General features: G+C 72.1%; 49 protein-coding genes and 4 tRNA genes (1 of these 53 only partly in view). 30 read left to right on the top strand and 23 right to left on the bottom strand.

The features are described 5' to 3' along the window. Together ACYVHQ_RS06090 and ACYVHQ_RS06085 are read left to right on the top strand one after the other, a co-directional pair. Positions 1-419, top strand: partial view of a GntR family transcriptional regulator gene (locus ACYVHQ_RS06090; protein WP_460511295.1) — the 3' portion only. The gene continues 223 nt to the left of window position 1, outside the view; only the last 419 of its 642 coding nucleotides appear in the window; the start codon falls outside the window, past its left edge; the stop codon is at positions 417-419. After that, positions 416-1,144: a GntR family transcriptional regulator gene (locus ACYVHQ_RS06085; RefSeq protein WP_460511294.1), complete on the top strand. Its 729-nt coding sequence runs from the start codon at positions 416-418 to the stop codon at positions 1,142-1,144. The genes ACYVHQ_RS06090 and ACYVHQ_RS06085 overlap by 4 nt, the downstream gene beginning before the upstream one ends. Here ACYVHQ_RS06085 and ACYVHQ_RS06080 read toward each other — a convergent pair. Then, positions 1,141-1,782, bottom strand: a complete 642-nt coding sequence (locus ACYVHQ_RS06080; RefSeq protein WP_460511292.1) for a GntR family transcriptional regulator — start codon at positions 1,780-1,782, stop codon at positions 1,141-1,143. The two genes, ACYVHQ_RS06085 and ACYVHQ_RS06080, sit on opposite strands and share 4 nt — an antisense overlap. A gap of 89 nt (positions 1,783-1,871) precedes the next feature. Between ACYVHQ_RS06080 and ACYVHQ_RS06075 the strand changes: the two genes are divergently transcribed. After that, positions 1,872-2,849 (top strand): DNA-3-methyladenine glycosylase family protein, encoded by a 978-nt coding sequence (locus ACYVHQ_RS06075; protein ID WP_460511291.1) that lies wholly within the window; start codon positions 1,872-1,874, stop codon positions 2,847-2,849. A gap of 21 nt (positions 2,850-2,870) precedes the next feature. Here ACYVHQ_RS06075 and ACYVHQ_RS06070 read toward each other — a convergent pair whose 3' ends face one another. Beyond that, positions 2,871-3,404: a MarR family winged helix-turn-helix transcriptional regulator gene (locus ACYVHQ_RS06070; RefSeq protein WP_460511290.1), complete on the bottom strand. Its 534-nt coding sequence runs from the start codon at positions 3,402-3,404 to the stop codon at positions 2,871-2,873. Between the two features lie 42 nt (positions 3,405-3,446). On the opposite strand from ACYVHQ_RS06070, the gene ACYVHQ_RS06065 reads away from it, so the two are divergent. Continuing rightward, on the top strand, positions 3,447-7,085 hold the full coding sequence (locus tag ACYVHQ_RS06065; protein ID WP_460511289.1) for a proline dehydrogenase family protein: 3,639 nt from the start codon (positions 3,447-3,449) through the stop codon (positions 7,083-7,085). Between the two features lie 72 nt (positions 7,086-7,157). Here ACYVHQ_RS06065 and ACYVHQ_RS06060 read toward each other — a convergent pair whose 3' ends face one another. Continuing rightward, a complete protein-coding gene (locus tag ACYVHQ_RS06060) occupies positions 7,158-7,595 on the bottom strand; it encodes an Lrp/AsnC family transcriptional regulator (RefSeq protein WP_460511288.1) in 438 nt (145 codons plus the stop codon). 102 nt (positions 7,596-7,697) lie between these two features. On the opposite strand from ACYVHQ_RS06060, the gene ddaH reads away from it, so the two are divergent. After that, positions 7,698-8,558 carry a dimethylargininase gene (gene ddaH, locus ACYVHQ_RS06055; protein WP_460511287.1) on the top strand — a complete coding sequence of 287 codons (861 nt, stop codon included), beginning with the start codon at positions 7,698-7,700 and terminating at the stop codon, positions 8,556-8,558. Positions 8,559-8,616: 58 nt separating this feature from the next. Here the strand turns inward: ddaH and ACYVHQ_RS06050 are convergent, their stop codons facing one another. From ACYVHQ_RS06050 to ACYVHQ_RS06035, 4 genes are all read right to left on the bottom strand, one after another. Beyond that, on the bottom strand, positions 8,617-10,137 hold the full coding sequence (locus ACYVHQ_RS06050; RefSeq protein WP_460511286.1) for a glycosyltransferase family 39 protein: 1,521 nt from the start codon (positions 10,135-10,137) through the stop codon (positions 8,617-8,619). Between the two features lie 198 nt (positions 10,138-10,335). Beyond that, positions 10,336-10,408, bottom strand: a tRNA-Phe gene (locus ACYVHQ_RS06045). A gap of 41 nt (positions 10,409-10,449) precedes the next feature. Then, positions 10,450-10,526, bottom strand: a tRNA-Asp gene (locus tag ACYVHQ_RS06040). 43 nt (positions 10,527-10,569) lie between these two features. After that, positions 10,570-10,645, bottom strand: a tRNA-Glu gene (locus ACYVHQ_RS06035). A gap of 216 nt (positions 10,646-10,861) precedes the next feature. On the opposite strand from ACYVHQ_RS06035, the gene ACYVHQ_RS06030 reads away from it, so the two are divergent. Next, entirely contained in the window at positions 10,862-12,133 is a 1,272-nt protein-coding gene (locus tag ACYVHQ_RS06030) for a peptidoglycan DD-metalloendopeptidase family protein (protein ID WP_460511285.1), read from the top strand. A 199-nt stretch (positions 12,134-12,332) separates the two neighbouring features. Here ACYVHQ_RS06030 and ppa read toward each other — a convergent pair whose 3' ends face one another. Further along, complete coding sequence (gene ppa / locus ACYVHQ_RS06025) at positions 12,333-12,827, bottom strand: inorganic diphosphatase (protein WP_460511284.1); 495 nt, start codon at positions 12,825-12,827, stop codon at positions 12,333-12,335. A 70-nt stretch (positions 12,828-12,897) separates the two neighbouring features. Between ppa and tilS the strand changes: the two genes are divergently transcribed. The 14 genes from tilS (at position 12,898) to ACYVHQ_RS05955 (ending at position 27,419) form a co-directional block, all read left to right on the top strand. Then, positions 12,898-13,890: a tRNA lysidine(34) synthetase TilS gene (gene tilS / locus ACYVHQ_RS06020; protein WP_460511283.1), complete on the top strand. Its 993-nt coding sequence runs from the start codon at positions 12,898-12,900 to the stop codon at positions 13,888-13,890. Positions 13,891-13,952: 62 nt separating this feature from the next. Further along, positions 13,953-14,504, top strand: coding sequence for a hypoxanthine phosphoribosyltransferase (gene hpt, locus ACYVHQ_RS06015; RefSeq protein WP_460511282.1), 552 nt, complete (start codon positions 13,953-13,955; stop codon positions 14,502-14,504). A gap of 123 nt (positions 14,505-14,627) precedes the next feature. After that, positions 14,628-16,622 (top strand): ATP-dependent zinc metalloprotease FtsH, encoded by a 1,995-nt coding sequence (gene ftsH, locus ACYVHQ_RS06010; protein ID WP_460511281.1) that lies wholly within the window; start codon positions 14,628-14,630, stop codon positions 16,620-16,622. Positions 16,623-17,442: 820 nt separating this feature from the next. Next, the gene (gene folP, locus ACYVHQ_RS06005) at positions 17,443-18,264 is read left to right on the top strand and encodes a dihydropteroate synthase (RefSeq protein ID WP_460511864.1); all 822 of its coding nucleotides are present in this window, start codon (positions 17,443-17,445) and stop codon (positions 18,262-18,264) included. Next, positions 18,261-18,665 (top strand): dihydroneopterin aldolase, encoded by a 405-nt coding sequence (folB, locus tag ACYVHQ_RS06000; RefSeq protein ID WP_460511280.1) that lies wholly within the window; start codon positions 18,261-18,263, stop codon positions 18,663-18,665. The genes folP and folB overlap by 4 nt, the downstream gene beginning before the upstream one ends. After that, positions 18,655-19,317 carry a 2-amino-4-hydroxy-6-hydroxymethyldihydropteridine diphosphokinase gene (gene folK / locus ACYVHQ_RS05995; RefSeq protein WP_460511279.1) on the top strand — a complete coding sequence of 221 codons (663 nt, stop codon included), beginning with the start codon at positions 18,655-18,657 and terminating at the stop codon, positions 19,315-19,317. Before folB ends, folK begins: the two co-directional genes overlap by 11 nt. Beyond that, on the top strand, positions 19,314-19,787 hold the full coding sequence (locus tag ACYVHQ_RS05990; protein WP_460511278.1) for a DUF3180 domain-containing protein: 474 nt from the start codon (positions 19,314-19,316) through the stop codon (positions 19,785-19,787). The genes folK and ACYVHQ_RS05990 overlap by 4 nt, the downstream gene beginning before the upstream one ends. A gap of 64 nt (positions 19,788-19,851) precedes the next feature. Beyond that, positions 19,852-20,331, top strand: a complete 480-nt coding sequence (locus ACYVHQ_RS05985; protein ID WP_460511277.1) for a PH domain-containing protein — start codon at positions 19,852-19,854, stop codon at positions 20,329-20,331. After that, the gene (locus ACYVHQ_RS05980) at positions 20,328-22,181 is read left to right on the top strand and encodes a PH domain-containing protein (RefSeq protein ID WP_460511276.1); all 1,854 of its coding nucleotides are present in this window, start codon (positions 20,328-20,330) and stop codon (positions 22,179-22,181) included. Before ACYVHQ_RS05985 ends, ACYVHQ_RS05980 begins: the two co-directional genes overlap by 4 nt. Beyond that, positions 22,178-22,936 carry a Rossmann-like and DUF2520 domain-containing protein gene (locus ACYVHQ_RS05975; protein ID WP_460511275.1) on the top strand — a complete coding sequence of 253 codons (759 nt, stop codon included), beginning with the start codon at positions 22,178-22,180 and terminating at the stop codon, positions 22,934-22,936. The genes ACYVHQ_RS05980 and ACYVHQ_RS05975 overlap by 4 nt, the downstream gene beginning before the upstream one ends. A 69-nt stretch (positions 22,937-23,005) precedes the next feature. Then, on the top strand, positions 23,006-24,529 hold the full coding sequence (gene lysS / locus ACYVHQ_RS05970; protein WP_460511274.1) for a lysine--tRNA ligase: 1,524 nt from the start codon (positions 23,006-23,008) through the stop codon (positions 24,527-24,529). A 45-nt stretch (positions 24,530-24,574) separates the two neighbouring features. Beyond that, a complete protein-coding gene (locus tag ACYVHQ_RS05965; RefSeq protein WP_460511273.1) occupies positions 24,575-24,766 on the top strand; it encodes a hypothetical protein in 192 nt (63 codons plus the stop codon). 394 nt (positions 24,767-25,160) lie between these two features. Next, positions 25,161-26,168, top strand: coding sequence for a sigma-70 family RNA polymerase sigma factor (locus tag ACYVHQ_RS05960; protein ID WP_460511272.1), 1,008 nt, complete (start codon positions 25,161-25,163; stop codon positions 26,166-26,168). A 489-nt stretch (positions 26,169-26,657) separates the two neighbouring features. Continuing rightward, positions 26,658-27,419: a hypothetical protein gene (locus tag ACYVHQ_RS05955; RefSeq protein WP_460511271.1), complete on the top strand. Its 762-nt coding sequence runs from the start codon at positions 26,658-26,660 to the stop codon at positions 27,417-27,419. Positions 27,420-27,777: 358 nt separating this feature from the next. Here the strand turns inward: ACYVHQ_RS05955 and ACYVHQ_RS05950 are convergent, their stop codons facing one another. Then, a complete protein-coding gene (locus ACYVHQ_RS05950) occupies positions 27,778-28,719 on the bottom strand; it encodes an NAD(+)/NADH kinase (RefSeq protein ID WP_460511270.1) in 942 nt (313 codons plus the stop codon). A 328-nt stretch (positions 28,720-29,047) separates the two neighbouring features. Here ACYVHQ_RS05950 and ACYVHQ_RS05945 point away from each other — a divergent pair, with 328 nt between their 5' ends. The 4 genes from ACYVHQ_RS05945 to ACYVHQ_RS05930 all read left to right on the top strand — a co-directional run bounded on the left by ACYVHQ_RS05945 (position 29,048) and on the right by ACYVHQ_RS05930 (position 33,619). After that, on the top strand, positions 29,048-31,537 hold the full coding sequence (locus ACYVHQ_RS05945) for an ATP-dependent Clp protease ATP-binding subunit (protein ID WP_460511269.1): 2,490 nt from the start codon (positions 29,048-29,050) through the stop codon (positions 31,535-31,537). Positions 31,538-31,797: 260 nt separating this feature from the next. Then, on the top strand, positions 31,798-32,340 hold the full coding sequence (locus tag ACYVHQ_RS05940) for an amino-acid N-acetyltransferase (RefSeq protein WP_460511268.1): 543 nt from the start codon (positions 31,798-31,800) through the stop codon (positions 32,338-32,340). A 215-nt stretch (positions 32,341-32,555) separates the two neighbouring features. After that, positions 32,556-33,227, top strand: coding sequence for a hypothetical protein (locus ACYVHQ_RS05935; RefSeq protein WP_460511267.1), 672 nt, complete (start codon positions 32,556-32,558; stop codon positions 33,225-33,227). A gap of 11 nt (positions 33,228-33,238) precedes the next feature. Continuing rightward, on the top strand, positions 33,239-33,619 hold the full coding sequence (locus ACYVHQ_RS05930; protein ID WP_460511266.1) for an SseB family protein: 381 nt from the start codon (positions 33,239-33,241) through the stop codon (positions 33,617-33,619). A gap of 152 nt (positions 33,620-33,771) precedes the next feature. On the opposite strand, the gene radA is transcribed toward ACYVHQ_RS05930, so the two are convergent. Next, a complete protein-coding gene (gene radA / locus ACYVHQ_RS05925) occupies positions 33,772-35,145 on the bottom strand; it encodes a DNA repair protein RadA (protein WP_460511265.1) in 1,374 nt (457 codons plus the stop codon). Between the two features lie 513 nt (positions 35,146-35,658). Here radA and ACYVHQ_RS05920 point away from each other — a divergent pair. Both ACYVHQ_RS05920 and ACYVHQ_RS05915 read left to right on the top strand, forming a co-directional pair. Continuing rightward, the gene (locus tag ACYVHQ_RS05920; protein WP_460511264.1) at positions 35,659-38,292 is read left to right on the top strand and encodes a metallophosphoesterase; all 2,634 of its coding nucleotides are present in this window, start codon (positions 35,659-35,661) and stop codon (positions 38,290-38,292) included. Positions 38,293-38,654: 362 nt separating this feature from the next. After that, complete coding sequence (locus ACYVHQ_RS05915; RefSeq protein WP_460511263.1) at positions 38,655-39,656, top strand: pentapeptide repeat-containing protein; 1,002 nt, start codon at positions 38,655-38,657, stop codon at positions 39,654-39,656. 184 nt (positions 39,657-39,840) lie between these two features. Here the strand turns inward: ACYVHQ_RS05915 and ACYVHQ_RS05910 are convergent, their stop codons facing one another. Next, positions 39,841-40,716 (bottom strand): SGNH/GDSL hydrolase family protein, encoded by an 876-nt coding sequence (locus ACYVHQ_RS05910; protein ID WP_460511262.1) that lies wholly within the window; start codon positions 40,714-40,716, stop codon positions 39,841-39,843. A gap of 162 nt (positions 40,717-40,878) precedes the next feature. Here ACYVHQ_RS05910 and ACYVHQ_RS05905 point away from each other — a divergent pair. Then, positions 40,879-40,968: transfer RNA gene (locus tag ACYVHQ_RS05905), tRNA-Ser, on the top strand. A 271-nt stretch (positions 40,969-41,239) separates the two neighbouring features. Here the strand turns inward: ACYVHQ_RS05905 and ACYVHQ_RS05900 are convergent. The 3 genes from ACYVHQ_RS05900 to ACYVHQ_RS05890 all read right to left on the bottom strand — a co-directional run bounded on the left by ACYVHQ_RS05900 (position 41,240) and on the right by ACYVHQ_RS05890 (position 45,566). Further along, positions 41,240-43,144 carry a hypothetical protein gene (locus ACYVHQ_RS05900; RefSeq protein WP_133739126.1) on the bottom strand — a complete coding sequence of 635 codons (1,905 nt, stop codon included), beginning with the start codon at positions 43,142-43,144 and terminating at the stop codon, positions 41,240-41,242. Further along, positions 43,141-44,127, bottom strand: coding sequence for a hypothetical protein (locus ACYVHQ_RS05895; RefSeq protein ID WP_133739127.1), 987 nt, complete (start codon positions 44,125-44,127; stop codon positions 43,141-43,143). Before ACYVHQ_RS05895 ends, ACYVHQ_RS05900 begins: the two co-directional genes overlap by 4 nt. 470 nt (positions 44,128-44,597) lie before the next feature. Beyond that, a complete protein-coding gene (locus ACYVHQ_RS05890) occupies positions 44,598-45,566 on the bottom strand; it encodes a hypothetical protein (RefSeq protein ID WP_055811461.1) in 969 nt (322 codons plus the stop codon). Positions 45,567-45,669: 103 nt separating this feature from the next. Here ACYVHQ_RS05890 and ACYVHQ_RS05885 point away from each other — a divergent pair, with 103 nt between their 5' ends. After that, positions 45,670-45,945: a helix-turn-helix domain-containing protein gene (locus ACYVHQ_RS05885; RefSeq protein ID WP_082486596.1), complete on the top strand. Its 276-nt coding sequence runs from the start codon at positions 45,670-45,672 to the stop codon at positions 45,943-45,945. Between the two features lie 23 nt (positions 45,946-45,968). Here ACYVHQ_RS05885 and ACYVHQ_RS05880 read toward each other — a convergent pair whose 3' ends face one another. From ACYVHQ_RS05880 to ACYVHQ_RS05845, 8 genes are all read right to left on the bottom strand, one after another. Next, positions 45,969-46,541, bottom strand: coding sequence for a hypothetical protein (locus ACYVHQ_RS05880; protein ID WP_460511261.1), 573 nt, complete (start codon positions 46,539-46,541; stop codon positions 45,969-45,971). 535 nt (positions 46,542-47,076) lie between these two features. Further along, positions 47,077-47,592: a hypothetical protein gene (locus ACYVHQ_RS05875; RefSeq protein ID WP_137846767.1), complete on the bottom strand. Its 516-nt coding sequence runs from the start codon at positions 47,590-47,592 to the stop codon at positions 47,077-47,079. Between the two features lie 367 nt (positions 47,593-47,959). Then, positions 47,960-48,817 carry a F510_1955 family glycosylhydrolase gene (locus ACYVHQ_RS05870; RefSeq protein ID WP_056260078.1) on the bottom strand — a complete coding sequence of 286 codons (858 nt, stop codon included), beginning with the start codon at positions 48,815-48,817 and terminating at the stop codon, positions 47,960-47,962. A gap of 84 nt (positions 48,818-48,901) precedes the next feature. Further along, a complete protein-coding gene (locus ACYVHQ_RS05865; RefSeq protein WP_056260075.1) occupies positions 48,902-50,131 on the bottom strand; it encodes a peptidoglycan DD-metalloendopeptidase family protein in 1,230 nt (409 codons plus the stop codon). Between the two features lie 55 nt (positions 50,132-50,186). After that, a complete protein-coding gene (locus ACYVHQ_RS05860) occupies positions 50,187-50,528 on the bottom strand; it encodes a M23 family metallopeptidase (RefSeq protein ID WP_223269462.1) in 342 nt (113 codons plus the stop codon). A gap of 714 nt (positions 50,529-51,242) precedes the next feature. Beyond that, on the bottom strand, positions 51,243-51,824 hold the full coding sequence (locus tag ACYVHQ_RS05855; protein WP_056260071.1) for a DUF305 domain-containing protein: 582 nt from the start codon (positions 51,822-51,824) through the stop codon (positions 51,243-51,245). Between the two features lie 87 nt (positions 51,825-51,911). Beyond that, positions 51,912-52,373 carry a hypothetical protein gene (locus ACYVHQ_RS05850; protein WP_056260069.1) on the bottom strand — a complete coding sequence of 154 codons (462 nt, stop codon included), beginning with the start codon at positions 52,371-52,373 and terminating at the stop codon, positions 51,912-51,914. 93 nt (positions 52,374-52,466) lie between these two features. After that, positions 52,467-54,566: a heavy metal translocating P-type ATPase gene (locus ACYVHQ_RS05845; RefSeq protein ID WP_460511260.1), complete on the bottom strand. Its 2,100-nt coding sequence runs from the start codon at positions 54,564-54,566 to the stop codon at positions 52,467-52,469. 297 nt (positions 54,567-54,863) lie between these two features. On the opposite strand from ACYVHQ_RS05845, the gene ACYVHQ_RS05840 reads away from it, so the two are divergent. Next, complete coding sequence (locus tag ACYVHQ_RS05840) at positions 54,864-55,409, top strand: uracil-DNA glycosylase family protein (RefSeq protein ID WP_043594580.1); 546 nt, start codon at positions 54,864-54,866, stop codon at positions 55,407-55,409. Here ACYVHQ_RS05840 and ACYVHQ_RS05835 read toward each other — a convergent pair whose 3' ends face one another. Beyond that, on the bottom strand, positions 55,410-56,336 hold the full coding sequence (locus tag ACYVHQ_RS05835; RefSeq protein ID WP_167260826.1) for a LysR family transcriptional regulator: 927 nt from the start codon (positions 56,334-56,336) through the stop codon (positions 55,410-55,412). Positions 56,337-56,387: 51 nt separating this feature from the next. On the opposite strand from ACYVHQ_RS05835, the gene ACYVHQ_RS05830 reads away from it, so the two are divergent. Then, the coding region (locus ACYVHQ_RS05830; RefSeq protein WP_460511259.1) for an SLAC1 family transporter at positions 56,388-56,835 on the top strand (448 nt) is incomplete at its 3' end.

Raw genomic sequence — 56,835 nt, 5'->3', positions numbered from 1 at the left:
CGCTCGTGCCGCTGTTCACCGAGATGCTGGCGGCCCTGCTCGTCGTGGGCTGGCGGCGCACCCTGGCGCAGGGCGGTGGCTCCGCCGGCCTGCCGGCGGTGCGGCGGGTGCCGTCCGACGACGAGGCGCAGCGCACGATCGCGTGCTGGTCGGTGCTCGTCGACGGCCTCGTCACGCCCCAGGGCGGGCTGCTCGCGGCCACCACCGACCTCGCGTGGGTCCCGCTGCGGCACCAGTTGAGGCTCTGCGGGGCCCGAGGGCGAGCCGGAGCCGCCGAGCAGGCGGTGGAGCGCGTCGACGCTGCCCTCCGTCGGCACGACGAGGCGGAGGGGGAGAAGGTCCTCCTCGAGCTCGGCGGGCGGCCCGCCGACCCGCACGGCCCTGCCGATCCGACCCCCGCCCGGGAGCGCGACCGGTGACGGTCGCGACGTCACGCGTCGCAGGGGCAGGAGGAGCGACCGGGGCAGGAGGAGCGACCGGGGCCGGAGCGGGGAGGGAGCCCGACGAGCTGCGGGCGCGACCCCTCCTCAGCGACGCGGCCCGGAGCATCCTGCGCCGCGCGGTCCTCGACGGCACCCTCCGGCCGGGCGAGCAGCTCAGCGACGCCGACCTCATCGACTGGCTCGGGGTCTCGCGCACGCCGATCCGCAGCGCGCTCGACGACCTCCGCGACGCCGGGCTCGTCGAGCTGTCGGCCAACCGGTGGACGCGCGTGGCGCTCCCCTCGGCGACCGAGGTGGTCCGCGACGCCGAGGTGTGGTCCGGGCTGCTCGTCCCGCTCCTCCGTCGTGTGGTGCCGGTCGTCGACCACCGGTCGCCCGTCCTCGCGGCGCTGCTGCGGCGCGGTGCCGACCTCGTCTCGGTGCGTGCCGACGCGCCCCTCGAGATCACCGAGCTGGGCACGATCGCGGCCGTGCCGCTCGTGCTGGCCCGGCACGCCGGGAGCGCCCCCCTGGGCGCGGCCTTCGACGAGGTGTCGGCCCGTCTCGCGCTGGGTCTCACGGCACGGGGTTGCCGCGTGCCGGGCGAGGCCTGGACCGCCTATGCCGCCGCCCTCGCCGGGGCCCTCGGCGCGCGCGACGCGTCGGCGGCCTCGACGGCCGTGACGCGGCTGCTCGAGCGCGTGCTCGCCACCGCCACCTAGGGGAGGGGCGCGACGACGTCGCGCAGGGCGGAGCGCGAGAACGCGACCCCGAAGGCGTCGGCCGCGTCGGCCCAGCGCCGGCCCGCGAGGGCGTCCAGGGCCTCGCGGAGGGCGGGGGCGACCCGGCGGTCGTCGAGGTCGAGCCGCAGGTGCCGCGACGAGAAGCGGAGGCGGTGCACGAGGGGCTCGGCCGACCCGGCGACGAGGTGGTTGGTGCTGAGCGGCGCGAAGGCCTGGGCCTCGAGCACGACGTCCAGGCACGACCCGCGTCGTGCCCGCTCGACGACGCGGTCGGCGACCGCCGCCGCGTCGGTCGAGCCCGCGGGCAGGTCGCGCAGCGAGGTGGCGAGGAGGGCCCCCAGCAGCTCGAGCACGTCGACGAGGTCGTCGGGCGAGACCTCGGCCACGCGCGTGTACCTGTTGGCCCGGATCTCGACGAGGCCCTGGTCGGCGAGGCGTGCCACGGCCTCCTTCACGGGCGTCTTCGAGACCTGCAGCCAGCCGGCGAGCTCGTCGTCGGAGAGCCGCTCGCCGGGGACGAGGTCGCCGTCCAGGATCGCCCCGAGCAGGTGGTCGTAGGTGACGTCGCGCAGGAGGCGGCGGGCAGGTCGGGGGACCGGGTGGTCGGGGACGGGCATCTCGCCTCCAGGGCGTCGGTGGAATGTCGCATGTCTCCCCGCCGATGATGGCACGACGGTGCGTCGGTGGCGCGGGATACCATCCCCCGGTGACGACGAGCGCAGCGCACCGGACCGACGGCCCCGAGGGCCCGTCGGCGACGGAGCGCACGGCCCCCGCCGTCGAGACCTGGTACCGACCGACCGAGCCGGTGCACCTCCGCCAGACCCTCGGCTGCCTCGCCCGCGGTGCCGGCGACCCCGCGCAGCGGGTGGTCGCGGGGGCGGTGTGGCGCGCGGTGCGCACCCCCGAGGGCACGGCGTCCGTCCGCTACGAGGGGCACCGTGGCGGCGTCCACGTCGCGGCCTGGGGGGCGGGCGCCTCCTGGGCGGTGGCCACCGCGCCGTCGCTGCTCGGTCGCGACGACGACTGGTCCGGGCTCGACGTGTCGGCCGTGCCGTTCCTGGCCGAGGCGCGCCGCCGCCTGCGCGGCCTGCGCCTCACGCGGACCGAGCAGGTGCTGCAGGTGCTCGTGCCCGCCGTGCTCGAGCAGAAGGTGACGAGCACCGAGGCGTTCCGCGCCTGGAGGTACCTCGTGCGCCGGCACGGCGAGGTGGCCCCGGGGCCCGCGCCCGAGGGCATGGTCGTGCCGCCCGACGCGGCCGGCTGGCGTCGGGTGCCCAGCTGGGAGTGGCACCGGGCCGGCGTGGGCCCCCAGCGCTCGGCGACCGTGATGCGGGCCTGCGCCGTGGCCGACGGCCTCGAGCGCACCCTCGCCCTCGGGCAGGGCGGCGACGAGGTGGCGCGGCGGCTCCGTTCGGTCGCGGGGGTGGGGCCGTGGACGGCCGCCGAGACGAGCCAGCGCGCGCACGGCGACCCCGACTCGCCGAGCGTGGGCGACTACCACCTGGCCGCGCACGTCGGCTGGGCCCTGGTCGGGCGGCCCGTCGACGACGACGGCATGCTCGAGCTGCTCGAGCCGTGGCGGGGGCACCGCCACCGGGTGGTGCGGCTCATCACGGGCAGCGGCTTCGCCAAGCCGCGCTTCGGGCCCCGGATGACGATCCAGGACCACCGCGGCCACTGAGGCGGCAGCCCTGGCCGTCGGTCAGGAGGCCGCGACCCCGGCCCCGGTGCGAGCCCCGGCTCCGCTCCGGGCCCCGCTGCGCGCGGTCACGGGCGCGTCGGGCGAGGCGTCGCCGCCGATCGCGTCGAGCACGCGCTCCGAGAACGCGTGCAGCGCGGGACCGTCGTCGTCGAGCGCGTCGACGAAGTACCTCTTGATGGCGGCGGTGTGCCCGCGCATGGCGGTGAGCACGGCGCGGCGCCCCTCGGGGGTCAGCTCGACCCAGGTGCCGCGGGCGTCGCTCGCGCAGTCGGAGCGGCGGACGAGCCCGCGGCGCTCCATGCGCGTCACCTGGTGGCTGACCCTGCTCTTCTCCCAGCCGATGACGTCGGCGATGTCGCGGACCCGGAGGCGTCGGTCACCGCTGCGACCGAGCCCGACGAGGATCTCGAACTCGGGCGCGGAGATGCCGGAGGCGCCCTGCAGCGCGAGCTCGAGGGCCCGGTCGAGCCGTCGGCGCATCGAGTAGAAGGCGTCCCACGTCGCCCACTCGTCGTCCGTCAGCTCGTCGGCCATTCGCCCAGTCTAGGGACGGTGGCCCGGCCTATCCTCGGGTCCATGTCCGACGTGCGAGCCGATCCCGCCAGCGACGCCGTCGAGACCGTGCGGGGCTGGTTCGCCGCGGCGGCGGCGGCGGGGGGCGAGGCGCCGGCCGACCGGCTCGCCGCGCTGCTGCGCGACCCCGACGGGCTGGCCTTCACGCTCGGCCTCGTCGACCGGGTGCTCCGCGCCGACGACGCCCGCGTCGCGGGGCGCGAGCTGGAGGCCCTGAGCCGCCGCACGCCCGGGCCGCTGCCCTGGTGGGTCAAGGGCGCGGCCGTCCTCAGCGGCGGGTTCGCGCCCCTCCTGCCCCGCGCGGTCGGTCCCACGGCCCACGCGGCGGTGCGGCGCATCGCCGGGCACCTGGTGCTCGAGTCGACCCCCGACAAGCTCGGCGCCTCCCTCGCGCAGCTCGCGGCGGGCGGGGCCGTCCTCGACCTGCACCTGCTCGGCGAGCAGGTCCTGGGCGCGGCCGAGGCCGACCAGCGCCTCCGCGCCGTGCACGACCTGCTCAGCCGCGACGACGTCGAGAGGCTCACCGTCGCGGTGTCCGACGTCGTGCCGCCGGCCTCGGCCTGGGCCTTCGACGCGACGAGCGACCTGCTCGTGGAGCGCCTGCGGCCCCTCTTCGCCTCGGCCGCCGAGCGCGGCCGCGTGGTGCACCTCGACGCCGTGCGCTACCGCGACCTCGACCTCGCGATCGACGTGGTGACGCGGTTGCTCGACCTGCCCGAGCTCGCCGGGCTCGAGGCGGGCGTCACCCTGCAGGCGGCGCTGCCCGACTCCGTCTCGTCGTTGCGGCTGCTCGCCGACTGGGCGCGGCAGCGCGTCGCCCGGGGCGGGGCGCCGGTCAGGGTGCGCCTCGAGCAGGGCCGCCCGGTGCCCGACGACCGGGCCGAGGCGCTGCTGCACGACTGGCCCTCCGCGGCCCACGACGACCGTGCCGAGTCCGACGCCGCCCTCCTGCGGCTCGTCGACGAGGCCCTGCGACCCGAGCACGAGGGCTCCCTGCGCGTGGGCCTGGCGACGGCCGACCTCTTCGCCGTCGCCGCGGCGCTGGGCACGGCGCGCGAGCGCGGGCTCGCCGACCAGCTCGACGTCGAGCTCCCGCTCGGCACCGCGCCCGCCCTGGTCGAGGCGGTCCGGGCCGACGCGGGGCGGGTCGTGCTGCGGGTGCCCGTCGTGCGGGCGAGCGAGTTCCCGGTGGCGGCCGACCACCTGGCCCGTCGCGTGCTCGACGCGGCCGCGGGCGACGACCTCGCGACCGGCGGCACGCGCGCGGCGCTCGACGGCGACGCCTTCGAGCGCGCAGCGCAGCGGCACCTCTCGGCTGCCGGCCGGGCGGCCCGCGCCGCGGGCGGGGCCCCGCCGTCGCCGCACCGTCGCCAGGACCGCTCGCGACCCGGCGAGGCCCTCGAGCTGGCCGCCGAGCACGACGCCTCGCCCGTGTTCGTGCACACCGCCGACACCGACCCCGCCCTCGACCGCAACCGCGCCTGGGTGCGCCGCGTGCTCGACGCCGCCCGCGACTCCCGCACCGGCGCCGAGGGCGCGCTGCAGGCCGTGGTCGACGACGGCGCCGCGCTCGACGAGGCCGTCACCGACGCCGCCCGCGCCGCCGTGGCCTGGGGCCGCGAGGGGCCCGCGACCCGCGCCGAGCTGCTCGACATGGTGGCCGAGGGGCTCGCCTCGCGCCGCGGCGAGCTCGTCGAGGTCGCCGTCTCCGAGACCGGCGCCACGCTCGCCGAGGCCGACCGCGACGTCAGCGACGCCGTCGACGTCGCCCGCTGGCAGGCCGTGCTCACGCGGCGGCTCGCGGCCGTCCAGGGCTCCGTGCGCCCCGTGCCGCCCCGGGCGACGGTCGTGCTCACGCCGGGCGGGCTCCCGCTGTCGACGCCCGTGGGCGACGTGCTCGCGGCGCTCGCCGCGGGCGGGGCCGTCGTGCTCGTGCCGTCGCCGACGGCCGTGCGGTGCGCGGCCGTCGTGGCCGACGTGCTGCGCCGGGCCGGCGTGCCCCGGTCGCTCCTCGTGCTCGCGACCGAGGTGCCCGACGTGCCGGGCGCGGCCGCGGACCTCCGGCGCCGTCTCGTCGAGCACCCGGCGGTCGACGCGGTCGTGCTCACCGGCTCCCTCGCCGACGCGCGCGAGCTGCGCCGCTGGCGGCACGACCTGCCCCTGCGGGCCCGGGCGACGACGCCCGGCTCGATCGTCGTGACCCCCGGCGCCGACGTCGACGCGGCCGTGGCCGACGTCGTCGCCAGCGCCTTCGCGGGCGCCGGCGGACACCCCTCGGCGATCGCGCACGTGCTGCTCGTGGGCTCGGCGGCCACGAGCGAGCGCTTCCGTCGCCAGCTCGTCGACGCGGTCGGCAGCCTGCGCGCCGGGCCCGCGCACGAGGTGACGACGCAGGTCGGCCCCCTGCGCGAGCCCGCCGCCGGGCCCCTGCTCGACGAGCTCACGACCCTCGCGCCGGGCGAGTCCTGGCTGGTCGAGCCGCGCCGGCTCGACGCCGAGGGCCGGCTCTGGCAGCCCGGTCTCAAGACCGGGGTCGACCCCGCGAGGGTCGGCGACGCCCCCGCGGGCCCCGTGCTGGGGCTGGTCGCGGTCGCGACGCTCGACGAGGCGATCGCCCTGCAGTCCGGGGCCGAGTCCCGGGCGGTCGCGGGGCTGCACTCGCTCGACCCGGCCGAGGTCGAGGCGTGGCTGTGGTCCGTCGACGCCGGCCAGCTCTCGGTGCGCCGCCCCACGACGGGCACGATGACCCGCCGTCGCCCGGCCGCGCTGCGGGGTCGCGCCGGCATCGGGCCCGTGGTCGCGGCAGGAGGCCCGAGCACCGTGGTCGCGCAGGGCACCTGGGCAGCCCTCCCTCACGAGCCCCGCCCGTCGCTGCGGCTCACGGGCGTGCCCGACCTGGTCGTCACCGTCATCGACGCCTCGCGGTCGTCGCTCACGTTCGAGCAGTTCGACCACGTGCGGGCCGGTGCGCTCAGCGACCAGCGCGCCTGGGAGGACCAGTTCGGCGCCGCCCTCGACGTGTCCGACCTCGGCCTCGAGCGGAACGTGCTGCGGCACCGTCCGCAGCGGGTCGTGCTGCGCCTCGCCGAGGGTGCCGACCTGGCCGACCTCGTGCGCCTCGTGGCCGCGGGCGCCCGGGCCGGCGCCCGCCTGGTCGTCAGCTCGGCGGTGCCCGTGCCGTCGGCCCTCGTGCTCGCCGTGCGGTCCCCGAACCCGCCCGTGCGGGTGGAGGAGGTCGTCGTCGAGAACGACGAGTCGTTCCTGGCCCGGCTCGCCGCCGGGCAGCTGCAGCCGACGGAGCCCGTCGAGGAGGACGCCGTCGACCAGCTCCGCCGCGCCACGGGCGTCGTCGACCTGTCGGCGCCGCCGGACGACGCCGAGGGTCGTGCCGACGCGGCGCTGCCGGTGGCGTCGGCGGCCGGGGTCGCGGCCTACCGCGACCTGCGGGTGCGCCTCGTCGGCGGCGACCCCCGCTCCCTCGCGCGCGCCGTCCACGGCAGCGTCGACGTGACCGTCTGGTCGGGCGACGTCACGGAGGAGGGGCAGGTCGAGCTGCTGCCGTTCCTGGCCGAGCAGTCCGTGTCGGTGACCGCCCACCGGCACGGGGTCGTCGACCCGGCCGTGGCGCGCCTGCGGCTCTGACGGGGCTCGGCGCTCGGCGCTCGTCGCCCGTCGCTCGTGCCCGAGGGGCGGCCCGGCACCGGGCGCCGACGGTCAGCCCCGGGGGCGGTCGACGAGCTTCGACAGCACGATGGCGCTGCGGGTGTGGTCGACGTTGGGGGCGTTGCGCACCTTCTCGAGCGCGCGCTCGAGCGAGGCGATGTCGCGGCTGCGCATGCGCACGACGGCGTCGGCGCTGCCGGTGACGGTGCCCGCGTCGACGACCTCGGGCACGGTGCTGAGCAGGCGCTGCAGCTCCTCGGGCGCGACGGTGCCGCGGCAGAACAGCTCGACGTAGGCCTCGGTGCCCCTGCCCTCGACGGAGGGGTCGACCTGCACCGTGAAGCCGGTGATGACGCCGTCGGCGACGAGGCGGTCGATGCGCCGCTTGACGGCGGAGGGGCTCAGCCCCACGGTGCTGCCGAGCGCGCCGTACGAGGCGCGGGCGTTCTGCCGCAGGAGGTCGATGATGCGCAGGTCGAGATCGTCCACACCATGATCGTACGCACGATCCTTGCGTCGATCGGCAGGAGGCGCACGCTCCGAGCGTGGAGGACCGCCCCCGTGCGCCGCCGGCGTGTGAGACTGACGGCCGTGACCCTCGCCACGGAACCCACCACCGCCTCCGGCCCCGCCCGCCGCGCCGAGCGCCGCAGCGTGCTCCTGTGCCGGCCGGACCACTTCACCGTCGACTACCGGATCAACCCCTGGATGGACCCCGAGCAGCCCGTCGACACCGCGCTCGCCCTCCGCCAGTGGCAGGTGCTGCACGACACCTACGTCGGGCTGGGCCACGACGTGCAGCTGATCGACCCGCTCCCCGGGCTGCCCGACATGGTCTACGCCGCGAACGGCGGCTTCGTGCTCGACGGCACCGCCTACGGCGCGCGCTTCACCTACCCGCAGCGCCAGCCCGAGGGGCCGGCCTACATGGACTGGTTCCGCTCGGCGGGGTTCCGTGTCGTCGAGCCGCAGGTGACGAACGAGGGCGAGGGCGACTTCCTGGTCGTGGGCGACGTCGTGCTCGCCGGCACGGGCTTCCGCACCGACCCCGCCTCGCACGACGAGGTCGCCCGGACCTTCGACCGCGAGGTGGTCGGCCTCACCCTCGTCGACCCGCGCTTCTACCACCTCGACACCGCGATCTCGGTGCTCGACCGCGAGCCCGTCGACGGCGTCGTGAACATCGCCTACCTCGAGCGTGCCTTCGACGAGCCGTCGCGGGCCGTGCTGCGCGAGCGGTTCCCCGACGCGGTGCTGGTGGCCGACGAGGACGCCGCGATCCTGGGGCTCAACTCGTGGTCCGACGGCCTGCACGTCGTCATCGCCGCCCGGGCGGAGGGCTTCGGGCGACAGCTGCGCGAGCGCGGCTACGAGCCGATCGGCGTCGACCTCAGCGAGCTGCTGCGCGGCGGCGGCGGCGTGAAGTGCTGCACGCTCGACCTGCGTCGCTGACCGGCGGGTCCCAGGAGGCGCGGGGCCGGGGGCGACGCCCGGCCCGGCCCGGGCGGGGTCAGCCCTGCTCGCGCCGGACCAGCAGGTAGACGATGCTGCGGCCCGTCGCGTGCTCCTGGGCGACCTCGTACCCGTCGGCGCGGAGCCGCTCCAGGTCGCTGCCCGTGAGCTCGTCGGTGGCGAGCCGCACGACCCACAGTCGGTCGTGGTCGGCGAGGCGCCGGGCCAGCAGCTGCGCCTCGGCGTCGTCCTCGACGCTGAGCGTCCGGTCGGTGAAGCGGCCGTCCTGCGGGCCGAGGCGCAGCAGGGCGACGTCGTCGAGGCCCGCGAAGGCGTCCGGGTACGCGTAGAGGGCCTGCCGCGGCCGCGTCGACACGGTGCCCTGCGCGTCCAGGTAGAACGCGTCGCCGGGGCGGGCGTGCCGTTCGACGTACCCGGCCACGCTGGCGAGGTCGCTGCCGCCGCCCTTGCCCGTGGGCGTGCGCTGCAGCACGTACGTCGGGGCCGAGGCGAGGACCAGCAGGACGGTCAGGACGATGCCGATCCAGCGCCTCCTGCCCGTGGACAGCGCCGCGCCCAGCAGCAGGGCCATGCCCGGCGTGACGAAGGTGAGCAGGCGCGGCACGTAGACCGGCCCGACCAGCAGGCCGAGCAGCAGCAGCACCGCCGTGGGCAGCACGACCCAGAGCGCCCCGAGCAGCACGAGGCTGCCCGGCGTGCGGGCGCGGTCCCGGAGGCGCGTGCCCAGGACGATCAGGAGGGCCGCGGCCACGACCGTCACGGCCGCGGAGGTCGCGAACCAGGGCTCCACGAGGACCGTCCACCAGGTCACCGAGTCGCCGGTCGACGGGTCGGCGGTGACGAGCAGGCGGGCGCGCTCGCCCAGGACGTGCACGATCATCGGCAGCGACGCCAGGAGCGCGAGCACCGTCGAGATGCCCCAGCCCAGCAGCCGGTGCCGTGCGCCGCGACGGCGGCGCTGGGCCGGCGCGAGCGCGAGGAACACCCCGTGCACGAGCACGAGCAGCCCCAGGGGCACGAAGAACCAGATCGACGCGGCCAGCCCGGCGCCGTACAGCACCCACCAGCGTCGCCGGTGCCGACGCGACGCCACGAGCAGGGCGATCGTGAGCCAGACGGCGAAGGCCGTCGTGAGGGCGTAGGGGCGGGCCTCGGTCGCCTCGAGGGTGACGCGGGGCAGCACCGTGAACGCGATCGCGGCGAGCACCGCCGTGCGCCGGGTCGTGAGCATGCGGCCGACGACGAAGACGCCCACGGCCGCGAGGGCCACCGCGACCGCGCTCGGCAGGCGGGTGGCGAGCTCGCCGTCGCCGACCAGCTGCGTCCACGCGTGCAGCCACAGGTAGTAGGCGCTGTGGATCCCGTCCCGCCGGCCCACGAACTCGAGCAGCTCGGGCAGCGGCAGGCGCACGGCCCGCAGCGTGGTGGCCTCGTCGCTCCAGTAGCTCGGGATCCACGCTCCCGCGAGGCCGACGACGAGCGCGACCGCACCGACCAGCAGCGGGTCGAGCCAGGGCGCGCGCCGCGGCACGACCGCGGGGTCGTGGCCGATGCTCACCGGCGCCCCCGGGCCGAGCGGGGACTCCCGGTCGACGCGTTCACCGCACCAGACTGCCGTGCGGGCCTGGGTGCGCGCAGGGGCCGCGCCGAGAACGGCAGGAGTCGCGGGTCGGGCCCGGCGGCAGGAGGCGCGGTCGCTGCGGACACGGCGCGGTGGAAAAGGAAGAGCCCCCGCCGGAGCGGGGGCTTCATCCTGTGGCTGGACGCGGCGTCGATCCGCGGACCTTTCGATTTTCAGTCGAACGCTCTACCAACTGAGCTACCCAGCCATGACGTCACCCGGAGGTGACATCAGGCGCACGTGTCGCCTTGGCGACCCTGACCGGACTTGAACCGGCGACCTCCGCCGTGACAGGGCGGCGCGCTAACCAACTGCGCTACAGGGCCAAACTGTGGTGCTGTGTTCTTGTGTGCCTGGTGTTCGTGTGTCTGGTGACCCCAACGGGATTCGAACCCGTGCTGCCGCCGTGAAAGGGCGGTGTCCTAGGCCACTAAACGATGGGGCCGTGGTGTGGAGCCACAGCAACCGAGAGTCGAGCATACGGACGATGTGGCCCGAGCGCAAATCCGGGTCCTGCAGCGCTCTCCGTCGGCGTGTCGCGACGTGTCGCTGGTCGCGCCCCGCGCCTCCTGCGATTAGGTTCGAGCCTGACCGGAGATCTCCGTCGCCCGGCGCCGCTCGGCCCGGTGGGGGACCCGGCGTCGACCGATCCTGGACCCAGATGACCCTCCTCCGTCGCCCCGCCGCACCGGGCCTCCTGCCCGCTCGTGCCGTGGCGTCCCGTCGTCGCCTCACCGCCGTCGCCGCCGCCCTCGCCCTGCTCGTCACCGCGGGCGTCGTCGGCCTGCCCGCGCAGCCCGCGTCGGCCGCCGGCTACCCCTCGTGGGACGACGTCCAGGCGGCCCGCGCGAACGAGGCCGCCAAGGAGGCGGAGATCACCAAGCTCGAGGACCTGCTCGAGGACCTCCAGGACGACCTCGACGCCAAGCAGGAGGCGGCGGTGCAGCGCGGCGAGGCCCTCGCCGACGCCCAACAGGAGTACGACGACCAGCAGTACCGCACCGCGCAGCTGCAGGCCCAGGCCGACGCCGCCGCCGAGACCGCCGCCGCCAGCGAGGAGCGCGCGGGCCAGCTCGCCGCGCAGCTCGGGCGCTCGGGCGGCACCAACGGCGTCAGCGGCAGCCTCATCGCCGACCCGGGCGAGGCGGGCGAGCTGCTCTACAAGCTCGGCGCCATGACCAAGCTCACCGAGCAGGCCGACGGCATCTACGCCCAGGCCACGCAGGACCGCAACACGGCCCAGTCGCTCACCGACCAGGCCGCCGTGGCGCAGGAGGCGCTGGGCGACCTCGCCGACGCCGCCCAGGTCGCCCTCGACGAGGCCACCGCGGCCGCCGAGGCCGCCAGCGACGCCGTCGACGAGCAGGCCGAGAACCAGGCGCGCCTGCGGGCGCAGCTCGAGACGCTGCGCACCGACAAGGACCACACCGAGGAGGAGTACGCCAAGGGCGTCGAGGAGGCCCGCCTCGCCGCCGCGGCGGCCTCGGCGGCGACGAGCGGCACGCCCCTCGGCGAGATCTCGTCGCAGGGCTGGACCCGCCCGTCGGGCGGCAACGTCTCGAGCAACTTCGGCATGCGCGTCAACCCGGTCTCGCACCGGTACATCCTCCACGGCGGCATCGACCTCGCCCCCGGCTGCAACGCCCCCATCGTCGCCGCCACCGCCGGCACCGTGACGTACGCGGGCTGGATGGGCGGCTACGGAAACTTCGTCATCGTCGACCACGGCGGCGGCGTCACCACCGCCTACGGCCACCAGCCGAACAACGGCATCGTCGTCGGCGTCGGCCAGCGCGTCGCCGCCGGCCAGCAGATCGGCCACGTCGGCACCACCGGCAACTCCACCGGGTGCCACCTGCACTTTGAGACCCGGGTGAACGGCGTCGCCACCGACCCGGCCGGGTTCATGGGCGCGCGGGGCATCCGGCTCTAGCCCGGCCCGCGCCTCCTGCCGTCGGGCGCCTCCTGCCCGGCCCGCGCCTCCTGCCGTCCGCCTCACCCGGGGTGCGGAAAAGGCGACCTCCCGGTGCCCGGACCGGCCAGGGCAGGGGCCCTGGTCGGCGTGTCGGACGCGGTCGGTCGCCTTTTCGCGACAAGGAGCGCAGAGAGGTCGGTGACCTCGCGCGGAGAGGTCAGTGACCGCCCTCGGCGGCGAGCTTCTCGATGCCGTCGCGGACGATCTGGTCGGCCTCGGCGGCGTCGCCCCAGCCCTCGGTCTTGACCCACTTGCCGGGCTCGAGGTCCTTGTAGTGCTCGAAGAAGTGCTCGATCTCCTTGCGGGTGTACACCGGGATGTCGTCCACGTCCTGGATGTGCTCCCAGCGCGGGTCCTTGGCGGGGACCGCGATGACCTTGGCGTCGCTGCCGCCGTCGTCGGTCATGTTGAAGACGCCGACGGGGCGCACCTTCACGCCGACGCCGGGGAACAGCGGGTAGTCGAGCAGCACGAGCACGTCGACGGGGTCGCCGTCGAGGCCGAGGGTGCCCTCGAAGTAGCCGTAGTCGGTCGGGTAGACGAAGCCCGTGAAGAGGACGCGGTCGAGGTAGACGCGACCGGTCTCGTGGTCGACCTCGTACTTGTTGCGGCTTCCCTTGGGGATCTCGATCACGGCGTCGTACGCGGCCATGGGTGCTCCTCGTGTGCTGGTGGCGGGCGGAACGACCCGGTCGGGCCGACGGCGCCGCTAACGTTACAAGATGCCCGATCGACCACGACTGACCCCGGCGACGGCCGATGTGAGGCGCGCGGTGCGCGGCGCGCTCGAGGGCCACGCGCCCGACGACCTGGTGCTCGTGGCGCTCAGCGGCGGGCCCGACAGCCTCGCGCTCGCGGTGGCGACGGCCTTCGAGGCGCCGCGGGCCGGCCTCCGGGCAGGAGCGGTCGTCGTCGACCACGGCCTGCAGGTCGGCTCGACCGAGATCGCCGATCGCGCCGCCGCCCAGGCGCGCGGGCTCGGGCTCGACCCGGTCGTGGTGCGCCGCGTCGAGGTCGGCACCGAGGGCGGTCCGGAGGCCGCGGCCCGGTCCGCGAGGTACGCCGCGCTCGACGAGGTGGCCACCGCCTCCGGTGCCCGCAGCGTGCTGCTGGGGCACACGCTCGACGACCAGGCCGAGACGGTGCTGCTCGGGCTGGCCCGCGGCAGCGGGGCGGGCAGCCTGCGCGGCATGGCGGCCCGGTCGGGACGGTACGCGCGCCCCCTGCTCGGGGTGCGGCGGGCCACGACGCACGCGGCCTGCACCGACGCGGGCCTCGACGCGTGGACGGACCCGCACAACGCCGACGGCGCGTACGCCCGGGCGCGCGTGCGCTCGCGCGTGCTGCCCGTGCTCGAGGCCGAGCTCGGGCCGGGCGTCACGGAGGCCCTCGCGCGCACGGCCGACGCCCTGCGCGAGGACGACGAGGCGCTCGACCTCTTCGCCGACGAGGTCGCGGAGGAGCTCGCCGACCACGCCGAGGCGGGCATCTCGCTCGACGTCGGCGGCCTGGCCGTCAACCCGCCGGCCCTGCGGCAGCGGCTCATCAGGCTCGCGGTGCAGGGGGAGTTCGGGGTCTCGCTGTCGCGCTCGCAGACCCTCGAGGTGGCACGGCTCGTCACCGACTGGCACGGCCAGGGAGCGGTGCACCTGCCGGGCGTTACAGTGGTACGCACCGCCGGGCGACTGCACTTCGCCGCCGTCGACGGACGCTGACCACCCCGCCCGCCGTGCCCCACCCGCACGACAGGGCCGCACCCCGAGGAGGCCACCCGGCCATGGAGCTGCACGACATCGACGGCGACCTGCAGTCGGTCCTCTACACGCAGGACGAGATCGACGCGAAGATCGCCGAGGTGGCCCGCCGGGTCGAGGTCGACTACGCCGACCGCGAGCCGCTGCTCGTCGGCGTGCTCAAGGGCGCCGTCATGGTCATGGCCGACTTCGCGCGCGAGCTCAAGCTGCACGCGACGATGGACTGGATGGCGGTCTCGTCGTACGGCTCGGGCACGAAGTCGTCGGGCGTCGTGCGGATCCTCAAGGACCTCGACACCGACCTCCACGGCCGTCACGTCCTCATCGTCGAGGACATCATCGACTCGGGCCTGACGTTGTCGTGGCTGCTCGAGAACCTCAAGAGCCGTGGTGCCGCGTCGGTCGAGATCTTCGCCCTGCTGCGCAAGCCCGAGGCCGCGAAGGTGCACGTCGACGTGACGTACGTCGGCTTCGAGATCCCCAACGACTTCGTCGTCGGCTACGGGCTCGACTTCGCCGAGAAGTACCGCAACCTGCGCGGCATCGGGGTGCTCGCACCCCACGTCTATAGCTGACACCTGTCGCTCAGCTCGCTCTCGTTCGGCCCTCGGCGAACGCACATCGGAGCCCGGGGCGGCCCGCTGTAGCCTCTCGATCACGTTCTTCCCGCAGAAAGGGTCGGGTCCGCCCGTACTGACATGAACCTCAAGCGCTTGTTCCGCGGCCCGATCATCTACATCGTGATCGCCGTGATCGGCATCGGCATCGGCTGGAGCTTCATCAGCGCCTCCGGCACGACCCGGGTGTCGACCCAGCAGGGCCTCGAGACCCTGGCCGACGGCAAGGTGTCCGAGGCCACGATCCACAGCAACGAGCAGCGCGTCGACCTCGTGCTCCGCGACGGCGACAAGCAGGAGCAGTTCTACTACGCCACCCCGCGCGGCGAGGAGGTCGTCCAGGCGATCAACGACGCCGACCTCGCCGAGGGCTACGACGACGAGGTCACGCAGTCGAACTGGCTGCTCTCGCTGCTGGGGATCCTGCTGCCGTTCCTCATCATCGGCGTCATCTTCTGGTTCCTGCTCTCGTCGATGCAGGGCGGCGGCAGCAAGGTCATGCAGTTCGGCAAGTCGAAGGCGAAGCTGGCGTCGAAGGAGACGCCGCAGGTCATGTTCACCGACGTGGCCGGCGCCGACGAGGCCATCGAAGAGCTGCACGAGATCAAGGAGTTCCTCAAGGAGCCCGCGAAGTTCCAGGCGGTCGGTGCGCGGATCCCCAAGGGCGTGCTGCTCTACGGCCCTCCCGGCACCGGCAAGACCCTGCTCGCGCGGGCCGTGGCCGGCGAGGCGGGCGTGCCGTTCTTCTCGATCTCGGGCTCCGACTTCGTCGAGATGTTCGTCGGCGTCGGTGCGAGCCGCGTCCGCGACCTCTTCGAGCAGGCGAAGCAGAACTCGCCCGCCATCATCTTCGTCGACGAGATCGACGCGGTCGGGCGCCACCGCGGCGCCGGCATCGGCGGCGGCAACGACGAGCGCGAGCAGACCCTCAACCAGCTGCTGGTCGAGATGGACGGCTTCGACGTCAAGACCAACGTGATCCTCATCGCGGCGACGAACCGCCCCGACGTGCTCGACCCGGCGCTGCTGCGCCCGGGCCGCTTCGACCGGCAGATCGGCGTCGACGCTCCCGGGCTCGACGGCCGCAAGCAGATCCTCGAGGTGCACGGCAAGGGCAAGCCCCTCGCCGCGTCGGTCGACCTCGGCGTGCTGGCGCGCAAGACGCCCGGCTTCACGGGTGCCGACCTGGCGAACGTGCTCAACGAGGCCGCGCTGCTCACGGCGCGCTCGAACGCTCAGCTCATCGACAACCGTGCCCTCGACGAGGCCGTGGACCGCGTCATGGCGGGCCCGCAGCGTCGCAGCCGGATCATGAACGACCACGAGAAGCTCATCACCGCCTACCACGAGGGCGGCCACGCCCTGGCGGCGGCGGCCATGCGGCACACCGACCCGGTGACGAAGATCACGATCCTGCCCCGTGGCCGTGCCCTCGGCTACACGATGGTGCTCCCCCTGGAGGACAAGTACTCGGTGACGCGCAACGAGCTGCTCGACCAGCTCACCTACGCCATGGGCGGTCGCGTCGCAGAGGAGCTCGTCTTCCACGACCCGACCACGGGCGCGTCGAACGACATCGAGAAGGCCACGGCCACGGCCCGCAAGATGGTGACCGAGTACGGCATGAGCGACAAGGTCGGCTCGGTCAAGCTCGGCCAGGGGTCCGGCGAGCCGCTCATGGGTCGCGACGGCGGCTCGCGCGACTACTCCGAGAACATCGCGCAGACGATCGACGCCGAGGTGCGCGTGCTGCTCGAGCAGGCGCACGACGAGGCGTGGCAGGTCATCAACGACAACCGCGACGTGCTCGACGAGCTGGCCCGCGTGCTGCTCGAGAAGGAGACCCTCGACCACGAGGAGCTCGCCGAGATGTTCAAGGACGTCCGCAAGCTGCCCCCGCGCCCGCAGTGGCTCTCGAGCACGGCGCGTCCCGTCTCGGACCGTCCGGCGATCACGCTGCCCGAGAAGGCGCCGGTCGACCCGGCCGCGGTCGACGGCGGCGTGGACAGCGAGCCGACCGCGGGCAGCACGCGCGAGCGGCCCCCGCGCACCGCGCCGGGCATCGCGCCCGCGTAGGCCACCAGCACCGATCAGGCGATCGCACGGACCTCGTGCGGTCGCCTGTTCTGTACCCTGGAGCGAGCTCCTGGCCGCCTGCCGCGGCCCCGATCGGAGGAACCGTCCCGTGACCGACCAGCCCCCCTCGCGTCCGCGCTGGGCCGCCCGCGCGGCGGAGGCGGCGGCGGCGGGTGCAGGAGGCTCGACCCCCGCGGGCGACGACCGCGCGTCCGCCCCGCGCCCGGTCCCGAAGCGCCCCCGGGGCCGCGACCGGTACGCGGGCCAGGAGGTCGTCCTCGACGCCCCCTCGTCGGTGCGCCACCCCGGGTCCGCGCCCGAGGCCGGGCGGCGCCGCCTGGTGCTCTCGCCCCACGAGACGGAGGCCGTGCGACCCCCGGCCCAGCTGCCGCGCGTGGCCCCCACGCCGGTGCTCGCCCCGACCGGGACCGCGTCGGCTCCCGCTGCCGGTGCGGCTGCGGCTCCTTCTGCACCGCTGGCGGCGTCCGCCGTGGCCGCTGCGTCGGCCACGTCCGCCGTCTCCGTCGCGTCTCCGGCGTCCGCTGCGTCCGGGACCACTCCTGCGTCGGCGGCGTCTCCGGCTGCAGCTGCGGCGTCTCCTGCGTCTCCTGCGTCGGCGCCGGCGCCGGCATCGACGACGCCGGGCGGGCGTCGCCTCATCGCGTCGGGGCGGTACGAGCGTCCGCTGACCTCGGGCGACGAGCGTCGTGAGCCGCCCACCGTCACGAGGTCCCTCACCGTGCAGCACGGTGCACGTCGAGCCGCGGGCCGCGCCGGCCGTCGAGCGGCCGCCGCGCCCGTCGTCGGCGGCACGCTCGTGATGGGCGTGCTCAACGTCACGCCGGACTCGTTCAGCGACGGCGGCCGGTGGACCGGCGTCGACGCGGCCCTCGAGCACGCCCGGGCGCTCGTCGCGGCCGGGGCCGACATCGTCGACGTCGGCGGCGAGTCGACCCGTCCGGGCGCCGCCCGCGTGCCGGCGGACGAGGAGCGCCGCCGCGTGCTGCCCGTCGTCCGCGAGCTGGCCGCCGAGGGCGTGCGCGTGAGCGTGGACACGATGAACGCCGCCACCGCGGCGGCCGCCCTCGAGGCCGGTGCCGACATCGTCAACGACGTCTCGGGCGGCCTGGCCGACCCCGACATGCCCCGCGTGGCGGCGGAGGGCGGCCGCACGTTCGTGGCGATGCACTGGCGCGGGTTCCTCGAGGCGGGGCCGTCGAGGTCCCGGTACGACGACGTGGTCGCCGACGTCCGTGCCGAGCTCGAACGTCGCGTCGAGGCGCTGGTCGACGCGGGGGTGGCCCGCGAGGCGCTCGTGCTCGACCCGGGCGTCGGCTTCTCGAAGGGCGGCTTGCAGAACTGGCAGGTGCTCGCGGGGCTGCACGAGATCGCGGGCCTCGGCCTGCCCGTCCTCGTCGGGGCGTCGCGCAAGAGGTTCCTCGCGGACCTGCTCCCCGGCGGCGCGCCCGTGGCCGATCGCGATCCCGCCACCGCCGTGGTCAGCGTGCTGGCGGCGCAGGCCGGTGCCTGGGGCGTGCGCGTGCACGACGTGGCGGGCACGCGCGCCGCGCTCGACGTCCTCGGCGCGTGGCGCGAGGGCGCCCGGCAGCCCTCCGGCTCCCGTCGGGCGAGGCACGCGTGACCGGCGGCGCGACCCGTGGGCCCGGAGGCCTGCCGCTCGACGTGCTGAGGCTCACGGGCCTGCGGGCCGTGGGGCACCACGGCGTCTTCGAGCACGAGCGTCGCGACGGCCAGGAGTTCGTCGTCGACGCCGTCGTCCACCTCGACGCCCGACCCGCGGCCGATGGGGACGACCTGGCCGCGACCGTGCACTACGGGGTCCTCGCCGAGGAGCTCGTCGCGGCCGTCGAGCGCGACCCCGTCGACCTCGTCGAGACGCTCGCCGAACGGCTCGCGGCCGTCGTGCTCGCCCACCCCGCGGCCGTCGTCACCGAGATCACGGTGCACAAGCCCTCGGCGCCGATCACGGTGCCCTTCGCCGACGTCTCGATCACGATCGTGCGCTCGCGCCGTGACGGCTGACACCGTGACCGCCGACGACGTGACCACGGACGACGTGACCGCCGACGACGCGGTCGGCCGTCCCCGTCGCGGCGTCGTCGCGCTGGGGGCGAACCTGGGCGACCGGGTCGCGACGTTGCGGGCGGCGGTCCGCGAGCTCGACGAGCTAGACGGCGTGCGGGTGGTCGCGGCGTCGACCCCGGTCGAGTCGGTGGCGCTGACGCTCGACGGGCTCGACGCCTCCCGGCCCGCGTACCTCAACGCCGTCGCGCTCGTCGAGGTCACCCTGAGCGGCGCCGCCCTGCTCGCGGCACTGCACGCCGTCGAGGACCGCCACGGCCGCGTCCGCGTCGAGCGCTGGGGTGATCGCACGCTCGACCTCGACCTCGTCGAGCTCGAGGGCGACGCCGGCGACGGGGAGCGCCTGGTCCTCCCGCACCCGCGTGCCGCCGAGCGGTCGTTCGTGCTCGAGCCGTGGCTCGAGGTCGACCCGGAGGCCCGGCTGACGGGCAGGGGAGCCGTCGCCGACCTGCTGGCGCAGCTGCCGGACCGGGTGCGTCGCCTGCCGGGCGAGGGGCCGCTGACCGAGCCCGGGCCTCCTGCGCCCACCGAGCCCGGGCCTCCTGCGCCCACCGATCCGACCGATGCGACGACCGATGGAGGCACGCCGTGAAGCACACCCGCCCGAGCACGCTCGTCGGCATCGGCGTGCTGTCGCTCATCGCCGGCTACCTCGTCGACTCCGCGCTCGTCGCGTCGCGGGCCCCGGCCCTCGTGCCGCCGATCGCGCTCGGCCTCGTGCTGCTCGCCCTCGGCGGCGTCGTGGTGAGCCTCGCGCTGCCCGTCCGGCGCGCGGCCCGCGGCGACGGCTCGGACCGCGTCGACCCCTGGTACGCGACCCGCGTGCTGCTCCTCGCGAAGGCCTCCAGCCTGAGCGGCGCCCTCTTCGGCGGCCTCGCCGGGGGCGTGCTCGCCTTCGTGCTGACGCGCGGCGTGGGCCTGGCGATAGGCTCCTTCGTGCCGACGGTCGTGGCCGTCGTGGGGGGCCTCGCACTGCTCGTGGGCGGCATCGTCGCCGAGCGCATGTGCACCGTGCCGCCCGACGGCGACGACACGGCAGGCCCCGGAGCCCGAGCGGCCTGAGCTGGGCCAGCACGGGGCCGGACCACCCGGGTCGGCCCACCGCGACGACCGGAGGTCCGCCCGCATGACGACAGACACCACCCCCGACGCGGCCTGGTCGCGCGTCTCGCCCCGGTACGTGTGGGCCGAGCTCGCGGGCGGCGTCGTCACGGCGCTCGTCGTCACCGGCCTCACGGCGTTCCTCTGGTTCTTCGGCACCTGGTGGGCGTACGCCGTCACCGTGGTCGTCGGCCTCGGTTTCGTCGTCGCCTGCGCCCTCACCCCGCGCCGCGTGCGGTCGATCGGGTACCAGCTGCGCGACGACGACCTGCTCGTGCGACGCGGGATCCTCTTCACGCGCACGGTCGCGGTGCCGTACGGGCGCATGCAGCTCGTCGACCTCGACCGCGGACCGATCGTGCGCGCCCTCGGGCTCAGCGACCTGAAGCTGGTCACCGCGGCCGCGTCGTCCTCGGTCGCGCTGCCCGGCCTGCCGCTCGCCGAGGCGGAGCGACTGCGCGACCGCCTCGTGGAGCTGGCCGAGTCGCGCCGGGCGGGACTGTGACCGAGCCCGCCCCCGACGCCCCCGAGCCCGGCCCCGACGCCCCCGGCCCGCCCGCCGAGGGCCCGCGCCTCGCCGCCGCCCTCACGGACGGGGAGTGGCACCGCCTGCACCCGGCCACCCCGCTGCTCAAGGGCGGCATCGCGTTCGTCGTGCTGCTCGGCATCGTGCTCAACAACGCGCGCGAGCTGCTCGTCGAGTCGTTCCTGCCCGGCGGTCGGCGCGGGGACGACGAGGGCGACCTGGTGTCCGCGGTCGTGGAGAGCGGCTGGTTGTGGGCGGTCGTCGGCGGGATCGTCGGCGTGCTCCTGGTCATGGTGCTGCTGTTCTGGGTCTCGTGGCGCCTGCACACGTTCCGCGTCACCGCCGAGGTGGTCGAGGTCCGCAGCGGCGTGCTGTTCCGCCGGGAACGCCGTGCCCCGCTCGACCGGATCCAGGGCATCAACGTGCAGCGGCCGTTCCTCGCGCGGCTCTTCGGCGCCGCGAAGCTGCAGGTCAGCCAGGCCGGCGACGACGCCAACGTCGACCTCGCCTACCTGCGCTCGGCGGCGGCCGACGACCTGCGCCGCGAGGTGCTGCGCCGGGCAGGAGGCGCGCAGCAGGCCGCCGAGGACCGCGCCCGCGAGCGGGCCTCCGGCGGGCAGGCCGCACGACCCGGGCTCGGCGGGCTGCTCGAGCAGCGCGCCCGCGAGTTCGTCGCCCCCGAGCTCGACCCCGACGAGGCCCCCGCCGAGTCGGTCGTCTCGATGCCCCTCGGGCGCCTGATCGGCTCGGTCGTGCTCAGCGGCACGACGCTCTTCATCGTCGCGGCGGTCGTCGCCGTCGCCGTGAGCGTGGCCGTCACGGGGGAGTGGATCATCGCGTTCGCCCTGCTGCCGGCTGTGCTCGGCTCGAGCGGCTTCTACGTCTCCCGCGTCACGAAGTCGTTGCGCTTCAGCCTCGCCTCGACGCGCGACGGCATCCGCATCGGGTACGGCCTGCTCTCGACCACGAACGAGACCCTGCCCCCGGGCCGGATCCACAGCCTCAAGGTGAGTCAGCCGCTGCTCTGGCGTCCGTTCGGCTGGTGGCAGGTCAGCATCAACAGGGCCTCGCGCTCGAGCACGAAGGGCGCCGACGGCCAGGCCGGCACGAGCATCCTGCCGGTCGGCGACGAGACCGACGTGCGCCGCGTGCTCGAGCTCGTGTTGCCCGAGCTGGTGGGCGTCGCCGCGGCGGAGGCGCGACTGGTCGCGGGGGCGTCCGAAGTCGTGCCGCCCGAGGCGCCTCTCGCGGAGGGAGCCGAGGGCGCGACCGCTCCCACCGTCGGAGGTCACGACCTCGACCCCGTCGTCTCGGGGGCGCCTGCCGGCGACGACATCGCCGCCGCCGACCCCGCGGCCGTGGCGGCCGTCGCCGCCCGGCGCGACCGCGAGGCGGAGGAGCAGGCCGAGCGCACGCTCGCGCTCGTGCACGCCGGCCTGGCCAGCTCGGGCGCCGAGGGCGGCTTCACCACGTCGCCCCGCCGCGCGGCGGTGCTGCGCTGGTTCTCGTGGCGCCGCAACGGGTTCCGGACGGCGCCCGGCGCGGTCCTCCTGCGCACGGGTGCGGTGTGGCGCACGCTCGTGATCGTGCCGCTGCCGCGGGTGCAGAGCGTGGCGATCGGGCAGGGGCCGCTGCTCCGCCGCCTGCGCCTCGCACGCGTGCAGGTGCACACGGTCCAGGGTCCGATCACGGCCGAGGTCGGGGCGATCGACGAGGACGACGCCCGCACGTTCTTCGAGGACGTCGCCCGGCTCGCCGTGGAGGCCGCCCAGGCCGACCGGACGCACCGGTGGCTGGAGCGCGCCTCCGGCCGGGAGGAGGGGCGATGAGCCCGCAGCAGAGCGGACGCCTCGGCGTCGGCATCATCGGGGCCGGCCATGTCGGGCCCGTGCTCGGAGCCGCCCTGGCCGCGGCGGGCCACGCCCTCGTCGGCATCTCGGCCGTGTCCGAGCGCAGCCGCGACCGGGCCGAGGCCGTGCTGCCGGGCGTGCCCGTGCTGCCGGTGCCCGAGGTCGTCGAGCGGGCCGAGCTCGTGCTCGTCGCGGTGCCCGACGACCAGCTCGCCGACCTCGTCGAGGGGCTCGCGGCGACGGGGGCCTGGCAGCCGGGTCAGCTCGTCGTGCACACCTCGGCGGTCCACGGGCTCGCGGTCCTCGCGCCCGCGCAACGGGCCGGGGCGATCCCGCTGGCGATCCACCCGGCCCTGTCGTTCACCGGCACGACCGTCGACCTCGTGCGCCTGCGCGACGCCTGGTGCGCGGTGACGGCCGCGACGCCCGTGCAGCCGATCGGTCAGGCGCTCGTGGTCGAGATGGGTGCCGAGCCGGTGCTCGTCGCCGACGCCGACCGCCCGCGCTACGCCGAGGCCGTGGCCACCGCGACCCAGTTCTCGACCGCGATCGTGCACCAGGTCGTCGGCATGCTGGGCGAGATCGGGGTGCCCGACGCCGGCCGGGTGCTCGCGCCGCTCGTGCGCTCCGCCGTCGACGCGGCCCTCGGCAGCGCGGCGGGCACGGGCCCCGGTACCATCGACGTGACCTCGTTCGACGACCGGTCCGACGGCCTCGACGGCCTGTCGCGCTGACGTCGTCCCCCTCCTCTCGGGAGCGCCCCGCCGCGCCCGCGCCCGCCGCCACCTCAGGAGCCCCCTCGCATGACCGAGCACGTCGAGTCCGTCCCCGCCGCCGACGACGCCGCCGCGCAGGCCGTCGCCGAGCAGGAGATGAGCGAGCAGAAGGCCGTCCGCCTCGCCAAGCGCGAGCGCCTGCTCGAGGGCGGCGAGGCCTACCCGGTGGGCGTGCCCGTCACCGACTCCATCGCCGCGGTGCGCGAGCGCCACGCGGGCCTCGAGGCGGGCGAGTCGTCCGGTGAGGTCGTGGGCCTGGCCGGCCGCGTCGTGCACTCGCGCAACACGGGCAAGCTGTGCTTCGCCTCGCTGCAGGCCGGTGACGGCTCGCGCGTGCAGGCGATGGTCTCGCTCGCCGAGGTCGGCGACGAGTCGCTCGCGGCGTGGAAGGACCTCGTCGACCTCGGCGACCACGTCTTCGTGCGCGGAGAGGTGATCTCGTCGCGTCGCGGCGAGCTGTCGATCATGGTGGCCGAGTGGCAGATCGCCGCCAAGGCGATCCTGCCGCTGCCGAACCTGCACTCCGAGCTGAGCGAGGAGAGCCGCGTCCGCAGCCGCTACCTCGACCTCATCGTGCGCGAGCAGGCCCGCAGCACCGTCCGTGCCCGCGCGAAGGCCGTCGCCAGCCTGCGCGCGACCTTCGACTCGTACGACTACCTCGAGGTCGAGACCCCGATGCTGCAGACGATGCACGGCGGCGCCGCGGCCCGCCCCTTCGTCACGCACAGCAACGCGTTCGACACCGAGCTGTTCCTCCGCATCGCCCCCGAGCTGTACCTCAAGCGCGCCGTCGTCGGCGGCATCGACCGGGTCTTCGAGATCAACCGCAACTTCCGCAACGAGGGCGCCGACTCCACGCACTCGCCCGAGTTCGCGATGGTCGAGGCCTACCAGGCCTACGGCGACTACGACCAGATGGCCCGGCTCACGCAGGAGCTCATCCAGAACGCTGCGCTCGCCGTCGCCGGCACTCACGTCGTCACCCTGGCCGACGGCACCGAGTACGACCTCGGCGGCGACTGGGACCGCCTGCCGATGTACGAGTCGCTGAGCGCCGCCGCCGGCGTCGAGATCACGCCCGACACGTCGGTCGACGAGCTGCAGCGGCTCGCGGCGTCGGTCGACCTCGTCGTGCCGCACGAGACGCACGGCAAGCTGGTCGAAGAACTCTGGGAACACTTCGTCAAGGGCACGCTCGACCGTCCCACGTTCGTGACGGACTTCCCGGTCGACACCAGCCCCCTGGTGAGGCAGCACCGCAGCAAGCCGGGTGTGGTGGAGAAGTGGGACCTCTACGTGCGCGGCTTCGAGCTCGCCACCGCCTACTCCGAGCTCGTCGACCCGGTCGTCCAGCGCGAGCGCTTCGTCGAGCAGGCGGCCCTGGCCGCCCGCGGCGACGTCGAGGCCATGCGGCTCGACGAGGACTTCCTCCGCGCCCTCGAGCACGGCATGCCCCCGAGCGGCGGCATGGGCATGGGCATCGACCGCCTGCTCATGGCCATCACCGGCCTGGGCATCCGCGAGACGATCCTCTTCCCCCTGGTCAAGTGACGATCGCTCCTCCGTTCCCCAGGTCGGCGACGTACCCTGGTCGACGTGCCTGACAACATCTGGGCGGCCGCCCTCTTCTCGGTGACCCCGACCATCGTCGTGGGCCTCATCTTCTGGTTCATCGTGCGGGCCATCATCAGGGCCGACCGCACCGAGCGTGCCGTCTTCGAGCGCATCGACGCCGAGGAGCGCGCCGCGGCCGCCGAGGCCGACCGCACCGCCACGCTCGACCGCTGAGCCGTCCGGCAGGGGCGCGCCGCGGCCGTCCGGCGACCCCTCGACGATCGACCCCGGCCGTCAGGAGGCCCGCCCCGCGTACCCCGGGAGGGGTACGTCCGGCGCCCCCCGCGCCTCCTGCACCCTCGTCGTCCTGGTGAACGCCACGTGAACGGGCCGGCGGACTGTACCCCTCTCCTGGTCGACAGGGCCGTACACCCAGAACGATCACGCGTCAAGAAGTCGATCCAGCCGTACCCCGTCCGACGGGTGTTCCTGTGGGCTCTCTCCGAACAGCCCCGGGGACCCCCTGAACGACACCAGTGTCATTTCTCTGCTCCGACAGACTCGTACTACGCCGAAGAGCTTCACGAACTATTCGACACCGCGCACGACATCGAGCAGGGAGTACCCAATGGCTACCACCACCGTCGCCCCTCACGACACGAAGACCACCACTACCGACGACACCGAGGTCGAGGTGCTGGCACAGGTGCGAGGCGCCTCGACCGACCAGGTCGGCGACTACCTCCGCCACATCGGCCGCATGCCCCTCCTCGACGCCGCGGAGGAGACCGAGATCGCCCGCCGCATCGAGGTCGGCCTGTTCGCCGGCGAGAAGCTCAAGGACATCGAGTCCGGCACCGCCTCGGGCACCGCCGAGATGAAGCGCGACCTCAAGTGGCTGATCCACGACGGTGAGCGCGCCAAGGACAAGATGATCACGGCGAACCTCCGCCTCGTGGTCAGCATCGCCAAGCGCTACACGCAGCGCGGCCTCCCCTTCATGGACGTCATCCAGGAGGGCAACCTCGGCCTGGTCCGTGCCGTCGAGAAGTTCGACTACACGCAGGGCTACAAGTTCTCGACCTACGCCACGTGGTGGATCCGCCAGGCCATCGCCCGCGGCCTCGCCGACAAGGCCCGCGCCATCCGCATCCCCGTGCACACGGTCGAGCGCATCAACCGCATCTCGCGCGCCGAGCGCGACCTCACCGTCGACCTGGGCCGCGCGCCCACCGTCGAGGAGGTCGCCGAGGAGGTCGCCATGGAGGTCGCCGACCTCGTCGACCTCAAGAGCCGCTCGCACGAGCCCGTCTCGATCCACACCGTCGTCGGCGACGCCGAGGACAGCGAGCTCGGCGACTTCATCGAGGACGAGGAGACGCCGTCGCCCACGGACGCCACCGAGAGCACGCTGCTCAACCGTGACATCCACGCCCTCGTCGCCACGCTGCCCGAGGACGAGGCCCGCGTGATCCGCATGCGCTTCGGCCTGGACGACGACCAGCCGATGACCCTCGACGAGATCTCGAAGCGCGTGCACTCCTCGCGCCAGGCCGTCTCGCGCGTCGAGAGCCGCGCCCGCCTCCGCATGTTCGCGAAGGCCGTCAGTCAGGACCTGCAGCTCTACCTGCAGTAGGTCCGAGCCGCACCGCAGCCGAGGGCCGCCTCCCGCTAGGGAGGCGGCCCTCGCTGCGCGCGGGCGCGCCTCCTGCCTCCTGCCTCCTGCTTCCTGCCTCCTGCCCCTTCGACGGTGTCCACGACACGCGGAGCCCGGGCACTCCCTTCCACCACTCGTGGACACCCTCAGGGCAGCGGTGTCCACGTTCGGTGACCCCCCGGGAGTTGACCCCGCGTGTCGTGGACACCCTTGCGGTGGACGACGGCTCCTCCCCGGCCGCGGTCCGGTCCCACCCCTGCACAGGCTGAGCGTCGGACGGGCCCGGGCCCCTCCGGGGGTGGCCAGCCTGTCCCCGTGCGACGACGACCCCTACCCCCAGACCTGGCTCGGTGCTTCACCGTGACGGAGGCGCTCCACGCTGGCGCCACCCACGGGCTCCTGCGGGCCGTCGACCTCCGCAGCCCCCACCACGGGGTTCGTGCTCGGGGAGGCGCCCCGAGCACGCTGATGGAGCGTTGCCTCGAACTGGTCCCCGCCCTCTGCGAGGGGCACGTCTTCTCGCACGTGACCGCCCTCGCCCTGTGGGGCCTGCCCTTGCCCGCGAGGCACCTCGCGCCGGGGGTGCCCCTGCACGTCGGGGCCGTCGGCCGTCGGGAGCCGCGACGGCCGGGGGTGATCGGTCACCGGCTCAGCCCGCAGCTCCTGCCGGTGCCGGGCACGCCTCCCGCTCTGGTGCCGCCCGTGCTCGCCTGGGTGCAGTCGGCGCCCCTGTTGTCGCTCGACGAGCTCGTCGTCGTCGGCGACGCTCTCGCGGGCCGCTGGTCCGACCGGCAGGAGGCGCGGGGCGTCCCCGTCGAGCAGCTCCGGTCCGCCGCGGTGCGCGACCCCCGCCGCCCCGGGGCCGCACGCCTGCGCGAGGCCGCCGACTGGGTCCGTACCGGCGTCGAGTCTCCGAAGGAGACGGAGGTGCGCCTGCTGCTCGTGAGGGCTGGCCTTCCCGAGCCCGAACTGAACGTGCCGACGTACGGTGCGCAGGGCACGTACCTGGGACGCCCCGACCTGCGGTGGGCGGAACACCGAGTCGTCCTGGAGTACGAGGGCCGGCACCACCGCGACGACCCCGAGGTGTTCGCACAGGACATCGACCGTCGGGAGCGCTTCGAGGACCACGGCTGGTCCGTCGTTCGAGCCATCGCCCCGCACCTCGTGCCTCCCGGCGACGTGGAGCTCGTCGCCCGCGTCCGCCGGAGGTTCGCGCGCGTGCACTGACCCCCCCGTTGCACCGGGCGGGGGCTCCTGCCTGCCTGCCTCCTGCCTCCTGCTCCTGCTCCCGCTCCCGCTCCCGCTCCTGACGGTGTCCACGACACGCGGAACGCCGGACACGGAAAGCGCCGATCGTGGACACCCTCCTTCGGACGGTGTCCACGATCGGCGGGTGCGGGAGCGCTGGCTCCGCGTGTAGTGGACACCGTCCGTTGGGTCGGAGGGTCGGAGGGTCGGAGTGGCGGAGGGTCGGAGGGTCGGAGGGTCGGAGGGCCGAAGGGCAGGAGGCCCGGCCGGCTGCCCTGCCCGGCCCGCGCCGGCCCTGGAGAGCCCGGCTGGCCGGGGCCCGCCCCGGCCAGGCCGGCTACGCCCGCTCGTCGAGGGCGCGGCCGCGGACCCGCGCGCGCACCTCGGGCGGCACGAGCTCGAGCAGCTGGTCCTCGCGCAGGGGCAGGTCGAGCAGGCTGAGCTTGAGGCGGCCCTTGCGGGCGTGCTGCCCGGCGTCGAAGCGGATGACCTGCCCGGCGTCGCGCCGCACCCGCAGCTCGAGCACGCAGCCGGAGCTGACGTCCGAGACGACCAGCCCGTCGACCTCGAGGGCCGCCGAGCGGGTGCCGTCGACGATCTCGAACCGGAGCTGCTCGTCGGGGGCGAGCACGATGGAGCGGTCGATCCCGGCCATGGGCGCGACCGGGGTGACGACGGTCGCGGCCAGCGCGGGCGACATGATCGGGCCTCCTGCCGCGTGGTTGTAGGCGGTGGAGCCGGTCGCCGTGGCGACCACGACGCCGTCGGCCTTGTAGAAGCCGTACGGGGTGTCGTCGACGACGAGGTCGGCCGAGACGACGCCCTGGCCGGGGTGCCGGGCGACCGAGACGTCGTTGAAGGCGAGGTAGTGGTCCTCGGTGCCCTGCGTCGTGTGCGTGATCTCGAGCGCGTGGTGCGGCTCGAGCGAGTACCGCTTCTGGGTGAGCCGGTCGAGGGCGGCGGGCAGGTCGCGCGGCTCCACCTCGACGAGGAACCCCACGTTGCCGTAGTTCACGCCGAGCACGGGCACGGGTCGGCCGGCGACGAGCCGCATGGCGCCGAGCATGGTGCCGTCGCCGCCGAGCGAGACGAGCACGTCGACCCGGTCGCAGAGCTCCGCCTCGGACACGAGCGGCACCCCGTCGCCGATCCGGTCGGCGTCATCGCGCATGGCGATGAGGTGGGCGCCGCTGCCCACCACCCACTCGCGCAGGATCGCGATCGACTCGGCGACCGACTTGGTGGGGTGGGGGACGAGGCCCACGGTGAACGTGCCCATGGGCTCACGGTAGACGCTGCGGTGCAGGAGGCGCTGGTTCGGGGGACGCACCGGGCCGGGCCCGCCCCGTGGCCGGGCCCGAGCCTCCTGCGCCGCGGTCGGTGGCCGGGCGCGCTGCCGGGCCGCGGCCTCCTGCGCCGGTCGGCCCGCGCCTCCTGCGCTCCGCGCGCGGGCGCGCCCGCGAGCTCCGCTATGCCCCCAGCGAACAGGGGCAGACCTGGCGGGGGCCCGTGGTTAGTCTCGGTGACAACAGCGGTGCCGTACCTGCGGGTGCCGCAGGACGCATCGGTGGCGACCCTCCCACCCCGCCACCAAGGGAGCAAAGAAGATGTTCGAGAGATTCACCGACCGTGCCCGTCGGGTCGTCGTCCTCGCCCAAGAAGAGGCGAAGATGCTGAACCACAACTACATCGGCACCGAGCACATCCTGCTCGGGCTCATCCACGAGGGCGAGGGCGTCGCCGCCAAGGCCCTCGAGTCGCTGGGCATCTCGCTCGACGCCGTGCGCGAGCAGGTCCAGGACATCATCGGCCAGGGCCAGCAGCAGCCCACCGGCCACATCCCCTTCACGCCGCGTGCCAAGAAGGTGCTCGAGCTGTCCCTGCGCGAGGCGCTGCAGCTCGGCCACAACTACATCGGCACCGAGCACATCCTGCTCGGCCTCATCCGCGAGGGCGAGGGCGTCGCCGCCCAGGTCCTCGTCAAGCTCGGCGCCGACCTCAACCGCGTGCGCCAGCAGGTCATCCAGCTCCTGTCCGGCTACCAGGGCAAGGAGGCGGTGGCCGTGGGAGGCGAGCAGCAGCAGGGTGCGCAGGGTGGCAGCCAGGTCCTCGACCAGTTCGGCCGCAACCTCACGCAGGCGGCGCGCGACAACAAGCTCGACCCGGTCATCGGGCGCGAGAAGGAGATGGAGCGGGTCATGCAGATCCTCTCCCGCCGCTCGAAGAACAACCCCGTGCTGATCGGCGAGCCCGGCGTCGGCAAGACCGCCGTCGTCGAGGGCCTCGCGCAGGCCATCGTCAAGGGCGAGGTGCCCGAGACGCTCAAGGACAAGCAGCTCTACTCGCTCGACCTCGGCTCGCTCATCGCCGGCAGCCGGTACCGCGGCGACTTCGAGGAGCGCCTCAAGAAGGTGACGAAGGAGATCCGCACGCGCGGCGACATCATCGTCTTCATCGACGAGATCCACACCCTCGTGGGTGCGGGTGCCGCCGAGGGCGCCATCGACGCCGCGTCGATCCTCAAGCCGCTGCTCGCCCGCGGCGAGCTGCAGACCATCGGTGCGACCACGCTCGACGAGTACCGCAAGCACTTCGAGAAGGACGCCGCGCTCGAGCGCCGCTTCCAGCCGGTGCAGGTCGCCGAGCCGTCGCTGCCGCACGCGATCAACATCCTCAAGGGCCTGCGCGACAAGTACGAGGCGTTCCATAAGGTGTCGATCACCGACGGCGCCATCGCGGCGGCGGCGAACCTCGCCGACCGTTACGTCAGCGACCGGTTCCTGCCCGACAAGGCCATCGACCTGATCGACGAGGCCGGCGCCCGCCTGCGACTGTCGATCCTGTCCGCGCCGCCCGAGCTGCGGGAGTTCGACGACCGCATCGCCGACGTCCGCGGCCAGAAGGAGGGCGCGATCGAGGACCAGGACTTCGAGAAGGCCGCCTCGCTCCGCGACGAGGAGAAGAAGCTGCTCGGTGAGCGCCTGCGCCTCGAGAAGCAGTGGAGGAGCGGTGAGGCCGGAGCCGGCGGCACCGTCGACGAGGGCATCATCGCCGAGGTCCTGGCCCAGGCCACGGGCATCCCGGTGTTCAAGCTCACCGAGGAGGAGACCTCGCGCCTCGTCTTCATGGAGAAGGCGCTGCACCAGCGCGTCATCGGCCAGGAGCAGGCCATCGCGGCCCTGTCCAAGACGATCCGCCGCACGCGGGCCGGCCTCAAGGACCCGAAGCGCCCCTCCGGCTCGTTCATCTTCGCCGGGCCCACGGGCGTCGGCAAGACCGAGCTGGCCAAGGCGCTCGCCGAGTTCCTCTTCGACGACGAGGGCGCGCTCATCTCGCTCGACATGTCGGAGTACGGCGAGAAGCACACCGTCTCGCGCCTGTTCGGTGCCCCTCCCGGGTTCGTCGGCTTCGAGGAGGGCGGCCAGCTCACCGAGAAGGTGCGTCGCAAGCCGTTCTCCGTGGTCCTGTTCGACGAGATCGAGAAGGCCCACCCCGACATCTTCAACTCGCTGCTGCAGGTGCTCGAAGAGGGTCGCCTGACCGACGGTCAGGGCCGCGTCGTCGACTTCAAGAACACGGTCATCATCATGACGACCAACCTCGGCACGAAGGACATCACGGGTGGCCCCGTCGGGTTCCAGGTCGAGGGCGACACCGCGACCTCGTACACCCGGATGCGTGCCAAGGTGACCGAAGAGCTCAAGAAGCACTTCAAGCCCGAGTTCCTCAACCGCGTGGACGACACCATCGTGTTCCCGCAGCTGAACCAGGACGAGCTGCTGCAGATCGTCGACCTGTTCGGCAAGCGCCTCAGCGACCGCATGCTCGACCGCGACATGACGATCGAGCTCACGCTGCCCGCCAAGGAGCAGCTCATCAAGGTCGGCTTCGACCCCTCGCTCGGTGCACGCCCGCTGCGTCGCGCCATGCAGAGCGAGGTCGAGGACCAGCTGTCCGAGCGCATCCTGCAGGGTGAGCTCACGGCCGGCAGCCACGTCTACGTCGACTTCGTCGACGGGGAGTTCACCTTCACGACCTCGCGTCAGCCGGGTCGCGAGGAGGTCCTCGTGGGCGACGCCCCCGAGCTCGAGGCGTAGTCGTCCGGCAGCACCAGCAGCACCGTCGAGGGGCGGTCCGACCGTAAGGTCGGGCCGCCCCTCCGGCGTGCGCGGGGCGGTGAGGAGGAGCGGTCCGCGGGTCGTGGCGGGGGTGCGGGCGCGGGGCGTGCAGGAGGCGCGGACCGCGTCGGGTGCGGGGCGTGCAGGAGGCCGTGGCTAGGCTGGGTGCCGATCGCGCCTCCGGCACGGTGCGCGCCCCGCGTGCCCGCCCGACCGGCGCACGAGCGACGAGGAGCACCGTGGGCGACGACGAGCAACGCGACCTGCACGGGATCACCGTGAGGTCGGCCGTCGTGTCGGACGTGCCGCACGTGCAGCGCCTGTGCGAGCCGTTCGTGCAGAAGCGGATCCTGCTCGGCAAGGACCTCGTCACGCTCTACGGGGCGATCCAGGAGTTCCAGGTCGCCGTCGGACCCGACGGGGTCCCCATCGGCTGCGGCGCCCTGCACGTCATGTGGGACGACCTCGCCGAGGTGCGCACGCTCGCCCTCGACCCGGCGTGGATCCGCAAGGGAGTTGGCCACCGCCTGCTCGAGGCGCTCGAGGGGGCCGCGGCCGAGCTCGAGATCCGCCGCCTGTTCTGCCTCACGTTCGAGGTCGACTTCTTCGAGCAGCACGGCTACCTCGCGGTCGGCGACGACGGCCTCGTGCCGCCCGACGTGTACGCCGAGCTGGTGCGCTCGACCGACGAGGGCGTCGCGGAGTTCCTCGACCTCGCCCGGGTCAAGCCGAACACGCTCGGCAACACCCGCATGCTGAAGCAGCTGCCGTCCCGCGGCTGACCGGCGCCCGCCCGCCCGCCTGCTCCCGCGGCTGACCGGCGCCCGCCTGCTCCCGCGAGCTGACCGGCGCTCACCTGCTCCCGCGAGCGGGCAGGAGGCCCGCGTGGCGGGGGACCGGGTGCGTCCCCTCCCGCACAGGGGCTCCCAGCGGACTCGCACCGCACACGCCCGGTCGCCTCACCCAGGACCCGCCGACCAGCGCTTAAGGTGTGGCCATGTCGTCGCTCCGCCATCCCGTCGGGCCCCAACCGCCCCAGGTGTACTGGCGCCGTCGTGCACTCGTCATCGCGGTGCTGCTCGCCGTGGTCCTGGTGGTCGTGCTGATCGTGGCGCGGCCCGGGGCCGGCGACGAGGGCAGCGAGACGGCCGTGACGGCGACGCCCACCGCGACGCCCGCGGCGGAGGCGAGCGCGCCTCCTGCGACCGCGCCCGCGGCCGACGCGACCGAGGCCGCCGGGGCGCCCGCGGCCTCCGCCGACGCCCCGGCCTGCGCCGAGGGGCAGATCGTGCTCGAGCCGGTCACCGACGGGGCGAACTACGCGCCCGACGAGCTGCCGCAGATCTCGATGTCGATCACGAACTCGGGGCGCGACGCGTGCGCGATCGACCTCGGGTCGGCCCAGCAGGAGCTCGTGGTGAGCAGCGGTGAGGACCGCTACTGGTCCTCGAAGGACTGCCAGGTCAACGGCACCGACCAGCTCGTCGTCGTCGACGCCGGCCAGACGCTGAGCACGCCGCCCATCACCTGGGACCGCACCCGCTCGTCGCCCGAGACCTGCGACGACGTCGCCCTCGACCCGGTGCCCGCCGACGGCGCCTCGTACCGCCTGTCCGTCTCCGTCGGCGACGTCACGTCGACGGACACCCGCCAGATGATCCTGAACTGAGCGCACACATCGTGACCGACATCGCCCCCCGTTCCCCCCAGCTCGAGGACGCCCTCGCCGCGCAAGACGTCGCGGCCGTCGCGTTCGCCTTGCGCCACGGCGTGGTTGTCGTGCCGAAGCTCGTCACCGACGACCCGTTCGCGGGCGACCAGGTGCGCGTCTTCGGCCGCGAGGGCACCGACCGGCGCATCCTGCTGCTGTTCTCGTCGGCCGATGCCTACGCGGCGATGGTGCCCGACGACGACACCCGAGAGGTGATGCTCTACGAGGCGTCGTCTCTGCGGCAGTTCCTCGAGGCGCACCTCGAGGTGCTCGAGCAGGTGTTCTTCGACATCGCCGGGCCGCACACGATGGCCGCCGAGGCGGAGGACCTGCTCAAGGCCCTGCGGTAGGTGCCGCGCCACGGCGCACCGTGGCGCGCGCGGCGTGCGCGGCGTGCCGCGTGCTCCCGGTGCGCGGCACCCGCTCGCGGCTCGGACGCTGGGCCTAGGCGGGGTGTCGCAGCCGCTGGCGGGTGTCGCACGCAGCGGAGGCGCGGCGCGGCTCAGAACGCGGCGTCGAGCTCGCGGTCGCGGGGGCTGCTGGCGATGCTGAAGGCGCGGCGCAGGGCTTCGCGCAGGTCGGTGGCGCCGGAGTCGACGAGGTGCGTGAAGCCGAGCCTCCGGGCCTCGCTGGCCCGCTGCTTGGGTGACGACACCGGACGGATCTCGCCCGCGAGGCTGATCTCGCCGACGGCGGCCATGGTGTGCGGGTAGCTCTTGTCGCGGCTGGCGCTCGCGAGGGCGAGGGCGATGGCGAGGTCGGCCCCGGGCTCGGTGATCTTGATCCCCCCGACGGTCGAAACGTACACGTCGGCGTCGCCGAGCCGGATGCCCGCGCGGCGTTCGAGCACGGCCAGGAGCATGGCGACGCGGGACGAGTCGACCCCGTTGACGACCCGTCGCGGCTGCGGCGTCGAGCTCGCGACGATGAGTGCCTGCACCTCGACGGGCAGGGCGCGTCGGCCCTCCATGGCGATGGTGATGCAGGTGCCGCTGACGGGGGCGCCGTTGCGCGACATGAACAGGCCGCTGGGGTCGGCGACCTCGGCGATGCCGTCGCCGGTCATCTCGAAGCAGCCGACCTCGTCGGTAGGGCCGAAGCGGTTCTTGTGGGCGCGGACGAAGCGCAGCGCCGTCTGGCGGTCGCCCTCGAACTGGCAGACCACGTCGACGAGGTGCTCGAGCAGGCGCGGGCCGGCGATCGAACCGTCCTTCGTGACGTGGCCGACGAGCAGCACGGGCACGTTGCGGCTCTTCGAGACGCGGATCAGGGTGGAGGCGACCTCGCGGACCTGGGACGGGCCTCCTGCGATGCCGTCCGTCGCCGACGACGAGACCGTCTGCACCGAGTCGACGATGACGAGCTGCGGGTCGACCTGCTCGATCTGGCCGAGGATCACGCCCAGGTCGACCTCGGCGGCGAGGTAGAGGGTCGGCTGCAAGGCTCCGGTGCGCTGGGCGCGGAGCCGCACCTGCGAGGCGCTCTCCTCGGCGGTGACGTAGAGCACGCGCGCCCCGCCCGCCGCCGCCCGCGAGGCGACCTCGAGCAGCAGGGTCGACTTGCCGACGCCGGGCTCGCCCGAGAGCAGGATCGCCGCGCCCGGCACGATGCCGCCGCCGAGCACGCGGTCGAACTCGTCGATGCCGCTCGGCCAGTGCGACACGGCGTCGGTCTCGACCTCGGTGATCGGCTTCGCGGCGCGGTCGGCGCTCACCGACACAGCGGAGGTGCCGCGGGTGCCGACCGTCGACGCGGTGGCCGAGGCCGTCTCGACGACGGTGCCCCAGCGCTGGCACTCGCCGCAGCGGCCGACCCACTTGAGCGACGTCCACCCGCACTCGGTGCAGCGGTACGGAGGGGTCGTGGTGCGGGCCATGCAGGCAGCCTAGGTGCGACGTCCGACAGCGCAGGAGGCCCGCCCCGCCCCGGCAGGGCCCGTCACCCCCGCCCCCTCCTGGGGAGGAGGAGTCGGGCAGCATGACCTCCGCCGAACGGGCCGACGGGCTGTGCCGGCCAGGGCGGGCCCGCGGCCACCTCGACCCGCCGGAACGCACCTCAGCTGGGGATCCTCGGACCCTGCCGAACGCGACGACGTCCGGGCGACGCGCCGTCCGGGGGCACCGACACGCGCCTCCTGCCCGTCCGCCTGTCGCCTTTTCCGACCAGAGCGCGAGTGGGAGCGGTGGGTGGGCCGGCAGGCCGGGCGCCCACCCCCGCCCGGGGGGGGGGGGGGCACGGTCGCCGCGTGTTCACGGGGGCTCCACCGGTCCTCCACTGCGGGGCCACCGTGCCCCGCGAAGGTCGGAGCGACCCTCCGCGTCGAGCGCCTGACCAGCGTCCCCGCCTGACCAGCCGGCGCGACCCCTCCTCCACAGAAGGACCACCACCCGTGCCCACCCGCACCCCGACGAGGACCCCTCGCCGCCGTCTCGTCGCCCTCGTGGCGGCGACCGGCGCGCTGCTGGCCCCCGTCCCTGCCGCGTTCGCCGCGACTCCTGCCCCCGCAGCCGCCCCCGCAGCGACAGCAGCCCCCACCGCAGCAGCAGCACCCACCCCCGCCCCCGGCGCCCCGGGCGACGCGTCGCGCTTCACGCTCGCGGTCCTCCCCGACACGCAGTTCTACTCGCGCTACTCGTCGGACCAGTTCGTGCCGCGCTACGGCGTCGACCCGTTCGAGACGCAGACCGCGTGGCTGGCCGAGCACGCCGACGAGCTGGGCGTGCCGTTCGTGGCGCACCTGGGCGACGTCGTCGACCGTGCCGGCACCGAGCGCGAGTGGGTCGCCGCCGACCGCGCGATGGCGAACCTCGAGGAGGCGGGCCTGCCGTACTCGGTCCTGCCCGGCAACCACGACGTGCTGGACTCGTCCGACGACCTGTACGACACGTCGTACGACCTCGCCGCCGAGCCGTTCCCGCGCTGGTTCGGCCCCGAGCGGGTCGCGCAGCAGACGAGCCTCGAGAAGGGCAGCGACCCGACGGGCATGAACCAGTTCCACGTGTTCGAGGCCGAGGGGCAGCAGTTCTTGGTGCTGGCGCTGGCCTGGCGGGCCAGCGACGAGACGCTCGCCTGGGCGGACCAGGTGATGGCCGACCACCCGACGCTGCCGACGATCCTCACGACGCACCAGCTGATCAACGTCGCGAACGACGCGGTCAGCCCCGAGGACACCGACTACGGCGACCGCCTCTGGGACCAGCTGATCAGCCCGAACGACCAGATCTTCCTCACCTTCAACGGGCACTTCCACGGCACGACCCGCGACACGAAGGTCAACGCCGCGGGCCACGAGGTGACGCAGGTGCTCATGGACCACCAGATGGCGTACGAGGGCGGCAACGGCTACCTCGGCCTCGTCGAGTTCGACCTCACGAACGACCGCATCGACGTGCAGACGGCCTCGCCGTGGGTGACGTCGAAGCCGCAGGAGTCGCTGACCAGCTTCGACCAGCCGTTCCTCGAGGGGCCGCAGCAGCAGTTCACCCTCGAGCTCGACTTCGCGGAGCGCTTCGCCGCCTTCGACCCCGACTTCGGTCCGGGGCAGGAGGTCCGGGGCTCGCTGGGCCAGGCCGCTCGCGACCTGCTCCTGGACGGCTTCGAGGGCGCGCCTCCTGCGACGACCGAGGCTCCCGGTTCGACCGCCGACTACGCGCGGGTCGACGGCACGCTGGCGCACTGGCGCCCCGAGGCGGCGCAGGGCGTCGTCGCGGAGGGCGAGGCCGTCGTCGACGTCGTCGCCGGTGCCGACCTGCGCCGCGCGACGCTCGCCGAGTCGGGGTCGACCACGGCCCGGGTGGACGACGTCGTCGTCAGCGCCGACGCCGCCCCGCTCTCGTCGGCCGGGGCCGGCATGTGCTTCGTCGACAGCGACAAGCGCGAGGGCCGTTTCAGCTACCTCACGACCTCCGGTGACACGGCCGTCGACCGTGCGCGCTTCGAGGACGGCTACACGATCGAGACGTTCCTCAAGGTCGACGCCGGTTGGACGGAGGACGCCAACAGCTGGGCCAAGGCCATCGTCCGCTCGGGCAACCGCTCGCAGATCGGCGTGCCCGAGACCCGCTGGGACTGGACGGCGTCGCCCGCCGCGCTCGGCCTCTCGAACCTGAGGGAGCTGCAGTGGACCGAGGTCCCGACCGACGCCACCAAGGGCGACCGCACCGCGTGGTCGGGCGAGATCGTCTTCGACCGCTGGATGCACGTCGCCCTGGTCAACGACCCCGCCAGCTCGACGACGACCATGTACGTCGACGGCGCCCCCGTGCTGCGCAACACGACCGACACGGCCGGGCAGTCGATCCAGGAGGGCATGCCCTGGCTCTTCGGCAGCGACTGGGTCGACGACCGCGGCACCAACGGCTGGGCCGGCTGCATCGGCGAGACCCGCGTGATCGACCACCCCACCGCCGCCGCCGAGTGGCTCACCGCGCGCGCCGACCTCACCGGTCTCACCGCCGTGGCTGACGACGCGAGCGCAGGAGGCACGACCACCGTCACCGGGACCGGCTTCGCTGGTGCCTCGGTCACCCTCGCAGGGGCGGTCTCGGGGACGACGGTCGTCGCCGAGGACGGCACCTGGGCTGTCGACGTCTCAGCGCCCGCGGCCGCGGGGACGCTGAGCGCCACCGCGACGCAGGCGCTTGGGACGAGGGCTGCGGAGCCCGTCGGGTTCGACGTGGTGACGGCTGCGGTGGAGGTTCCGGGGGAGCCTGAGGTGCCGGGTGACCCTGGCACGCCGGGTGAGCCGGGTGCGGGTGCGCCTGGGGCCGGTGCTCCCGGCGCGGGTGACGGCGCGGGTGCGCCTGGTGCTGGCGCGGGTGCCGGCGCTGGTGCGCCTGGTGCTGGGGCGGGTGCCGGGACGGGCCCTGCCGGCTCGACGCCGGAGCCCGTCGCCTCGGCGGACGGTGAGCTCGCGTTCACCGGCCCCTGGTCGGTGCTCGCCGGAGGTGCGGCCGCCGCGCTGCTCCTCGCCGCCGGACTCGGAGCCGTGCTGTTGCGCCGCCGCCAGGCGGCCCAGGAGTAGCCGCGGGCGGCAGCCCGCCCCGCTGGCTCGTGCTGCTGGCCCTGCTGGTGCTGCTGGTGCTGCTGGCCCTGCTGCTCAGATCCATCGATGTGACCCGAAGTGCTGCCTCCCCGGCCGGGAGGGAGCACTTCGGGTCACTTCGTTGGTGGAGGAGGGGGCGACCCGGGGATCGCTCCGAGGGGGCCCCGCACCTCCCGGGGGTGTCCACGACACGCGGAGCCGCCCGCCGGCCACCCGCTGATCGTGGACACCCTCGCCGGGACGGTGCCCACGATCGGCAGGAGTCGCGGGCTGCGGTCCGCGTGTCGTGGACACCCTCGAGGGGTGAGGGGGCTGGTGGCCGGCCGGGTAGGGTCGCCGGCATGGGTGGGCGGACGCGGGTGCAGCTGGGCCGCCGGGAGGACCTCGGCGCGGACTGCGCGAACTGCTTCGGGCTGTGCTGCGTGGCGTTGGCGTTCTCGCGGTCGGTGGACTTCCCGGTCGACAAGCCGGCGGGGGAGCCGTGCACGAACCTCGACCCGCACGACGCCTGTCGGATCCACCCCGAGCTGCGCGACCGCGGCTGGAAGGGCTGCACGGTGTTCGACTGCTCCGGGGCGGGGCAGAAGGTGTCGCGGCACACGTTCGCCGGACGCTCGTGGCGCGACGACGCCGAGACGCAGCGCGCGATGTTCGCGACGTTCCCCGTGGTGCGACGGCTGCACGAGCTCCTGCGCTACCTCGACGAGGCGATCACGCTCGTCGAGCCGCACGCCGACGCGTCCGAGTGGCGGGACGCGTTCGAGCACGTGCGCGCCCTGAGCGACGGAACGCAGGAGGCGCTGGTCACCCTGGACGTGGACGCCGAGTACGGCGCGGCCCGGGACCTCCTGCTCCGCGCGAGCGAGATCGCCCGGGGAGGGGTGGGGCCGGGCGGTGATGAGGGTGCTGCTGGTCGTGGTGCTCGGGGCCGCGGTGGTCGCGGTGGCCGAGGCGCTGAGGCCGCTGCCGGGGAGGGGCGTGCGGCGCATGGCGCCCAGGGCAGGACCGGCTCGAGCGGCAGAGGCGGCAAGGGTGGCAGGGGCGGCCGCGGCGGTGGGGGCCGGACCGTGCCGGGCCCGGGGAGCGACCTGCTGGGCGCCGACCTGTCGGGGGCGGACCTCCGGGGTGCCACGCTGCGGGGGAGCGTCGCGATCGCGGCGGACCTGTCGGGCGCGGACCTCCGGCGGTGCGACCTGCTCGGGGTGGACCTGCGCGACGCCGACCTCCGTGGTGCGGACCTGGGGGAGGCGATCTACCTGACGCAGATGCAGGTGAACGCCGCGCGGGGTGACGCGGCGACGGTGCTGCCGAGCGGGTTCGAGCGTCCGTCGCACTGGGGCTGACCCCTGGCGGGCGGCTGGGCCGCCAGCCACCGGCTGGGAGACGACATACCCCTTGGTGCAGGTCGCGAGCCGCCACACCCGCACGAAGGGGCATCTCGTCCCCGCGAGCGGTGGTGTGGCGCGGACCAGGGCGCGCTGCTCGGGACGGGACGGACCTGACCCGGTGGGACGCGCCTCCTGCCGCTCAGGCGGCGTGCTGCGGGCCGGCCGCGCGCGCCTGGTCGGCGACCTGCTTGGTGGCGCTCGCGGTGGCGTCGGCGGCATGCGAGTCCGCGGCGCTCGCCGTGTGGTCGGCGGAGGCGCGGTCGGCCGCGAAGCGGGCGACGCGGGCGGCGACGGCCGGTTCGAAGGCGGAGGCCCAGACGCGGTAGCCGCGGTCGTTGGGGTGGAAGAGATCTCCGGCCGAGTTGCGCCAGGTGCGGAGGAAGCCCCGTCGGCGGGTGGTGTCGTAGACGGGGGCGACGGTGAGGCTGTGCTCGGCGGCGACGCGGTGGACGATCTCGTTGGCGACGGCGATCTTCTTCTCGCGGTCGGGCAGGAACATGGCGGGCACGTCTCCGACGATCGCGTGCGAGGGGAGCGCCGAGTAGATGTGCCGTAGGTTGCGCTCGAAGCGCTCGGGCTCGAAGTCGATGATGTCGTTGGCGCCGATGCCGACGGTGACGACGTCGGGCTCGCGGTCGATCTTCGCGAGCTTGGGCAGCTGGTCCTTGCGGCAGAGCCAGGTGGTGGCGCCGCTGACGCTGAGGTTCACGACGCGGACGGAGCCGTGCGTGGCGGAGCGGATGCGGCCTGCGAGGCGGCCCACGTAGCTCCTGCCGGGGTTGGTGGCGCCGATGCCCTGCGCGGTGGAGTCGCCGAGCGCGACGTAGAGGAGCGACCCCTGCTTGTCGAAGCGCTGCCGCCACCAAGCGGAGTGCACGGGCAGGAGGCCGTTCAGCGTCGCGGCGGCCGCGTTGCGCTGGACGACGAAGCGACGGACGCCGACCCCGGCCGCCCCCACGAGGGCGAGCCCGGTGCCGACGCCCGAGAGGAAGGCGAGGGTGGTGCGGGTGCTCATGCGAGCGACGCTACGCCGGTCGCCAGCGCAGGAGGCGCGCGCGGCCCGGGAGCGTGCCCTGAGGTCCGCCAGTCCCTCCTGTGTAGGAGAGCTGGCCGGGTCGCTTGGCGCCCGTTCGGGCGCTTTTGGACCCGGCCCGGCGCATGGTCTACACTCGATCCCGGTACCGTGTCCGAGCGGCCGAAGGATCATGTCTCGAAAACATGTGTGGGGGCAACTCCACCGTGGGTTCAAATCCCACCGGTACCGCCAGCGGGTTGTTTGCGCATCAATCGGAATCCGTTTGCGGAACGCAGCCCAAGAAGAAAGCCCCCGAGTAGTTCGGGGGCTTTCTTCCGTTTGAGGGCCGAGAATCGCTTCCCGGCGAGGGGTTCGGGATCTCTTGGCAGCTCCTTCGGGGCCACCGGCTGCACAGTCGGCTTAAACGACGAAGCGGCCCGCCCGTCTGGGCGCGCCGAATTGACTCGTGAGCGTTGGGGGAGAGCAGGAAGCTCGCGTGTCGTGTCTTGGAACGGGCGTGGGCCTACGTTCGCGGAGGCGGATCGACAGCGGGTCCACTCGTCGGGAACGGGGACAGTTCGGGCCGAACGTAGTCGGCGCGGTAGTTGCTCATGCCTTCGGCATCACGACGGCGGGTGCGCTGTGCAGGCACCGGCGTCAGGCCCTTCGCGACGCGGCGGTCGCGGTCCTTCGGCGCTCGGTGCTTGGCGGCGAGGAAGGTGACGATCTTGCGGATGTTCGCGGCCGTCGTGAGCATGGCGAGAAGGAACTGCTGAGCGGCGAGACCGCGCAGGCGCCGTGCGCTGGAGTCGGCGATGCGCTCGGGACCGGTCTTGATGAAGGCGTTGAAGCTCTCGATGCTGTTGCGGTCGCGGCGGTAGGTCTTGGACCACTCCTTGCTGCCATAAGGCAGCATCTGGTTCATCTTCTCGCCGTCCTCCGGGCGCACCGTGATCGAGGTCTGGCAGCAGACCTTGTCTGTCTGCTTGGGGACGTTGGCGCGCAGCACCTGCCGGCGTTCCTTGTCAGGCGATGCACGCTTGTCGAGCTTGCGGAGCGGGCACTCGACCGTCGCACTCGGGCCGAGGGCTGGGCAGCGCATCTTCACGTTGCCGTTGGCGTCGGGACCCTCCTTCTTGTGAAGTCGGTATGCGTCACGCTCGTCGATCTGCTGGGACCACTCGACGTTGTCGATCTCCTTGTTGTTGCGCCGCACCGTTGCATCGAGGAGCCGCTTCGGTGTACCGGGGCAGAACTGACCGCCTTCGACGAGCTTGGCTCCGCCGACCTGGCCCCGCACACCGGTCTGGTTCGCGCGGTTGTAGTCGAAGACGAGGCCGACGCCGAGCTCTCTCATCGGACGGTGGAAGTCCTCCATCGTGAGACCCGCGGAGTACCCAAGGTCGGACGACAGGCGCGCGATGTCGTAGCCGCGTTCCTGGATGTTCTTCACGAGCTCGACGGTGTGGAAGCCGATGCCCTTGTTGGGCGTCGTCAGGCTCGCCCCGCGGATCAGCTGCGGTGCTTCGGTGGGGTCACCTGTCGGGTCCTCGTTGACGTCGATGATGAGGTTAGCCGTGTAGGCGAGCAGCCACCGGCTCCGTGCCTGCTTGACGCTCGCCTTGCCGTTCTCCTTGGTGTGCTTGCTGAAGACGCGTTCCTTCTCTCCCTTGTCGATCGGGTAGAGGTCAGCTTCAAGCTCCATCGCGTACTTCGGCTGTTCCTTGTCCGTGCCCGCGATGAACATGGGCTGCTCGACGCCGTTCTCCCGCGGCCAACGGTTCTTCTGGCTCGGTGCACGCAGCACTGTCTGGTCGACGGAGAGCGCGAGACGCTGACGTCGCACGGCTCGAGGCAGGTTCTGGGCCGTGGCTTCCAGCAGCGTGTTCGTGAAGGTCATGCTGCGCTCGTGTGCCCGGCGTTCGATGTTCTTGTCCCGGAGCGCGTCAAGGCTGCTCCGCTCGTCGCGGGTGAGCAGGCGGCGGGGCGCCGGCCAGGCATCCCAGAGGTCGATGATGCGGTGCATCGCCCGCCATGCCAGGAAGTACCAGTCGTTGGGCTTGTCGTTGTCGTACAGGTGAGCGATGCCGAGCTCGCGACGGGCTTCATCGTCGAGACGGTGTTCGAAGACGCGGCCCATCTCGCGCACGAAGATCATGGACTGCTCCGATAGGAGCATCATCACCACGGTCAGGATGGCCAGGTCGTCGATCTTCGGTTTGACACCGCCCGGGGCTTTCTTCTCGCGGTCCTCCGCGCGCCAGGTCGCGAGGAGCTCGATGACGCCCGATGAACGGAGGAAGGTCATCCACTCACGGGCGTCGGCGCCGCGGAACCTGGTGGTCTTGGTCGACCCGCTGACGATCCGGTCGGCTGTGTAGATGCCATTGAAGAACTCCTCGTCGTGGAACGAGGGCTTGCCGGTCACTGAGTCGCTCCCGTTGAGCGGAGAAGCGCGTGAAGCTCAACCTCGGGCATGACCTTGGCCAAGGGCGCGTAGCGAAGGAGGGACGAGACGTTCTTGAAGCCAGCCGCGTAGACGATGCTCGCCAGGGGCAAAACGTTGATCTGGTCCACGATCCAGGTGATGCGGAGGCGGCGAATAGCAGGACCGTCGTATCGGGCGCCGTAGTGCATGAGCGCGATCTCCCGGGAGGACTCCTTGCGGTGGGGGATGACCGCGTAGTCATCGTCGCCGAGTCCCTCGAAGGCGATGTCTGCGTACGAATCCCACCCGACACGGATGGGGATGCTTCGCGGCGCCTTTCCGGTCACACGGACGACCCAGCCAGCCGGAGTGCGCGTCAAGTCGCGGCCACGGACCGCGGCGATCTCGGTTGCGCCGAGGCCTGCACCACCGGCAAGCGCGAGAAGCCCGTAAGAATCCCGGCGGGCTCGGTCGGTGGACCTCGACGCGGCCCAGCTCTCGAAAGCGGGAAGCTCGGCGTGCGAGAAGGGTCGTATCTCCCGGCTCTGCTTGTTGAGGCGGTGAGGAGACGGTTCGTAACCGAGCGCTTCAGCGAGGTTCAGGAGTCTGGTCTCGGCAAGCTGCTGCGTCTTGGCACTGGGGTAGGTGCGGGCGAAGCGGTAGATCATGGACGGGTAGAAGAGGTCATCGCGGCGCAGCTCCGCACCGGCGTCGTGGAACGCCCACACGACGTACCGACTCGCGAAGGTCAGGAGGATCCTCGTGTAGAGCATGTCGTGGGGTTTGGCGTCGAGGATGCACGCGAGCGTGAAGTCCCGCACAGGCAACCACTTGGTCGGGGCGATACGGCGCGGGTGGTAGCGCAAGATCGCCTCCTGAAGCTCCAGCGTGGCGTGGTCATTAGATTGACCAAAGTGTGCTACGGCACGCTCGAGTTGGGAAGAGGGGGAGGTCGGAGGTTGTGTCTCGTCAGGGGTGGTCACGAGAGATGGACATGCGACAAGACAAGGCCATCACGCGGTCTGGTGCGCTTTCAGCGCACATCTAGACTGCGGAGGTGCCTGATCCACGTTTCGAGCCGCGCTCCTACCTACGTGAGCCAGGCCGCTTCGGTCGCGACCCCGAAGCTCAGTGGGTCTCGGCGGTGTCGTTCTCGTCAGGCCAGCTCGACCAGTGGGGTGCTGCACGCATTCAGCATCGGCTGGCGTGCAGCATCCGAGTCGAGATAGCGAGACGGTTCCGCTCGGTCGGGACGTACGCGGCTGCCTCTGGGCAGAGTCCTGAGCGGCTGGGGCGTCTGCTCAGGGGTGAGGTCGTGATGCGTCTGGAAGACGTGGCAAATGCCCGTCGCCATTTGGGCGTCTGAGGGAACCTGGCCGACGCGGGAAGTGATCGTCCTGTCCCTATACGGACGTCATGGCCGCAGCCTCGGCTCGCGCCGGGGTGGTAGCTATCACCGAAGTGAGTCCCGCCGGGGGTCGTCGTCCGCTCTGGCGACGTAGGGCAAGAGCCGGTCGAGCGCTTCGGCTGACTGCAAGCCGGCGACCTCCAGCAATAGGTCGAGGGGCGTCCCCCGCCGGAGGTGTTCCACGATCCAGGTCGCTCGCATGCGTCGGGACTGCAGCTCGACCGTGGGGCGCGGATTCCGACTGACGAAGTCAGTGACGAGATTGATGTTCCCGCCTCGCTGACCGCTCCGGAATGCCCACCGGGAGGCTGCCTTGGACGCCGTTCGGCACTGCAGGAGGGGGGCCCACTGGGCAAGAACCGGGACGTCTCTCGCATCGTCACCCGACACGCGCACCATGACGCCCCGACTATCTGAGGTGATGTCCACGAGTTCTAGATCGATGATCTCCCGCCCCGTCAGTCCTGCCCCGAGTCCGAGCGCGAGGAGTGCGCCGGCGCTGGTCGTCCGTTCCTCGTCGTGCTGGCTACCGGCCCACGACAACAACGAAGCCACCTCGCTCGGGGTGTACGGACGTGACGCCTCAGCCTTGCCCAGGGCCCGGAATGTACCCGCAGCTTCGTCGCCCAGGAGCGCCTCCGACGTGCGTCTCAACCGAGCGCGCAGGGTGTTCTTGCCGGCCCTGCTGTACTGCCCGAGGTGATGTTGCACGAAGCGGTTGATGAACCGCGGGTCGAAGACGTTGTCATCTTCGAGGGGAACGCTCGCTGTCGCCCAGGCGAATAAAGCGAGACGGGAAACGGCCGGGTAGAGCTCCTTCTCGGAGTACGGCGTTCTGTGGGCTGTGTCTCGGACGACGCGCTGCACGTAGGGGCGGATGGCGGCCCACTGATCAGCAGGCATCTTCGGCGTGTACTGGTAATGAGCCGCAGCCGGCACCTCAGGCTCCCTCTCGGCCATGCGCCTCACCGCGTCGAGCTGCCGTTCGCGGCGTTCGTCAGCTTCATCGCTCACCAGCGCTCATCTCCAAGCTCGAAGGTGGTCATTACAATGACCAATTTGTGATACGTTCGACGGGGCGGCCGTGCGTGCGAGCTGGCGCGCCTAGCCTTGCGGCATGGGTAGAACTGCGCGCGCGAAACCAGCCGCGTTGGCCCCGTCCCCGTGGCCAGACGTTCGCTCGAACGACCCGATCGGGGAAGTGGCTCGCAGATTCGCGCAGAACCTTCGTCAGGCCGTCGGCAGTCGCAGCATCCGGTCGGTAGCCGAAGCTTCAGGTGTCACCCATACGACCCTGCTGAGCGTCCTTGCGGGCCAGGTGTGGCCGGACCTCGAAACGATCGCGAAGCTCGAGCGGGGGCTCGGCGTATCCCTCTGGCCGCGCCACAGCTGATCGTTCCAACGTGGCGGTCTCGGTCATGTCGATTCATCAGGCCTTTGCCCGCCCCCGGGGGCTGTCTGCGGCGAGGCTCTGTCGGGAACGTCCACCATGGTCACCTCGTCGGCCCTGGGGATTGGTGCGAACCGTTGCTGGTCGGCAGTGGGAAGTTCGTCGAGCCAGACTGCTCCTCGCTCTACCAGCCGGGCTCGAAGTGACGTTCCGGTGATGTTCTCTGCGGCGTCAGTGACCGGAGTTGCCTCGAGTTGGAACTCGCCGAGCCTGAGGCACAGCTCGAGATAGGTCAGATAGGTCTGTCGCACATGGGCCAAGAGCTCGTCGGGGGCATCTTCGGTACTCGTCTCGCGGAGCACGTCCGACGTCGGTGCCCAGCTGATCGACGCCTCGTGCTCATCTGTGGCTGCTGTGAGGCCCGAGAGTGGGCCGGCAGGATGAGCTCTCCATGTGACGCTGCTGCTTGGCCGGGCTAGGAGCGAGTCGCTCAGGTCCAGGACTAGCCCTTGAATGGTGATGATGCCGAAGGCCTTGCGCTGCCCCGAGGTCGGCTTCGCTTGTTTGCCTGCATTCATGGTCATTACTATTACCACCATCCATGCGAAGGGTCCAGGATCACGAAAAGTTAGAAGGTGGCGGGGTGGCCGAGGGCGAGCAGGCTGGAGGGCAACACGCGATTGTCGGATTAGGCGCGAGCCCGCCGCGCGTGGTCGTGTGGGGGGCGGATGTCTCGCGCGAGGCTCCAGGCTGGCGACTTGTTGGAGTCGATCTGGGAATGAGGGACGGGAGGCCCTTCGGGTCTCTCCACTTCGAGGCGGTTGACGGATCGCGCCGCGCTCGGGTCGCTGTCCGGTGGGACCACGTGTACGACCAGTTGCAGTGCTTCGTCACGGATCGGAGCTTTGCGGCGGAGGGTGAGCGCCTCGAGCGAGATGCTCGGCACCGTGTCGGCACGCTGATGGCCGCGTACGCGCAGATCGGGCTTGCAATCGTCGCTGGAACTGTCGCAGAAGGCTCACTGAGGGCCGCTTCGAACCTCGTGCCGATCGGTCCGAGGCATCCCGATTGATTGCCACTCGGGGGGTGGCGCGGTGAGCCCAGAACCCTTCGCAGAGCATCGGCCCAAGGTGATCACTCCTCGTAGTCGACTGCGCCTTCGATGACGAGAAACAGCATGAATAGCTGTTCTGCGAGCACTGCCAGGTCATAGGCGACGTCTTCCACCTGTGCCACGGTCAATGGGCGGTCCACCGTCCCTTTGGCCCTGACCCGGCTCGCCGAAGCTGGTCCTTTACCCGGTGTGGTCCACGCCCCGTGCAGCAGGTGGTTCCGGCTCTCCATCGCAACCCTCGAGTCGGCGGACAATCGCGTGAACATGTCGCGGACCTGCCCCTCGAAGCGGTGCAGCTTCACGAGCTTTGCGCCCAACTCGAGCAGGCCGCTGAAGGAGGCTCCCCGAGTCACCACAATTCCTATTTCGTTTGTCTCGCGGTCATCGTCGCTGACGAGGGCCATGACTGTGAACGCCAGCGTGCGCTCCAATCGAGCAGACCAGTACGCGACCTCGCCCATCGCGACCAGGTGCTCTCGATCGAGGCTGGTGGCGCGTACTCGGGCACGGTGTTCGGGAGAGGGGCGCTCGATCATGCATCAGCTCCGAGGGAGGCGGGCACCGATGCTAACGGGGTGACCGTCAACGGCTTGACTGGCGATAGGTGCCCAGGAGCCGACCGGGTGGCCAGGTTTCTTCCTGGCCCGCCCTCGCTTTTCTGCATCGGCTGGGCCGACCCTCCAAGACCTGCCTGGGCGTCATGCGGGGCTGTGAGGTAGGGAGCGACGATCGGCGAACAGGCGCATTCGAGGAGGGGCGACGAGGTCATTTCGGCAGTGTCACATAGGGGCCCGTCACCGGAATCTGTTTCGGACCACCTATCTGCGACAGTCGGATCAGTGCAGCTCTGAGGAAATGGTCGAGGTTGGCGATCGTCCGGTTGACGATCGCTAAGCCGCTTCTCTACTCGTTCTGCTTGAGCGTCAAAGGCACGGGGGTCCAGGTGCGGCCGTTGTCGTGACTGACGACAATGGCTCGATCATCGACGGCGAATTGAACGGTCTTGTCGCCTATGTCGATGATGTCGAAGGCTTGCGGTTGGCCTTCGAGCTGTCCGACCTGTGACCAGGTTGCGCTCCCTGGATCGAGAGACCATACGGTGCCGTCAATGGTTGCGCCAGCGATCGAATATGCAGATGAGGCGACGTGCACAAGTGGCGGCGCCTCGGGGCTAGGGGTCAGGGTGGCGCCGCGGTCGGTGCTGCGTTCCAGACCATCGGGACCTGCGGCCCAAAGGATCTCGGGGTTGGCCGAGTCGACGGCCAGTGACAGGGCCGTTGTTGTTGCTTCCGTTGTCCAGGTCGCACCGTCATCGTCGCTCCGAAGGATGGCCTGGGTGGTCGAGTTCAGCCCAAGGACGCTATCGGCGGCCGTCGTCAGGTCGTGAAAGTCGGCTTTGCCCTCCAGGCTGATGGTCTGCCACGTTGTCCCCGAGTCCTCACTGCGAAGCAGCCCCCGGTTGGACGGCGCTGTCGTCGGAGCGGTGACTGCGGGGTGGCCTGAGGCGATGAGTACGTCTTGCGGCGTGGTCGTGAGCCCCATGACGTCGAACCGGTCGTCACCGACCGGGATCAACGGTGCCTCTCGGGGGCGATCAGGGTCGACCGCGGTCAGGGCGAACTTCCACAGGCCGGTGTGTGTGCCCACGAGGACAACGGGGGAGTTGTCCACGTGAGCAAACGCGTGGACGTGTTCCAGGGATGCGTCAGCCGTCGGAGGGGCGGTGGTGGCGTTCGTGCACGCGGCCATGCCGAGGATCACTGCAGTCGTAGCGGCGAGTCCGGCGAGGGCTTTCGTGGGGCGCATGTGTGACGTGGTGATGGTGATTTCCTGTCGGGCGGGCGGTCAGCCGAGTCGAATGCCGCGGGCGGACATGAAGGGCGCGGGGTCCGTGGAGGTACCTCCTGGTCGCACTTCGTAGTGCAGATGGCAGCCGGTGGACCCGCCTGTCGAACCGGCACGAGCGATCAGTTGCCCGGCTTCGACCCGCTGGCCGCGGCTGACGAGCAGCCCACCGTTTTCGATGTGGGCGTAGCCGGTCTGAATGCCGTTAGCGTGTTCGAGGAGGATCCAGTTGCCGTAGCTGCCGTAGACCCCTGAGTAGGCCACGGTGCCGGCCGAAGCGGCGTAGATCGGTACCCCGCATCCCCCAGCGATGTCGATCCCGGAGTGCAACTTCCAGACCCGTTGAATGGGGTGAATTCGGTACCCGTAGGCGCTGACCATTCGACCGGTGGTGGGGTTGGCCCATCCGCTCCCGGCTACTTGACCGGCAGACGTTGCAGCCGCGGCCGCAGCGGCAGCCCGGGCGGCTGCTTCCGCCTGGATGCGTGCCCGTTCTGCGGCCCGGGCAGCTTCGCCGGCGGCGAAGTCCTGCTCGGTCGCGGCACGCTGATCCGTGAGCACGGCAAGCTGCGCTTGCAGCTCAGCTTGCTTGTCGACTTGCACTGCCAGTGCCTCATCGGCTGCCGCGGAGGCAGCCTCGGCGTCCCGGCGGGCGTCATCGGCTTCCTGGCGGAGAGCGTCGCGGGCGTCCCGGGCGAGGGCCGCCTGATCGCCGAGGCCCTGAGCGATGTTCTGATCCTGGCTTGCGTCGACGTAGATGCCTTGGCTTGTTTCAGCGAGCTTGTCGGCAAACCCCAGCTGAGAGAGAAAATCGTCCGGGTCCTGGGCGCCGGTGAGCAGGGTGCTGGTCAAGTCCTGGCCGCCGCTGCGTGCTTGCGACGCGATGATCTGAGCTGCCCGGTCTCGAGACTGGGTGGCGGTGGCCTCGGCTGTGCGGGCCTGCTCCTGGAGTGTGTCTGCTTGGTACGCCGCGTCGAGGAACTGAGCGTCTGCTTCCTCGTACTCGGCGCCACGGGTCAGAGCGAGCTCAGCGCTGGCAGTGGCCGCGGAGTCGAGTTCTGCGATCTGCGTCGTGATCTGCGCCACGAGGGCCTGGCCTTCCGTTTCGGAGGCACGAGCTGCTTCGACCTCGGCCCACGTCGGGTACTCAACTGCGGACGCCTGCCCCACCGGGGTGAGGACGGCAACAACCATCGCCACCACCGTGATGCTCCCCAGAACGAGCCTCACCCGGAAGGGACGGATGATGTGGCCACGACCGGGTGGCTGTTGTGCGGGCGTCATGTCAGAGCACCCGGCCGGCGTTGGTTTCGAGCCACAGCTGCGGGTCGATCTGAAGTGTGCCGCCAAGCAAGATGCTCAGGTGCAGGTGCGCACCGGTGCTGACCCCGCTGTTGCCTACCCGGCCCACCAGGTCCCCGACATTGACACGGTCTCCGACCCGCAGGGGGCTGGAACCGAGGACCATGTGGGCGTAGAGGCTGCTGACGGTCTGGCCATCGATCTGGTGGTCGATGATGGCGTACTGCCCGTACGCCCCGCCCATCCCCGACACACGAACGGTGCCGGCAGCGATCGCCCCGATGGGGGTGTTCTTGCCCGGGACCATGTCGATTCCCTCGTGCATGGCCGAACACGCACCGCACGGCCGCGCCCGGGGCCCGAAGTCCGAGCTGAGGGGGGTTACCCCAGGGAAGGGCCACCGAATGTCCCCGGTCCCGGTATTGACCTGGGCTGCTGCTCCGGCACCTCCCGAGGTAGCACTTTGTGTGGTGGCGAGTGCTTGCTCGGTCACGGCGTAGCCGTCTCGACCGTCAACGGACAATGCCACCACGGAGGCGGCAAGGGATTGTCCACTGATCGGGGCAACAACACTCGTCGGGGTGGCCCCGCCCGCCAGATCAGAGGCAGTAGCCGGGGTCGTGTTTGCGGTGAAGAACATCGCCACCGCCAGCGCCCCGATAACAGGACCCAGGGTGCGGAGCTTGCGGGGACGAGCCGGTACCGACCAGGCGCTCTCGGGGAGCTGCTCCACAGCCCACGGCCGGGCTCGAGGTGCTGCTCCGGGAAGTGTTGCTCGAAGCTTGGTTCGGGCGGTGGATGGGAGCGGTTCTGCTGCTTGGTAGGTGCGTCGGCGGGGGGCCGACGGTGAGGAGGAGGGGCCGGCGGTGCGTTCGCGGGCGAGCGCTTCCCGGCGAGTGAGGGCGGCAGGAGGCACGGGGGCAGAAAGATTTTGGGGCACCAGGAAGCTTTCGATGGTGTGAGAAGTACGACGGGTGCGCGGGCACAGGGCACCGCCCAGGGGCAAGGCACCGGCTGGGTGCCTCGCCCCGTGGAAGGGTCAGAGGGAGCTGAGAAGGCTGTCCATCTGGTCGATCTGTGCCGTCTGAGATTCGACGATGTTCTTCGCCATCTCGACTGCGTCGGGGTTTTCCCCGCCGTCGACTTCCTGCTGCGCCATGTCCACGGCGCCCTTGTGGTGCTCGGTCATCTGCTCCAAGAACAGGCGTGACGCCTCCGTGCCCGAGGCATCCTCGAGGGAGGTCATGTCGGATTCGCTCATCATGCCGTCCATGGAGTGATCCATCGACGCAGACGTGTCCTGACCCCAGTCACCCAGCCACGTGGTGAGCTGATCGATCTCAGGCCCCTGCTCGTCCTTGATGGTTTCTGCCAGCGCGAGGACGTCGGAGTCGACGGTGTCGCCCTTGCTGATGAGGGTGTCGCTCATCTCGACGGCCTGCTCGTGGTGGGGCAGCATCATCTGGGCGAACATGACGTCCTGGTCGTTGAACACCGCCGCCTCAGAGGCAGCGGACGATCCCGAGGACGTGTCGGAGGTGGAAGTGTCGGCGCAGCCAGCGAGGGCCAGCGCGGCGATGACGGCGGTGGCGCCAACGAAGAAAGTTTTGGTGCGGTTCATGGTGTGTGTCCCTTGGGGTGAGAAAGTGTGCGGCACGCTGAACGGCCGCGGGTCTCGTATCGGGGAGCTGGTCCCCAAGGGGCAGGTTTAGACGCGGAGAATGCTGAGCTGCGCCAGATTCGGAGCAGGGCGCAGGACGGTGATTGTCGGCAGTGCCGGCATCGCGCCCAGGGTCTTAGACAGGATGAACAAGGCGCGGGCTCCCCGGCGTCGCAGGAGCGCCCAGGTGGACACGATCAACACCATCAGGCAGGCCATGCCCATGATCGCGCAGAGCATCGCGCAGAGCCCGCCGCAATCATCAGCGCCCGCCACGGTGACGTCGCCTGTGCCCGCAGGCGCAGCCGAGAACGCCGTGGTGGTCGCGGTGGTGTCGTGGGCTGTTGCGGCGTCGTGTTCGTGACTGGCGGTTGTGGTGGCCGTGTGGGTTCCGGTGTGACCGGCGAGCGTGTGCATTAACAGGGCACTACCGACCAGAAGAAGAATCAGCACCACCGCGGTCGCCAGACGCCCCAACCCCGTAGGGATGCGCGTCGGGTGGCCGGTCATGACTCTCCTTTGGTGTAGTCGGTCAGAGTGTACAAGTCGAAGACGAGTGCACCCAGTGGGTTCCGGGCGTCGCGAGCTGAGGTGAGACGCCGGTCAGCGGTGGCGGTGCAGGACCGTCTCGACGCTCGCTTTGGGGCTGAGATCCAAGCGTCGAAGCAGTTGAGCATTGAGGGCGACAACGATCGTGGACACCGACATCAGGAGCGCGCCGATCGACATGGGGAGGATGAACCCGACAGGGGCGAGCACCCCGGCAGCGAGAGGCACGGAGAGCAAGTTGTAGCCAGCAGCCCACCAGAGGTTCTGGGTCATCTTCCGATAGCTGCTGCGGGACAGTTCGATGACGGACAGCACCGACCGTGGGTCATCCGAGGCCAGGATCACCCCTGCGGAGGCAATGGCGACGTCTGTTCCCGCACCGATCGCAATCCCGACGTCGGCCTGCGCGAGGGCCGGGGCATCGTTCACCCCGTCACCCACCATCGCCACTTTGTGACCCTCCGTCTGGAGCTGTTTGACCTTGGAGGATTTGTCCTCGGGGCGGATGCCGGCGAAGTACCGGCTGATGCCCAGCTCCCGGGCAACGGTCGAGGCGACAGCGTCGGCGTCGCCGGTGATCATCACCGGCTCCACACCGAGCGCTTTTAGCGCGTCGATCGCGTCGCGGGACTCCGGGCGCACCTCATCAGCCAGCGCAAGCGCGCCCGCCACATGCCCGTCGATCACGATGTGCAGAATGATCGAACCGTCCTCCCGCCACGTGTTCGCGATCTCAAGTTCGGTCCCGTGTTCCTGGGTCAGCAGGGCAGGGCCACCCACCTGCACGTGCCGGCCGGTCACCGTGGCGCTGACACCGACCGCGGGGGAGGAGGTGAAGTCAGTTGCTGGCGTCAGGGCCAGGTGTCGTTCGCGGGCGGCAGTCACGATCGCTTTCGCGAGGGGATGCTCGGAATCGTTCTCCGCGGACGCCGCGAGGGCGAGGAGTTCGTCCGCGGACATCGTGCCAACAGGTTCGATGGCGGTCACGGCCGGGGTGCCTCGGGTCAGGGTGCCGGTCTTGTCGAACAGGACAACGCTGACGGTCCGCATGCTCTCCAACGCCAGGCGGTCCTTGACGAGTACCCCGCCCCGGGCGGCGCGCTCGGTCGCGATCGACACGACCAGGGGAATCGCCAATCCCAACGCGTGAGGGCACGCGATCACCAGCACGGTGATCGTCCGAATGACGGCCTCGTCGGGTTGTCCCACCAAGCTCCACACGATCGCGGTGATGATTCCCGCACCCAGGGCGAACCAGAACAACCAGCCCGCCGCGGTGTCGGCGATCCTCTGCGCGCGGGAGGAAGAGTTCTGTGCGTCTGTGACGAGGCGTTGAATGCCGGCCAGGGCGGTGTCGTGCCCGACTGCGGCGACGGTGACTCGGATACCGGAATCGGTGGCCACGGTTCCCGCGATGACCTGGTCGCCAGCCGCCCGGCGAACGGGGCGAGATTCCCCGGTGATCATCGACTCATCCATGCTCGCCGATCCGTCCGTGATGACCCCGTCAGCGGGCACTCGGCCCCCAGGACGGACGACGATCACATCCCCTACGACAAGAGATTCCGGCGGCACGGTTTCGGTGGTGTCCCCAGTGACACGTTCGGCTTCGTCGGGGAGGAGGGCGGCGAGAGAGTCAAGGGCTGACGTGGTCTGGGCAAGGGAGCGCATCTCGACCCAGTGACCCAGGAGCATGATCACGATCAGGAGCGCCAGCTCCCACCAGAAATCGAGCGCCGCATCCAGAAGCGACAGGCTTGCCCCAAGGGATGCGATGAACGCCACCGTGATCGCCAACCCGATGAGGAGCATCATCCCCGGTTTCCGTGCCCGCAGCTCCGACACTGCCCCGACGAGGAACGGCTTCCCGCCCCACACGTACATCACGGCTCCCAGGAGCGGCGAGACCCAGGGAACCCAACCTGCGTCGGGGAGGCCATAGCCCAAGAGCATCGAGAACATGCTCGAGAACCCCACGACTGGGACTGCGATGACGAGCATGATCCAGAACAGTCGGCGGAACTGCGCCACATGGTCGCCGTGCCCACCATGACCTGAGCCGTGGTCATGACCGGAGGTGTGCCCCGACTCCTCGGAACCTGCATCGTTGGCCTCGAGAGTGCCGTGAGTGTGCTGGTGTTTGGACTGCGCCATGAGCGTGCCTCCCTGCGTGCCCACAGATGGGCACTCGCGGCCTACCACCATGCCATTTGCATGGCCATCACCGGACCCAACCATATACCCCCCCAGGGTATATTCCCGTTTTACTAGGTTCGATTCGTGATGGGCGAGCAATTGATGAATGCACCGGTGAGCGACCGTCTCGTTAGACGGTCCCCCACTGGATCACTTGCTGTGGGGCGAGCGCACTCGGAGAGGACGCCGTCGTGGTCGTTCCGTGTCGTCGGTGAGCGTGGGCGGAAACGGTCCCTAACGTCGTAGCGTCTAGGGATGCAGCAGCCCAGGGGCCTCGATCAGCTCGTATCGGAATGGCGGAGCTCCGGACCAGGACGTGCGCGCTTCGTGCCGGGCTTCGACCCATCAGGTGGAGGAGCAGCGGCGACAGTTCTCGTGCTGATGGAATCACCCGGTCCTGCCACGATCAAGCAGGGCGAGGACGCGATCAGCAGTGAGGACAACCCGGGGCCGACGGCGTCTGCGTTCAGGCGAGCACGGATCGAGTCGGGTCTGGGCAGGAACGTCTACCTGCGATGGAACATCGTCCCGTGGGCCCTTGGTCGGGCGCCGACCGTCACCGATCTCGACGAGGCACGCCCTGCCCTGGCTCAGCTGCTCGTTTCTCTGCCGCAGCTGCGGGCGATCGTGACCTTCGGCACTCCGGCCCTGACGGGCGTGATGAGGTACTTCACCCTGGAACCGCGTGCGAGGGTCGTGCCCGTGCTCGCGGCACCCCATCTGTCGCCGGCGAACGCCACCCGCGCCGGCGAGAAGCACCTGCGGGCCGTCACGGCCCTACGGCACGCTTCGCTTCTCTGATCATCTCGGCGAGGAGTCGGGGCTGTGCTGCGACGCGGCGATCACGGCCAGGAGATCCTGCGCCCCGGCGCTCAGACCGGCCGACCACACGGCGCGGAACGGGCGCCTCAGGTCGACGGCTGCCGGGACGGTGACGAGGCGCCCGGCACGGAGGTCGTCCTCGACCAGCAACGAGCTGATGACTCCCGGACCCACACCGCCGGCGATGGCCGCCCGGATGGCGCCCGTCGACGACAACTGCGCAGCGGGTTCTGCCATCAGGGCAGGGTCGATCCCCAGGGCGAGCTCGAGGGTCCGGCGGGTGCCCGAGCCCGACTCCCGAGACACGAGCGGTGTGGATGCGAGATCCGCTGCCGTCACGGGTTCGGACTTCGATGCCCATGCGTGCCTCGGCGAGACGACGACGAGCAGTTCGTCGACACCCAGGACGGTCGTGGCGAGCCCGTCGGCCTCATCAGGGGTCTCCGTGAACCCGAGGTGCGCGCGCCCCGAACGGACCTCGTCGACGACCCAGTCGCTGTTGCCCGATTCCAGGCGTACCCGGACACGATCCGCTGCCGCTGTCATCCAGCGTGGCATCAGCGCCTCTGACACCGTCTGACTCGCCGCGACGAGGAGAGCGTCGGAGGCGCCGGTCATCAGGGTGTGCAGCGATCGTTCGAAGGTGGTCGCCGCCTCGAGCAGGGGTCGGCCCCACTCGCACACCAGGAGTCCGTGCTCGGTCAGCGCCGAGCCCGCCCGAGAGCGGACGAGCAACGTACGACCCAGCCGCCGCTCGGCGCCCGTGATGCGAGACGACGCCGCCTGCTGGCTGATGCCCACCGATGTCGCGGCCCGGCCCAGACTGCCCGATCTCGAGATCGCCTCCAGCAGTCGGAGCGTCTCGAGATCAACAGGGAGTCCGGTCACAAGGATCGATTGTGACACCACAAGCATCCGCCCGTATCGGCAGCCGGACGCACGTACGAAGATCGAGGCATGCCTGCCGCGATCACACCGACTGTCGCCCCTCCCCGCACGCACGGTCTGTTCCGCCAGCTCGAGCACCGCGGGCAGATCGTGTCGAACCTGACCCCGAACTGGTTCGCGTCGATCATGGGGACCGGCATCGTCGCCAACGCCGCGGCGACCCTGCCGTTGCAGTTCCCGGGGCTGCGCCCTGCCGCGACCATCGTCTGGGCACTGGCCAGCGTGTTGTTGGTCGCTCTCAGCACGGCGACCGTCATGCACTGGGTGCGTTACCGAGCCACCGCGCGGGGGCATCGACTCAATCCGGTGATGGCGCACTTCTACGGGGCACCGCCCATGGCGCTGCTGACCGTCGGCGCGGGCACCCTGCTCTTGGGCAGAGACGTCCTCGGTACGCCCCTGGCGGTCGGCATCGACTGGGTGTTGTGGACCATCGGTACGGTGCTCGGCCTCGTCA

This window comes from Frigoribacterium salinisoli (assembly GCF_054781095.1).
This window is presented reverse-complemented; position numbering and strand designations above follow the sequence as displayed.

Bases quoted from the DNA above. Each gene is read 5' to 3' on its own strand.
- ACYVHQ_RS06080 (WP_460511292.1), bottom strand. From the start codon at position 1,782: ATGCCCGTCCCCGACCACCCGGTCCCCCGACCTGCCCGCCGCCTCCTG.
- ACYVHQ_RS06070 (WP_460511290.1), bottom strand. From the start codon at position 3,404: ATGGCCGACGAGCTGACGGACGACGAGTGGGCGACGTGGGACGCCTTC.
- ACYVHQ_RS06065 (WP_460511289.1), top strand. From the start codon at position 3,447: ATGTCCGACGTGCGAGCCGATCCCGCCAGCGACGCCGTCGAGACCGTG.
- ACYVHQ_RS06030 (WP_460511285.1), top strand. From the start codon at position 10,862: ATGACCCTCCTCCGTCGCCCCGCCGCACCGGGCCTCCTGCCCGCTCGT.
- ppa (WP_460511284.1), bottom strand. From the start codon at position 12,827: ATGGCCGCGTACGACGCCGTGATCGAGATCCCCAAGGGAAGCCGCAAC.
- tilS (WP_460511283.1), top strand. From the start codon at position 12,898: ATGCCCGATCGACCACGACTGACCCCGGCGACGGCCGATGTGAGGCGC.
- hpt (WP_460511282.1), top strand. From the start codon at position 13,953: ATGGAGCTGCACGACATCGACGGCGACCTGCAGTCGGTCCTCTACACG.
- ftsH (WP_460511281.1), top strand. From the start codon at position 14,628: ATGAACCTCAAGCGCTTGTTCCGCGGCCCGATCATCTACATCGTGATC.
- folP (WP_460511864.1), top strand. From the start codon at position 17,443: ATGGGCGTGCTCAACGTCACGCCGGACTCGTTCAGCGACGGCGGCCGG.
- ACYVHQ_RS05985 (WP_460511277.1), top strand. From the start codon at position 19,852: ATGACGACAGACACCACCCCCGACGCGGCCTGGTCGCGCGTCTCGCCC.
- ACYVHQ_RS05975 (WP_460511275.1), top strand. From the start codon at position 22,178: ATGAGCCCGCAGCAGAGCGGACGCCTCGGCGTCGGCATCATCGGGGCC.
- lysS (WP_460511274.1), top strand. From the start codon at position 23,006: ATGACCGAGCACGTCGAGTCCGTCCCCGCCGCCGACGACGCCGCCGCG.
- ACYVHQ_RS05960 (WP_460511272.1), top strand. From the start codon at position 25,161: ATGGCTACCACCACCGTCGCCCCTCACGACACGAAGACCACCACTACC.
- ACYVHQ_RS05955 (WP_460511271.1), top strand. From the start codon at position 26,658: ATGGAGCGTTGCCTCGAACTGGTCCCCGCCCTCTGCGAGGGGCACGTC.
- ACYVHQ_RS05950 (WP_460511270.1), bottom strand. From the start codon at position 28,719: ATGGGCACGTTCACCGTGGGCCTCGTCCCCCACCCCACCAAGTCGGTC.
- ACYVHQ_RS05945 (WP_460511269.1), top strand. From the start codon at position 29,048: ATGTTCGAGAGATTCACCGACCGTGCCCGTCGGGTCGTCGTCCTCGCC.
- ACYVHQ_RS05935 (WP_460511267.1), top strand. From the start codon at position 32,556: ATGTCGTCGCTCCGCCATCCCGTCGGGCCCCAACCGCCCCAGGTGTAC.
- radA (WP_460511265.1), bottom strand. From the start codon at position 35,145: ATGGCCCGCACCACGACCCCTCCGTACCGCTGCACCGAGTGCGGGTGG.
- ACYVHQ_RS05915 (WP_460511263.1), top strand. From the start codon at position 38,655: ATGGGTGGGCGGACGCGGGTGCAGCTGGGCCGCCGGGAGGACCTCGGC.
- ACYVHQ_RS05910 (WP_460511262.1), bottom strand. From the start codon at position 40,716: ATGAGCACCCGCACCACCCTCGCCTTCCTCTCGGGCGTCGGCACCGGG.
- ACYVHQ_RS05885 (WP_082486596.1), top strand. From the start codon at position 45,670: ATGGGTAGAACTGCGCGCGCGAAACCAGCCGCGTTGGCCCCGTCCCCG.
- ACYVHQ_RS05880 (WP_460511261.1), bottom strand. From the start codon at position 46,541: ATGGTGGTAATAGTAATGACCATGAATGCAGGCAAACAAGCGAAGCCG.
- ACYVHQ_RS05875 (WP_137846767.1), bottom strand. From the start codon at position 47,592: ATGATCGAGCGCCCCTCTCCCGAACACCGTGCCCGAGTACGCGCCACC.
- ACYVHQ_RS05860 (WP_223269462.1), bottom strand. From the start codon at position 50,528: ATGCACGAGGGAATCGACATGGTCCCGGGCAAGAACACCCCCATCGGG.
- ACYVHQ_RS05855 (WP_056260071.1), bottom strand. From the start codon at position 51,824: ATGAACCGCACCAAAACTTTCTTCGTTGGCGCCACCGCCGTCATCGCC.
- ACYVHQ_RS05850 (WP_056260069.1), bottom strand. From the start codon at position 52,373: ATGACCGGCCACCCGACGCGCATCCCTACGGGGTTGGGGCGTCTGGCG.
- ACYVHQ_RS05845 (WP_460511260.1), bottom strand. From the start codon at position 54,566: ATGGCGCAGTCCAAACACCAGCACACTCACGGCACTCTCGAGGCCAAC.
- ACYVHQ_RS05840 (WP_043594580.1), top strand. From the start codon at position 54,864: ATGCAGCAGCCCAGGGGCCTCGATCAGCTCGTATCGGAATGGCGGAGC.